The organism is Shewanella sp. S23-S33 (genome assembly GCF_043359565.1).
Classification (GTDB): Bacteria; Pseudomonadota; Gammaproteobacteria; order Enterobacterales; family Shewanellaceae; genus Shewanella; species Shewanella oncorhynchi.
This window is the reverse complement of sequence record NZ_JBHFFD010000008.1, coordinates 1-53,495: the sequence shown is the minus strand read 5'-3', so window position 1 is coordinate 53,495 and position 53,495 is coordinate 1. Positions and strand designations below refer to the sequence as shown.

The following is a 53,495-nucleotide window of genomic DNA, read 5'->3' as shown; positions in this document are numbered from 1 at the left end:
TACGATGACATCCATGTCATCGAAGGTCACGTCAGCTCCTACATTCGATTTTAGCCACAAGTATTCTGACTGTTTTAATGATTTATTAAGGGGTTTAAAATTCTACAGTTAGAATTTAGACCTAGCTTTGACAGACGGACTTAAATACTTAAAAGTTTTTTGCTGGGCACTCTGCTATTTCTTATGCTACATAGATGCACTTAGTAACCGTCGATGATTTACTTAGTGAAGGTGATAAAAGTGCTATAGGTCATGTGCTTTAAAGTTGAGCGTTAGAAACGATCTTTTTATCTCACTTTACTAAATTCATTGTTGAAATTGATAAACCTGTTGTTGTATACGAGGTGAAAAGCATTGCATAATTAAAAGATAAAAATTAATTAGCTGGTTGTTGATGGAATAGATATGTATGAATGATTTTCAAATACCAAAGATACTTCAAGATGCAATTCAGAATGAAAAATTAGTAATATTTTTAGGGGCAGGATTATCTATAGGAAGTGGCTTGCCAAGTTGGGGGGCAATTGTAAAAGATACTTTGAAGGCTAATGAGCAATATATAGATAAAGCGTCATCCTATATCATGGCACTTGATTCAGGAATTATGTCAGCTTTAGAAGTCCTTGATAAAATATGTGAACATAAAAAAATAATATACAAATCCTTCGAGGAACTTTTAAAAAAATCAATACCGCAGTCTGATATTCATGCTTCATTAGGCTTGTTGACAAAACGTTTTGTTACAACTAATTTTGACACTCTTATTGAGTCAAATATAGTTTTAAAAAATGTGATTACACATGAAAGTAACTACAATTTATCAAAAATAGATGATGACGATGAGTATGTAGTGAAAATCCATGGTGATATTAATAGGGTTGATAAATGCATTATATTTTCTGAACAGTACAATGCACTTTATCATGAGGAATTGCTAGCCACATTTCAATTGAAAAAGCTGTTGTCTAAGTATAACTTTCTTTTTATTGGTTTTTCTTTTAGAGATCCTTATGTAAAGGAATTGTTTAGTTATGTCAGTAGCCTAATGGATGGCTATGGGCCTAAACACTATATTATATCTGATAACGACGTTAAAGTTGAAAACTTAGAAAGTATTAATATTAATGACTATGCTAATTTGAATTCATTTGTTTCTCGTCTTTCTCTTTCAATTGAACCAGCCGAACCTATTGTAACAATCTCCCAAGAAATATCTGAGGAAAAATTTTTTAAGGCTATAGATGGAAGTGATAGAGCTCCTTCAGTTAAAGGTTGGGTTGGTAGGGAAAAGGAACTTTCAATTCTACAGTCAGATACATTCAGAGTGATATTTATTACAGGTATTGGTGGGGAAGGAAAGTCAGCTTTAGCATCTAATTATATAGATGGGGAAGATCAGTATAGTTTTACCGATTGGAGGGATTTTAAGGAACAAGACCACAAGTTTCAACACAAAATTGCTTCTATGATTCAGAGAGTAGAACCTACCACTAAAACTAAAGAATTAATGGGGTTAACTGATGAGGAACTTGTTGATTTATTTTTTATAAAACTTGGTCAGGAAAAAGCACTTTTTGTTTTAGATAATGTTGATAGTTATATTGATTTAGAGAATTTTGAACCAGTGAATGGTATTGGATATTTGTTTAAAAAAGCCGTTGAGTTGGAACACAACTCTAAATTTCTATTTACATGTCGTCCTTTTATTAGATTTGCAAGTGTAGAGTTTTATCAGTTATCACTTTCTGGATTAACAGATAAAAACACGATAGAATTTTTCCTAAATAGTGGAACTAATATATCAAAAGAAAAATTAGGGATATATGCTAGGAGATCTTTTGAGTTGACTAATGGCCATGCTCTATGGCTTAGTTTGATTATTGCTCAGTCTCATAGAGGTGAGAAAGCACTAATAGATTTTCTAGATAAAATAGAATCAGGTGTTACAATTGATGAAAATGATTCAACAATCTTATCAAAAAATGTATTAAGCAACATCTGGACTTCTTTGCACGAGCGTGATCGCTTGTTACTCAGAACATTAGCCGAGTCAGTAGTAGCCGAGAGTACGGAAGATTATGCAGATATTCTCAAGTCAGAGTTAAATTATAACCAGTACCGTAAAGCTCTAAAAGCACTGAGGAACTTTAATTTAGTCGTAGAAAAAAGGGGAAGTAACTATATTGAGTTGCATCCTCTTGTTAAAGAGTTTATTCGGAAAAATTATCAAACATCTGAGAGGAATAAGTATATATCTCTTATTGTAACCTATTACGATAAGTTTATTTATGTCTTGAGAGAAAAGCTTAATCATGAGTTAAGTTTCGAAGAGTTTTCTAATTTTACGAACAAAGCAGAACTGTCTATTAATGCTGGTGACTATCAGAATGCCATAAATTCATTGTGGGAAGTTCATGATGCTATGACGGCGGCCGGATACAATGAAGAGTTTTTACGTGTTGGTAAGTTTTTACTTTCATCTATAACTTGGTCAAAAAAACGTGTGGATAAATTTGAGAACTTCTATCCATTGATGAGTTACATTATTAAATGTTTGGTGGAATATGGTCATGATGAGCAGGCATTAAATTTTATAGATAAGTATGAGTTTCTTATTAATAGAAAAGATGAGGCTTACATAAGATTGTGTGATCTAAAGTCATATAGATATTGGTTTAAAGATGATTTTCATAATGCGATTAATATATGTGAAGAAGCTGTGTATTTATTAGAAAAAGGCTCTCAGAGTGATAGGTTTAGTATTGCTCATACTTTAGCGCTTGCCCAGAGGGATAGTGGTGGAGTAGATAATGTTGATAAAGCTTTAGATTATTTTAGAGGAAGCATTACTCTTGAAGATATATTATCTACAGAAACTATGACTGAATTAGGTGATGGGCCAATGCTAGGGAATGTTGGTAAGTGTATATATCTAAAGGGGGACAAAGAAAATGCACTTATCTGTTACGCAAAATCATATTATTATTTGATCTCAAGTGATTCAAGTAATAGGCTAATTAACTTGGGTTATGCTTCTTTTTGGCTAGCCAATTTATTACTTGAGTTAGGGAAGAATGAAGTGGCGTATTATTTTTATAGATTTGCTTTTGAGTCTTGGAGTAGATCATCACCAGTTCTTGCTAATAGATATAGGTCAAAGGTTGAGTCAAACTCTACTTATCGCTCCATATTTTCTCAAGAGTGGTGGCGTATTGAGAAATATTGTAATGAATGGGTAAAGAAATACTTAAAAATCAACTAAAGCTTACGATAATCCTTACATTGCTTTTTGAAATGGTTAATCTCTAAATTTGTATTTGTGAACCAATTTCACTAAAAATGATTGTCTATTCAAATTTTTTAGGCAAGTAAGGTGATTTGACAAGTAATCTATTGTTAAATTGTACTCACTTTGAAAGGTCGTGTGGCATTTTTTAAAAAGCACATTCTAGGCTAAATCTTTGTAGTATCTGGATCGAAGATATGTGTAAAGGTTAATTGAATTAAGCACTTGCATGAAAGTGACCGTTGGCGGCATGGATGCCGACGTCGAACCCTCAGGGACGAGTTTACGGCGTGTCACTGGAGTGACAGTGCTTAATTTTTGGATACCAAGGTTAAGTGATTGCTCTACAACTTCCTATATTTACCATCTCTCTCAGCTATTTCTGAGGCGCTCAAGCTATTTCCCCATGCACTCTGCTAACAACTTAACGAAAAAGTCGCTGCCTTTGCGTTCGCAAAAGGCAATATTACGTTCTGGGATGGTTTCGGGATCGTTGTAGTTAGCAAGGGCTAACTCCATGCTAGCTTCGCGGATGATGTGCAGGGTTGGGTAGGGCGCGCGGTTGGTGAAGTTGGCTGCCCCGTCCTGTGGTTCACCATCGAAACAATAGTCTGGGTGAAAGGTGGCGAGTTGGTAAGTGCCTTCGTACTCGTGTTCGATAAGCGTATCGGTTGCCATGTCGATGAGGTCGAGATAAGCATAAAACCCCTCAAAACCACGGGGTAGAATAAACAGTGTGGTTTCGGCTTCGGGGTGGGCGTCGAGGTATTGGCATTCTTCAATCAATGCCTTGAGTACGAGTTTGACTTTAGTTTGTTCCACCACCAGATACCGAATACTGCCGCGCTCGACTTCTTGTCTGGCGAAGGGGCAAATATTGTATTTCATGATCACTTTTTTCACCCAGTCGTCGGTTTGTTGAGTGATCATGTCAATTTCGTTCATGGCGGTCGTTTGCTCGTGCTTAAAAATTAGGGGGCGATCATAGGGATGATAGACGCCACAAGCAAGAGCGCCATGCTGATATTAAAAATCTTCTGTTGGCGCTCATTTTTTAAAATGCGTTTAAGGGCCACACCAAAGCCGAGCCAGACGATAGCGCAGGGAAAGGCGACGCACAAAAATACCGTTGCGATAGTGATGACCTGCGGGGTCAAATCCTGCTGTACTGACGTGAACGTCGCAATCGCGCCCACGGCCATGATCCAGCCCTTAGGGTTGACCCATTGAAAGGCCGCGGCTTGGATAAAACTAAAGGGTTTAGCAATGGCTTTGCCTTCCATCTTGCTACTGCTGTTGGCAATCAACCAAGACAGATACAAAAGGTAACCTATGCCGACGACTTTAATCACTTGATGGATGATAGGATAGCTTTGGAATAGGGCGCTCAAGCCCAAACCTATCGCGAGGATCATAGTCGGGAAGCCAAGGCTTATTCCCATCAGATGCGGAATACTGCGTTTTACGCCAAAGTTTACCCCTGAGGTCATCAGCATAATATTGTTAGGCCCTGGGGTGATCCCCGATGAAAAGGCAAACAACGCGATAGCGAGTATTAACTCCATAGATAGATCCACACCTTTATTTTAGTTTTATGGCATTGTGATTATTTGCCGCATTGAGCCTGCGATTTACTCATCAGACGTTACGCAATACTGTGTTGCTATTATTTATAATTGCGACATTTGATTGCAACGCAGGCGAGGCATTCTAGCGATTAAATGTTGCCGCGCCTATACGACATAGCGAGTTTATAAACTAAAAAGAATAACAAAATATGTACATGCCTCGATGGGATTAATGGCGTGAGAATAGGGCTAGCGCAGTTTGATGGTTTTCTGTGTTAGTACGAATATCAAGATATATTGGAATATGCTGATTTAACACTATGATGGATATCAGCTTTCAGTTTTAGTAATAGCAACTATCCTTAGACAGCATTTTATAGATTGAGGTAACAGGGCATGATCAATCCATCATTACATAGTGAGCTTAGTGGAGTGCTAAATCGACAGTTCAGTCGAGTTCCTTGCTGGGCTCCCGACCGAGTGTTAAGTCGGTATTTGAGAGTGTTAATACTGCTTTTTAGCAGCGTTTTAGGTCTTACTGGGTGCGTAACTGTGACGGATAACGCGGCGCAGCCGTTGCGAACCACAATCGTGATGTCTGGCGATCTTAGTGAATTACCGTCAACGGCAATGACATTCACTTGGCATCCTAAATTTCAAAAAATCATCACAGATAAACGCTTAGATCCGCAGCCAGTGTTGCAACACATGCAAGCCGTATTAAAGCAAACTTTGCAGAGTAAGGGATATCGCTGGGTCGAAGATCCACTACTGGCGGATTTTCTGGTTGGCTTTGGCGTCGCGATGGGAACTGAAATGAGTGATGAACAAATTTTGGCAGTGACAGGATTAGTCGCTGGGCTGTCAACCGACGGTGTGAATACCCAAAAGTATGACAAAGGTACCGTGGTGATAGCGCTCTTTAAACCCACTAAAATACAGGGCGTTGATGAGCCAATTTGGCGAGTGCTTGCCCAAGGTTTTGGCAACATTAAAAAGATGGATGAGCTAACCGAAAATTTCGACAGTCTCATTGCCAGTATGTTGGCCAATATGCCGTCGGTTAATGTGGCTCTTTAGTCAGCGTTTGAGCTTTAGTTCAGTTCTAAGTCTGAATTGAGTCAGCATTTGGGTTGGAGCATTCGCCAGATAAACGGGATTAGTGCTTAATTGAGGTGTCTTGGTCCCATGTTTGTGGTGCTAGCTCCCATTTTTGAACTGTGGGACATGGTACTTTAGTGACAGCCATCTCAATAAAGGGCGCGACAGTGAAAACTGCCGCGCTTTTTCATTTTAATGGAGGGAGGTTCCATTTTGATTTCAGACTGTTTCAGTCGTGCTCGACTGTGATCTCGTAGGATGAAAACTTACGAATGTTAATCACGCCCGTATCAAACATTAAATACTGCCCCTTGATCCCCTGCAAAATTCCGCTGACGACCACATCTTTATCGAAATTGTGCGAAGTGATCTTCTTCGGAAAGGTGTCAATTGGATAATGAATTGACTGAATCGTTTCGTGCAAACGCTCGATACTGTAATCACCTTTTTGCATGCCGATTTCGTGCAACTTAGCCTCAATTTGCGGGATCAGTTCCGCAGCCTTAGCATTTAAATCAATATCGTCGGCATGGCCTTTTAACATGGCTTGCCAATGGGTTTTATCATTAACCAGTTTTGCCAATTCTACTTCGACTAAGCCTGAGAGCTGTCTTGTTGAGACTTTAAAAATCGGTAAACCTTGGGTAGCACCTTGGTCAATCCAACGGGTGGGCAGTTGAGTGTGGCGGGTAATGCCGACTTTAACGCCCGAAGTATTCGACAGATATACATAATGCGGCACAAAACAGTGGCTCTGGGCCCACTCTGGTTCGCGGCAAGTGCCTTGGTCGTAATGACAAGTTTCCGGCTTCATGATGCACATATCGCAACTCGCCAGCTTTTGCATACAGACAAAACAATGGCCCTGCGAGTAACTCTTCTTGCTCTTTTTGCCGCAGTTGCAGCAGAAGATATTACCCGTATGGGTCAAGGTTAATTGCTTGCCTATCAATGGATTGAGCGGGAGTAACTCATTACCAACAACGAGTTGATATTGCACTTGTTGCGCGTCATCTAACTGCACGCGCATCTTTTTTAGCGTTCCTAACATGGTCATCCTAATGTGTTTCGTTCTGGTGCAGCTTAGTCGCTCATCATGCGTTCTAGTGCACGCTTTCGTTATATCGTCATTGCGTGGCCGTCAGTATACAAGATTATCCAAGTCAGTTTAGATAGGAATTCTCGATAAGTAAGTCGATTGATGGCGTTAATGACCTGAGTCGATTGAATGAGTGCACCTAAACCTCTTTTGTTTTACTTAACCATTTGTACACTAAGGCAATAATACCGAAAGTAAGCAAGGCTACTGGTAAGTAAATGATTATGCTCATAAATTGTGTTTGGTATTTTGTTGCTAATTGGGTATGGCTAATGAGATACCCAAAACCAACAACGGAAAAAATCCACACCATTGAACTGATGAAGTTAATGAGTAAAAAACGACGGGAAGAAATACCCGTTGCACCTAAAATATAGGGGTAAACGGTACGAACAAAAGGAATATAACGTGCGAGTAGCAGGGTTATCACTCCATAGTTATCAATAAGGTGGGTCGCTTTTTCCTGATGTTTGATATCAATATTCGACAGCAGTTTTTGGTAAATTTGGGTATGCCCTAAAAATCGACCCTGTAAATAACCTATAGCTGTACCTGTAAAGGTTGCTAGAACCAATAACGGCATAATACCGATATGAAGAATATCTTGATAAATCAGCACTCCAGTGAGAAAGAGTAGGCTATCTCCGGGTAAAAATGCGGTGGGAATAAAGCCATTTTCTAACACTAAAAAGCCACAAATTAATGCGCTGACCATGAGGGCGATTTTAGGATTGGCTAAAACCGCCAGATCATTGTGTATCATGGCTTGGGCCAGTTCGTATAACTGCTCCATACGTACTACTCCCTAAAATAATTGATAAAACATAAAGATGGAAAAGCTCGAAAGCGGCAATTTTGAACCTGAGCTATGGTGTTTCGTGGGTTATTCTACCAAGGGAGCATGAATCGAAAGGCAGTTACAACATTAAATTTTGTTGGTGTTAGTGTGTTTATGGTTCAGTAATCGGGTTTGGTGGGCTTTTTATAGTAAAAATATTAAGCATTATTATAGGGTTAATAAATTTTAAATGATGACATCAACTTACAAATCCACTTGCCTGATTCCTATGCGCATTCTAACGATTGCAACTATCCAGTATTGATTGCACTGGCTTAACTTAATTTGAACACCTTGCCGCGAATGTCGGTTTTTAAGCGCACTTTAAGTGCTGTTTGAAAGTGCTATTGCGAGTGCGCTCTCTAAATATATTGGTGTGCTAAGTGTTAGCTCACCGTAAAAGTAAACAAGATTAACGGCTTAATCTATCGAGCACGAGATCATCCCCAAGAGCATAGAGGGATTCTACCAGTTGATCTTCTTGGGCGAGATCTGTGAGTCCAAGGCCTATGGTCGCCCGAAACAAAGCTATACCTGTGTGGCCTGCGGTTTCATATTGACTACTAAACTGCTCGATATTGATGCCAATTGCATTGATTTTATTGGATATATCGAGCACAAGTCCGGGTCTGTCATAGGCCACTAGGTTGTAACTTAAGCGTTTGATGGGCTTAAGGGCGACCGAGGTTTTGGAGTAGGTGAGGGACAGGCTATCGATGCATTCTAGGGCCTCAATAAGCTCATCCATGCGCAGTGAAGGCACTTCGAGTAACAATATCGCGGCAAAGACACCGTCAATATGGCGTAATTCTGAGTCGAGCCAGTTGCCGCCATGACGACTCACAGCATGGGCGATTTGTTCTACTAATCCTTTTCTATCAGGTGCTTGTAGTGTGATTAAGTATCGTAGCATAGTGACTGACTCCTATTTTTTGTAAAAGGCACCTGTTTTAAAACGGGGTGTAACACAACTGTCATCTTTGCGTCATATAATCCAACGCACTTAGAATAAAGGATGTTGTTATTGCTCAGTTTACGTTCAAACAGTGTAAGCATAGCACTCGGCAAATCCTAGCGAAAAAACTCGCTAGCTATTAATAATAGAGGTTCTTAATGGAAAGTCAGGTCACTCAACCTGGTTCTGCATCGCACAGTATGCTTAAAGGCGGACGCTCGAATCGCAGGGCATTTAAGGATAAAGCGGCGCAAATCAGCGTCACTATCGGCGGCACTATGGTATTTGTCGCCTTATTGTTGATCTTCTTTTATCTGTTGTATGTGATTAAACCCATTTTCGACAGTGCTGATGTCACACCCGTTAAGAGTGTGAGCTATCAACACGCGGATGTGCCGACCTTAATGGTGGGTGCTGAAGAGCAAAATGAGGTGATGTACCGTGTGGCCGTTGATGGCCAAGTGGACTTCTATACTGTTGCCGACGGTAGCTTACTTTCTAGCTTTACCCCGACGTTACCAGCGGGTGTTACCGTCACCAGCGCCGCCGTTGCTGTACCGAGCGAACAACGTTTTGCGCTGGGATTAAGTAATGGTCAGGTCATAGTGGCGGGCCTAGAGTTTGGTTTAACGTACCCCAATAACAAACGTTTAATCACACCTAAACTGCGTTATCCCGCAGGTGAAACCCCCATAACAGTCGATGAGACAGGCAGCGCGATTCATAAGCTGACCTTTACTTATAGCTCAGACAAAATGAGTTTTGCTTATCAAGATGAGAGTGGTGTTTGGCGCCTCACTCGTCTCGAAGGGCAAGAGAACATGATGACTGAAGAAGTGGAGTGGGTTTCTACGACATCACAAATTCAAGATGCGCCGAAGAAAGTCTCCCACGAGCTGATGACGCCCGATCAACGTCAATTGATGTTGCAAACTGGCAATAAAATTTTCGTGTACGACATCCGTGATACTGACAGCTTAGATCTGCTGCAGGTGATTGATGTTGAACGTGCTAAGGCACAAGTCAATAACGTGGCTTTGCTGGCGGGTGCGAGTTCATTACTGGTCAGTTATGACACAGGTATTGTGGCGCAGTACTTCCAAGTTAATGGTGAAAAAGGGCGTTTATATCAAGAGATTCGTCAGTTTGATGACTTACCGCCCATCAGCTCGATTACCTCTGAATTCTACCGTAAGAGTTTTGCGACTGTGAGCCCTGAGGGTGAGCTAACACTACTCTATACCACGAGTCATCGTGAACTGTTTGATGCAAAGTTTGACCTTAAAAACCCCGGTAAAATGGGCTTTACCCCACGCTCAAACGGCATAGTCGTTGAGGCGGACAAAAAGCTGCATATCTTCAGTGTGGAAAACTCCCACCCAGAAGTGTCATGGAGCGCTATGTGGGACAAGGTGTGGTATGAAGGTTATCCAGAGCCTAAATATGTATGGCAATCGACCTCAGGTTCTGACGATTTCGAAGCTAAGCTGAGCTTAATGCCATTGGCCTACGGCACAATGAAAGCGGCATTTTATGCCATGTTATTTGCCGTGCCTTTATCCGTTGCTGGTGCGATTTACACTGCTTACTTTATGTCGCCTAAGGTGCGCGGTTTCGTGAAACCGACCATTGAAATCATGGAAGCATTACCAACGGTGATTTTAGGCTTCTTGGCGGGTCTGTGGTTAGCGCCACTGATTGAAGAACATCTCCCCGGCATTTTAATTCTACTGATCTTATTGCCGACCTCGATACTCACGTCTGCCTATGGCTGGAGTAGGTTGCCGGGTAAGTGGAAACAACGTTTACCCGAAGTGTACCAAGAGCTGATGTTGATCCCTGTGGTCTGTTTCGTGGGTTGGTTCTCTTTTGCGGTCAGCCCAATCATCGAAGTGGCGCTGTTTGATGGTAATACCCGTCAATTCATCACTAACGAACTGGGGATCACCTTCGACCAACGTAACGCGCTGGTGGTCGGTATTGCCATGGGCTTTGCGGTGATCCCAACGATTTTCTCCATCGCTGAAGATGCCATTTTCTCTGTACCGCGTCATTTATCTAACGGCAGCTTAGCCTTAGGTGCGACGCCTTGGCAGACATTGACACGCGTGGTGTTGTTAACCGCCAGTCCGGGAATTTTCTCGGCCATTATGATGGGCCTTGGCCGTGCCGTTGGCGAGACCATGATCGTACTGATGGCCACCGGTAACACCGCCATCATGGAATGGAGCGTGTTCGAAGGGATGCGAACCTTGGCGGCAAACATTGCGGTTGAAATGCCTGAATCGGCTATCGGTAGCTCGCATTATCGTGTGCTCTTCCTTGCTGCGTTCGTACTATTCATCTTTACATTCTTCTTTAACACCATTGCAGAAGTGGTGAGACAGCGTCTACGTGAACGCTATAGCTCGCTGTAACGGGGATAAGACAATGACATTAAATACTATTTCGCCAGTGACCTTGAGAGGTTTGTGCAATGGGTAAGTGGGTAAAATCAGGCTCGCCATGGATATGGATGACGGGCGGTGCCGTGAGCATCAGTTTGATTGCCGTCTTAGGCTTATTATTGTTAATCGCATGGCGCGGCTTAAGTTACTTTTGGCCTGCAACCGTTTACCAGTGGGAGCTTGAAGATAACACGGGTGTACGTTCGACCTTAATTGGTGAGGTTTACGATAGGGAAGAAGTACCGACTGAGCGTTTGATTGCTGCTGGCCATGTGTTTAAGCAACATCCGGGCGAGTTTGTGACCCGTTACTTAGTAAAAACCGGTAACCGTGAATTTGTGGGTTTGGATTTCCGCTGGATATTAGGTACGGACATTGTTAGCCGTTCTGTGCCAAGCGAGGTCGCACTGATCGAGCGGGCTAAAAACGGTAACTTCTACGGTTATCCGATAGCCGTGATTGAAAATGGCAAGCGTCTTGATTTAGTGAATGATGCGATTGAATCTTCCTTAATGGAGCATATCGAACGCGCTGTTGCCTTATCGGATAAAGCGGTTGATTTGCAGAAGCAAGATATTGGCTCGATTAACTACGCCATTGAAAAATTGCGTTTGCAGGAGCGTCGTTTCGAGCTAGATGGGGAACTGACCGACAGTATTAAAGCTGAGTTGGTCGCCAAGAGAGCTCAACTGCAAGAAGATTACTTAGTGCTTGAGAAAGCGTTATTTGCCCTGCGTGATGATGCGGCGCGTGACTCGGTTATTGTCCGAGATATGCGCGGCGAAGAAGTTGAACTAAAGCTCGATACCGTTCTCGATGTGACCTATGTGAATCACTTAGGACTCATAGGAAAAATTGGTAAGTGGTTTGTCGGTATTGGACGCTTTATGAGTGACGATCCGCGTGAAGCCAACACTGAGGGTGGCGTGTTCCCCGCGATTTTCGGCACTGTATTTATGGTGATGTTGATGGCGGTTATCGTGACGCCATTTGGCGTGGTCGCGGCGGTTTATCTACATGAATATGCTAAGAAAGGCCCTATTACTAAGATGATCCGCATTGCGGTAATCAATTTAGCGGGTGTGCCCTCGATTGTGTATGGTGTATTCGGTTTAGGTTTCTTCGTGTACATGATGGGCGGTTCCATCGACCAATTGTTTTACGCTGAAGCTTTGCCTGCTCCTACCTTTGGTTCGCCAGGGGTGATTTGGTCGGCATTAACCCTCGCGATTTTGACGCTGCCAGTGGTTATTGTGTCGACTGAAGAAGGGTTAAGTCGTATTCCAAGCGCGGTGCGTCAAGGTAGTTTGGCACTGGGCGCGACTAAGGCTGAAACCCTGTGGCGGATTGTGATCCCGATGGCGAGCCCAGCGATCATGACGGGTTTGATTTTAGCGGTCGCTCGTGCTGCCGGTGAAGTGGCACCGCTGATGTTGGTGGGTGTCGTTAAATTAGCGCCAACATTACCACTGGACTTTAACTTCCCGTTTGTGCATTTAGAACGTAAGTTCATGCACTTAGGGTTCCATATATATGATGTGGGCTTCCAGAGTCCTAACGTTGAAGCGGCACGTCCTCTGGTGTATGCGACCTCTTTCTTGCTGGTGTCTGTGATTGTGGCACTCAACTTGACGGCCATTAGCGTGCGTAACCACTTACGTGAAAAATATCGTTCGCTTGAGCACTAATCAGCGATTATCCTGAAAGTATTAGGACTAAATATGATTTCTATAGATTCGACAGCAATGAAAACCAATAACTTTGATTTAGCTAACTTAAGCCAGAACGACACCGCGCTGGAGATCCGTAACTTAGATTTGCGCTATGGTGATAAGCAAGCGCTGTTTAATGTATCGATGAAGATCCCCAAGAAGCAAGTCACTGCCTTTATCGGCCCCAGTGGTTGTGGTAAATCGACACTATTGCGCTGTATTAACCGCATGAATGACTTAGTTGATAATTGTCATATCGGCGGCGAGATCTTGCTGCACGGCCAGAATATCTACGACAAAAAGATCGACGTCGCGGCTCTGCGCCGTAATGTCGGTATGGTGTTCCAACGCCCAAATCCTTTCCCTAAGTCGATTTACGAAAACGTTGTTTATGGCTTGAGATTGCAAGGGCTGAATAACCGTCGTGAACTCGACGAAGCGGCTGAGCGTTCATTGCGCGGCGCGGCGATTTGGGACGAAGTTAAAGACAGATTGCACGATAACGCCTTTGGTTTGTCTGGCGGTCAACAGCAACGTCTGGTGATTGCCCGTGCGATAGCCATTGAGCCAGAAGTGCTATTACTCGACGAACCAACATCGGCACTCGATCCGATTTCGACGCTGACGATTGAAGAGTTAATCACTGAGCTTAAGACGAAATACACTGTGGTTATCGTGACTCACAACATGCAACAGGCGGCGCGGGTATCGGATCAAACGGCCTTTATGTATATGGGTGAATTAGTTGAATATGCTGATACTAATACGATTTTCACCACGCCGAAAAAACGTAAGACTGAAGATTACATCACAGGACGTTACGGTTAATCGCTTGAGTATCGGATAAGGCCACCACGGCTTGGTATGGGTCAACAGTTAAGTAACAGGTTGGAACGCAATGGAAAACATGAATTTAAGTAAGCACATTTCGGGTCAGTTCACCGCTGAGCTGGATGATATCCGTAATCGAGTGCTCGCCATGGGTGGCTTGGTTGAACGTCAGCTGGAGCAAGCGATTGATGCCTTAAGCGCCCTCGATGCCGAGTTAGCCCAGCGGGTGATAGCAGGCGATCATAAGGTCAATGCGATGGAAGTCTCCATTGACGAAGAATGCACGCGTATTATTGCCAAGCGTCAACCTGCGGCCAGCGATTTACGCTTGATTATCGCTATTTCAAAAACCATCGCCGATCTTGAGCGTATTGGTGATGCCTGTGTGCGGATTGCAAAAGCAGCATTAGATAAACGTTTGAATAATCAGCAGCCTTTGTTAGTTAGCATTGAAAATATGGGGCGTCATGCGACTCGGATGTTGCATGCAACTTTAGATGCCTTGGCCCGTATGGATGCCGATACCGCGTTAGAGCTGCATAAAGAAGATGCTAAGCTTGACCGTGAATATGAAGGCATTATTCGCCAGTTAATGACTTATATGATGGAAGATCCGCGTTCAATCCCAGACATACTCGACGTATTATGGGCAGCACGCGCAGTTGAGCGTGTCGGTGATCGCTGTAAAAATATTTGTGAATACATCATCTACTACGTAAAAGGTAAAGACGTTCGCCATACTTCCTACGAAGATATGGAAAAGGACATGAAAGGCTAACACACGCATTAATCTGCAGTTTTAATGCCTGAATAAAACGCTCCGCAGTCTCTGTGGAGCGTTTTGCTTTTAGGGCTTTTAAATGCGGCTTAATAAATGCCGACTGCTTTTATAGACTGATTTGACAGTACTAATAGCAATGATGAGTCAATTCGATTTGGTAAAAACGCATTGGAAAATTCTGCAGGCTAGTATAGCTGAGTGAACGGTCATTTTAGTTGCTAGGCGTTGGCTGGTATCCACACATACAGGCTTGCCATGGTACTTACTCACCGACACGGTGAATAGAAACCTAGGGTTTCTGAGCTTATGAACGAGAGCCATGGACGGCGAACTGGCTGTTAAATAGGGATGTTGTTCAAGTCCATCCTTGGATGCTCGACTGCCCCCCCCGTCCATGGGGCGGACGGTCGTCTCGCTAATCACCATGGCTCACCTTTCGTGCATTCACATAACCTGTAGATCTAAAAGACATACGCAACACACTTTTTGGACATTTCCGAGTTAGACTTTTAGCTCGAATTAGTGAATTTCGAATTAAAATTTCTATGGGTAACGCCAAAAGAACCGGCGGCACAGCCGTCTGGTTGCTTTACTTGCTAGCATGATCCAGCCTACGAAAGGTAAGTGACTCGCTGCTATCGAAGTGCATTGGAATAACAAGGTAAGCCAGTCCTGTCGATACTCTGTTTCTACCCAAAACTAAATTTTGGTCGCAGTCCTTGTACAAGAATAATTTTGTATCGTGCCAGCCGACTAACTCACTTAGTTGGGGCAAAACCGTTGAATGGGAATATAGGGGCACTACACCGTCTTCTAAGGATTGTATAGATTCTGGATTACCGGATTTTCTAAGAATACCTTGAGAATATCCTTCAGCCAAAACTTTCCCAGCAGAATCAATAGAAAGCGAGATACGGTCTATATCCTGATGCTCTTCCAGTATGAGATCCTCTAATTCGGGCCAAATAATCTGTGAGAGGTAAACTCTGAAATGATCCTGTGCATTAGTTGCTTCGTTGGAGTATGTGCCTTGAAGTGCAGATAACTCGCCTATCTTGCAAAATTTAATGTCCGAATTCGGCGAGTTGGATGCGCAGCCCGTCACCAACAGAAAGGTAAGAACAATAAGTGTGTAAGGTTTCATTATTGGCATGCTAACGTCTTAGCATTTATGCGCTACGTTGTTTGCGGGACATAAATCGCTTGCTGGACTTGGCCGCTGCCACATCCATGTTGATTAGTAAAAATGATGCTATAGGAATTTGCTTTTTTGCGGTAGCGTTTTTTTATACAGTTTAGCGGATAATCACTTGATATCATTTTAGCTTTCTCATTCTTATACGCTCTCGCTTGACTGATTATTGACCTTCATAGACAGCATAAAGGCCCCGCATTCAGGCTAACTCTCGTATCACATCCCCTCACTGGCTTGCGCCTATAAGGCAGGCTGCTTTTTGCTGTCGGTCATTCCGCTTCGTCTTGAGGGAGAGGCTATCCTGACAAACGTATTGGCTGGTTTTTGAAAGTTCGGACGGGCATGACTTCTAGGTTGAAAGTAACCTCATCACATTAGCTTTTTTATAGCCACAACTTTATTCGCCCTACTTGCATTTTAAACTTTGAAACAAGCTTTGGGGCAAAAGCTGTTTGGGCGGATTTGTGAATTAAGGACTTAGTTAAGATTGGCATTGTTGCACCAGTGACCTTCTAAAACATGGATGTTTTAGTAGAGCCCTCAGGGACGAGTTTATGGCGAGTCACTGGTGAAACAATGACAATTTATGCTGCACAACTGACGATAAAGTTATCTTGCTTTGGGGTAATAGCAGTTTAGCTGACCAGTACAAACAGCTAGAGGGGTCGTGAGGATTGGCATTGTTGTTACAGTGACCATTGACGACATTAATTTCGTCGTTGAGCCTATAGAGATACTTTCTTAAATTAAAGGGCGACGAGTCACTGGGGAAGTAATGACAATAAATGCCACTCAACTGTCGAGAGTCTTATCGCAAACAACAGTGAACCAGTATAACGTTAGCTGCAGTTCTGCTCGCCGCGTGCTAGCAGAACTGCAGCTGATATTGCCCCAATTCGCTTATCCCGTGCAGGCGGGTAGATATTCTGATAACTCAAGCAGGTTATAATCTGGGTCGCGGATATAGACAGAGTTTATCCGGCCTGTGGCGCCGGTTCGTAGCACTGGGCCTTCAATGATTTCAATCTGAAGTGCGTTTAAGTGGGCGATCACTTCTTCTATGTTGTGGCTGACCACAAAACACAGATCGGCACTGCCGGGCTTGGCTGCTGCGGCTTTAGGTTCAAATTCTGCGCCCGCTTGATGCAAGTTAATCTTTTGGTCGCCAAAACTTAACGCAATACGCTGATTGCCAAATACCACTTTCTTCATCCCGAGCACGGTTTGATAAAATTCGACACTGACGGCGATGTCTTTTACGGTTAAGACCAAATGATCTAAGCGGGTTACGCGCATTTTACTTTCCTTAGAATGGCTCAGAGTGGGCTCTGAATTTGAACGCTGTCTCTATGCTTGAGACTATTACTGCCAGATACCTTACATCATGTGCTGGTGCAAAAGTGACTCTGTGGTAGCATTTGTGGCGTTTTTTGCGTAAATATTTTATGCCTTCTATATCCCTATGACTGAATGAGAGTGTGATGAAAAAAACCTTAGCCCGCGGCTTAATGAATCTATTACCTATGGCCTTGAGTTTGTGGCTGTTTTGGTCGTTGTTTGTATCGTTAGATGGTTTAGGAATTGTAATTTTAGAGTTGGTAGGGATTAACCAACACTTTGTCGGCGCGGGATTTATGCTGGTGGTGGCATTAGTTTTTGCCGTGGGCCTGCTGTTTTCGGTCAGCCCGATTGTGTGGCTTTATGGTTGGCTTGAGCGCCAGTTGATGCGTTTCCCATTGTTTAAATCGGTTTATGGCAGTATCCGTGATATCGCCTCTTTGATGAATCGTGACGGTAAGCCAACAAGCCAAAAGACAGTGTTAGTGAAACAGGCGAATGGCAGTTTTGTGGTGGGTTTTATTATGACGGATACGCCGCCACAGCCCTTGTTAGATGCGCTACCAGAGGGCGATTGGGTGCCTGTGTTGTTCCAATTGAGCTATCAAATGGCGGGCGTGACGAGCTTAGTTAAGCGGGATGATTTAATTATGGTTGATTGGTCGTTTGAGGAGGCGATGCGCTTCAATTTAACTGCTGGTATCTCGCAGTCACCGACTAAGTAATCCGATGAAGGTTTATGCGTTTTAGCGTTTAAAATTAAATTTGATGATTTTTGTGGTATAATTTTTTGGCGACCAATATGGTCGCCATTTTTTATGCTGAATATTCTAGTAATATATTTGTTTTATGCTAAAGGTGGGCGTTAGCTGCCTTAGTGGTGTTAATTCTGTTTATCCATCAATCATTGGCTTAAAAAAGTCGAGTGTTGTTAATCCCGTTGTTCAGATCCTGTCGCGTTTAGCCATAGCGAGTCGTTGCCATGATCTTTGGGATTTCCCCCATACTGGTCATAGATGAGCCACGCAGTATTAACCAAATTTTAAGTATAAGTTTTGTCCTATCTCGCCGTTGGTATGTTGAGATATTTGGAGTGTGAACCCGCTAGAAATAGGGAGAGTCAATGTCAATCAAGTCTAGTATTAATCCGCCGGTATTTTATTCGTCGGTCTTTTTCATCATCTTGATGGTGATGATTTGCGCAGTATGGCCCACAGAGGCAAACACCTTTTTTAGATCAATGCAGTCATGGATAGAAATGAAAGCCGGTTGGCTTTACATTCTAAGTGTGGCATTTTTCCTGATTTTTATCATATTTGTCATGGTCAGTCGCTTCGGCGATATCAAACTAGGACCAGATCATTCAGTGCCTGACTACAGCTATAAAAGCTGGATCGCCATGTTGTTTTCGGCGGGTATGGGCATAGGTTTGATGTTTTTTGGGGTCGCTGAACCTGTGATGCACTATCTGGCGCCGCCGGATGCAACTCCAGAGAGTCTTATTGCCGCAAAAGAGGCAATGAAGATCACTTTCTTCCATTGGGGACTGCATGCTTGGGCGATTTACGCTGTGGTGGCATTGAGTCTGGCCTATTTCTCTTATCGACATAAGTTACCGTTATTGCCGCGAAGTGCGCTTTATCCCTTAATTGGTGAACGCATCTATGGTCCTATTGGCCATACAGTGGATACCTTTGCTGTGCTTGGCACTATGTTTGGGGTGGCGACATCACTGGGCTTTGGGGTGTTGCAGGTTAACTCGGGTCTGAGTTATCTATTTGAAGGCTTACCCAATAATGCTGTGGTGCAGGTGTGTTTGATTATCGGCATTACTTTATTGGCGACATTATCGGTATTTTCTGGTCTCGATAAAGGCGTGAAACGCTTAAGCGAACTCAATCTGGGTCTCGCGATTATTTTATTGCTTATCGTCTTGATCCTTGGCCCTACGGTTATGCTGTTGCAGGCTTTTGTGCAGAATACCGGTAGTTACTTAAGTGATTTAGTGGGCAAAACCTTTAACTTGTACGCTTATGAACATAAGGAAGATTGGCTCGGAGGCTGGACCTTGCTCTATTGGGGCTGGTGGATTTCATGGTCTCCTTTTGTCGGTACCTTTATTGCGCGTGTGAGTCGCGGCCGTACCATCCGTGAGTTTTTGATAGGTGTGTTATTTGTGCCATCGGCGCTGACCTTTCTGTGGATGACGGTATTTGGTAATACGGCGATTGATTCGATTATGAATCACGGCGCGACCTATCTTGCCGAGGCGGTGAATACCGATGTGTCAGTGGCCTTGTTTGTGTTTTTCGAGCACATGCCGTTTCCGACGTTACTTTCTGGGATTGCGATTTGTTTAGTCGTCACTTTCTTTGTGACCTCGTCGGATTCGGGATCCTTAGTGATTGATAATCTAACCTCGGGTGGTGATAACAATGCCCCCGTATGGCAGAGGATCTTTTGGGCACTGTTGCAAGGGGTCGTTGCTTCGGTATTGTTGTTAGCGGGTGGGTTACAGGCGCTGCAAACGGCGGCAATCGCCAGTGCCATGCCGTTCTTAGTGGTGATGCTATTCATGTGTCTGGGCTTATTTAAAGCCCTGAAAAATGATTGGCTTAAGATTAATAGCGTGCAGTTACACAATACCAGTGTGCAATACGCCAAAACTAATATGAGCTGGGAAGAGCGTATTGGGGTTTTAGTCTCGCATCCTACTCATGAAGAAGCGCAAGTGTTCTTGAATAATGTGGCTACGCCCGCTTTGTCTAAAGTGTGCCAACACTTTATGGCTAAAGGCATAGTGGCCGATCTTGAATACTTAGATGGCCGCGTGCGATTAGTGATCAGCAATGAGGTGAACTTGCCCTTTGTTTACGGTGTACGAACGCGTTGTTTTGACATCACTAACCCGATAGGGACTGAAATCGAGCAGGGCAATACCTTGTATTACCGCGCCGAAGTGTACCTTGAACAAGGTGGTCAGCATTACGATGTGATGGGTTATACCGAAGAGCAAATACTCGCGGATGTGGTGACTCAGTATGAAAAATACTTACACTATTTGCATCTGTCGAATGCCGATCATGCCCACGTAAGTTAAGTAACGTAAGCCCGTAACGTAAGTCGGCTTAGCCATTTACGTCTACAAATCGCGCACCATTAACCCGCAAAGTGCGGGATATATTGCCCCAAGTGATAACTCGGATTATCCTTGGGGCAATTTTTTTAGGGTTTGTTTTAGGGATTACACTATGTCATCAGTGCCAGGCCAGAGTAAGTTAGATAAAGTATTAGCCGATGCGCGGGAGTACAAAGCTAAGCGTGAGAGCGGTTACCGTGAACAAGCGTTAAAACTCTATCCTTGGGTGTGTGGCCGCTGTACCCGCGAATTTACCCCAAAAAACTTAAGTGAACTGACTGTGCATCATAGGGATCATAACCACGATAACAACCCGTCAGACGGTTCAAACTGGGAATTATTATGTCTTTATTGCCATGATAACGAACATTCTCGCTTTGAAGAATTGATCCGCTACGGTAGCACCACAGAAACCAAGCAAGCGGCGGCGACCTACAATCCCTTTGCTGACTTGAAATCAATGCTGAAAAAATAGTCTTGTAGGCTGTTAGCAGGATGAGCTTGCGCAGAGAGTGGCGTTAGCAGGCGGCGTTTAGTCTTTGTCGGTTAAACGCGCTTCGGCAGCTAACCATTTATCACGACTTAAAATATGCTGGTTTTCACTGCCTTCAAATAAAGCTTTACGGGCGGGAAGTTGCTGACAAATGGCTGCCTGTTGTGCTTCGCTGCTCGTACGCCAACTGACGATTTCATCGATATGTCGAAAGCAGCCCATGCAGTAGTCTTCGTCATTTAAACCGCAGCGTGCGACGCAAGGTGAAAGCATGTGTGTCCTTTGGAGCCTTATGGCTAGTTAACCGAGTCTTCTCAGTTAACGATATGGATGAGTGTTTAAAGGCCGCGATATTAACATTTTTTCGCATAAAGTCATCCGTAGGGCAGATTTGCTCAGCCTAATACGAGACAAGTATTTTTTACACTGGGCATGACGTGAACCAAGATAATCTGCAGCAACAATTCACTTACTCACAGCAATTTAGCAAGCTTAATCAGTTGCTTGAAAAGAGTGCTGCCCTGTGGCAAGTGCGTGCATTTGAAGTGAACGCTTTGCCTTGGGCACAGGATTTTCCGCAGTTGGCCGAAGCTGTGTGGGCGCTGGCTGATGATGAGCTTGATGGACTCGATGCCGAGCAATCTTTACTGGTTAAGACGCTGTCACCGGCATTAAACCGCGATCTTAGGGCATTAGGCCAAGATTGGGACTTGTCATTGCTTACCAATGCCATTGCTGATATTGCAATTACCGATACCACAAAGGTAGATAAAGCGCAGGGCCGCGGTTTGTCCTTTGATGATGAGGCGCACTTTAGTGCTCACATTAAAGGCCGAAAATGGCAGCAAATTACCGCCTTTGTGCAGCATTTACCCCAGCTTAATTTACCTGTGCTGGAATGGTGTGCGGGTAAAGGGCATTTGGGCCGCTTGATTGCTAAAGCTCGCGGCGCCGAAGTGGTGAGCTTAGAGTGGCAGGCGCCGCTGTGTGAAGCAGGGCAGGCTTTTGCTGATAAGTGGCAGTTATCGCAAACCTTTATTTGCGCCGATGCCTTTGCTATTGGCGCTGAGCACAGGGCTATAGCCACTGTCGAAACACCAGTTGAACATCCCTCAGCAGCGAATCCGTTAACAACTCATCCCTTAACTGCTCAGCAGCAAGCAGTTGCTTTGCATGCCTGCGGAGATTTGCATGTTCGGCTGTTAACGCTGGCGGCCGAGGTGGGCACGCAGGCATTGGCGATTTCTCCCTGTTGCTATCATTTAATTCAAGCGAGCCATTATCAGCCGTTATCCAACCTTGCTCAGCAGAGCAGCCTAAAGCTCAGTCGCCATGATTTACAGTTACCGCTGCAGCAGAGTGTGATCGCTAATCCCAAGCAGCAAGCGCTACGCCATCAAGAAATTGCGTGGCGCTTAGGCTTTGATGCACTGCAACGTGAATGTCGACAAATCGACGAATATTTGCCTTTACCCTCGTTAAAACAGAGCCAGTTGAGCGGCAGTTTTACGGATTTTTGCCTGTGGGCAGCCGAGACTAAGGCCGTTAATCTTGCAAAAAACAGGGATTTTGAAGCTTGGCTTGACGTTGGGCGACAAAGACAACAATTAACTCGCCGTATCGATTTAGTCGCGCATTTATTCCGCAGCGCACTGGAGCAGTGGCTCATCTTAGATCGCGCTTGTTTTTTGCAGGAACAAGGATATGGTGTTTGCGTGGGTGAATTTTGTCCAAACAGCGTCACACCAAGAAATACGCTGATTTTAGCGCAAAAAATGGCGGTATAATTTTGCGCGTCTAAAAATATGCTGTACTGTGATGTTTTTTATGAATTATTTCTATATTAGCGCATTTAAGTTTAGTGATAGTGAATTCAGGGCCGTCGTGTTTGGAACCTGCGCTGTGAGACAAGTCTTACACTCAAGATGGTTTTTTATTGAATCATCGGGCTTTTCTTGTTCAAATGTCGCATTAATGACGAATAACAACTGAAAGCTGACCTGCTGGTCAGTCATTCTAGTGAGCGAATAAAACAGTTTCATGAAATATTCCCGCGTATTTATTAATAGCCTGGCCTATGAACTGGCGCCTGTTGTGGTTTCCAGTAGTGAGCTAGAGTCTCGTCTTGCTCCTTTGTATCAAAAGTTCCGTATTCCTATGGGACAGCTTGCCGCATTGACTGGGATTACCGAACGCCGCTGGTGGCCAAAAGGACATCAATTGTCCGACGGTGCGATTAAAGCTGCCCGTAAAGCCATGGTTGAAACTGGGATTGATGTCGCCGATTTAGGTGCGGTTGTCTATACCGGCGTGTGCCGCGATCAACATGAGCCCGCGACCGCGTGTCGTATTGCTGCCGAATTGGGTGTGTCAAAAGACACTGCGATTTACGATATCAGTAATGCTTGTCTTGGGGTGTTATCGGGTATTTTAGATATCGCGAACCGTATTGAGTTGGGTCAAATCAAGGCGGGTATGGTGGTGTCCTGTGAGTCGGCGCGGGATATTGTCGATGTCACGATCGATAACATGCTGGCCGATCCGACCATGCAGAATTTTGCCCAGTCACTGGCGACCTTAACCGGTGGTTCTGGTGCCGTGGCGGTGATTCTTACCGATGGCAGCTTGCCGCTGACAAATGTGCGTCAGCATCAATTGCTGGGTGCATCGCACTTATCGGCGCCTGAGCATCACCAGTTGTGTCAATGGGGTCTGCAGGAAGTGGGGCACAATCTGTACCGCGAGTTTATGCGTACCGATGCCGTTACCTTGCTTAAAGAAGGCGTTGAATTGGCGAAGCACACTTGGGAGCATTTCCTTGAGCAGCGTAATTGGCTGGTTGAGCAAGTGGACAAAGTGATTTGCCATCAAGTAGGCGCTTCAAATCGTAAGCAAGTACTGAGTGCGCTCAATATTCCCCCCGAAAAAGAATTTCCAACGTATCAGCTACTGGGCAATATGGGCACAGTGTCGTTACCTGTGACCGCTGCGATGGCGCACGATCAAGGCTTTTTACAAGCGGGCGATCAAGTGAGCTTTTTAGGCATAGGCAGTGGATTGAATTGCATGATGTTAGGTATTAAGTGGTAGGGTGCATTGCACCTTTTCACGCCTTTGCTTGATGGCTGGCATACATTCGAGTCAATCCAGTAAGTCCATGATTCAGTTGATAGTTCAGTCTTTAGTTCAGTCGATAAGCTAAGCCAGCTGTACATAACCCGTTATTCGCTCTCATAAAGAATCAAGATAGGAAGCGTCATGTTAGACACTCTGTTGCCTTTTAAACGTCATTTTCTGAGCCGTAATGGCAACAAGCTACATTATATCAACGAGGGCCAAGGCGAACCTGTGGTGATGGTTCACGGTAATCCTAGCTGGTCGTTTTACTACCGCAACCTTGTTAGTGCCTTAAAAGACACTCACCAATGCATAGTGCCGGATCATATCGGCTGTGGCCTGTCGGATAAGCCCGATGATAGCGGCTATGACTATACCCTTAAGAACCGTATCGACGATCTCGAAGCCCTGCTCGATAGCCTGAATGTGAAAGAAAACATTACCTTAGTCATACACGATTGGGGTGGCATGATAGGTATGGGTTATGCGGCGCGTTATCCTGAGCGCATTAAACGCCTAGTGATATTGAACACGGGCGCTTTCCATTTGCCCGAGACTAAACCGTTTCCTTGGCCGCTGTGGATCTGTCGTAATACCCTGCTAGGCACAGTGTTGGTACGCGGTTTCAATGCCTTTTCGTCTATTGCTTCCTATGTGGGAGTTAAGCGTCAGCCTATGTCGAAATACATTCGTGAGGCGTATGTCGCGCCGTTTAACTCTTGGGCCAATCGCATTTCGACGCTGCGTTTTGTGCAGGATATTCCACTGCGTGAAGGCGATAGAAATTATCAATTAGTCTCTGATATTGCTGCTAGTTTACCTAAATTTGCTAAAGTGCCGACCCTGATTTGCTGGGGCCTCAAGGACTTTGTATTCGATAAGCACTTTTTAGCAAAATGGCGTCAGCACATGCCCCATGCGACAGTGCACGAATTTGCCGATTGTGGTCACTACATTTTGGAAGATGCCAGCGATGAAGTGATTGCCCATATCAAAGATTTTATGGCTGACGACCACGTAGAAGCAGCGCAGTCCGAACAGGCCGCAGGTTAATGTCGACCTTGCTTGAGACTGAAGTTGCTCCTTTAGTGACGCAGTTGGAAAAGTCACTTTTAAGTGGCACTTCTGCGTCAGCAACAATCAATGATGCCAATATTTGTCGTCATCTCAAGCAAGCCGCCCATGCCATTCCCCATCATCTTGCGGTAGCAGTACAAAGCGCTCAGGGCGCTTCTGTGGCGAATTTGCGTTACAGCGAGTTGGACTTCCTTAATCTGGATAGACAAAGCGATGCGATAGCCTTTGCGCTTAACGCCCATGGCATTGAGCGCGGCATGAAGGCTGTGCTTATGGTCACGCCGAGTTTGGATTTTTTTGCACTTACTTTTGCGCTGTTTAAAGCGGGGATTATTCCTATTTTAGTTGATCCCGGCATGGGGATCCGCAATCTTAAACAGTGTTTTGCTGAAGCCGCACCCGATGCCTTTATCGGTATTCCCAAGGCTCATATTGCTAGACGTCTATTTGGTTGGGGAAAGGGCAGTATTAAGTCATTACTCAATGTTGATGACGGCAAAACAGGCTTAGCGGCAAAGTTAATCCGTATCAGTACTGGTGCGATAAGTTTATCGACTCTGCTGCAAAGCACCTCTGTGCAATCTTCTGCTTCAAAGTCTGAATATCCCATGGTGATGCTTAAATCTGATGAGATAGCGGCGATTTTATTTACCAGTGGCAGCACTGGCACGCCTAAGGGGGTGGTGTATAGCCATGGTATGTTTGAGGCACAAATTCAAGCGCTAAAAAACGATTATGGCATTTGCCATGGCGAGCGCGATCTCGCCACGTTTCCACTGTTTTCACTCTTTGGTCCCGCACTCGGTATGGCGTCTATCGTTCCAGAAATGGATGCCAGCAAACCTATTACTGCTAATCCTGAATTTCTATTTGCCGCGATTGAGAAATATCAATGCAGTAATATTTTTGTTAACCCCGCTTTGCTCGAACGTTTAGGCCGCGCGGGGGAACAAAAACAGCATAAATTGCCTAGCGTACAGCGGGTGATTTCCGCGGGTGCGCCAGCCACCATTGCCTCCATCGCCCGTTTTAGTAAGATGCTGAGCCAAGGTGTGCCGATTTTAAATTCCTACGGCGCAACCGAATCTTTGCCTATTAGTATGATTGCCAGCGATGCGTTATTTGCCACGACTGACATCACAGATAACGGCGGTGGTATCTGTGTCGGTCGCGCTATCGATGGCGTGACGATTCGCATTATTGCTATCAGCGAAGAGGTTATTCCCGAGTGGGATGATGCCTTACAGCTGAATAACGGTGAAATCGGCGAGATAGTCGTGCAGGGGCCTATGGTGAGTCAGTCCTATTATCTAAACAATAGTCAGCACGCTAGCCAAAACGAAAGCCAAGGCAAACGCGCGACTGCGGCGGCCAAGATTTGGGATTCGGCAACCAATACCGTTAGACACCGCATGGGCGATTTGGGGTATCTTGATGATCAAGGTCTTCTGTGGATGTGTGGTCGTAAGGCCCACAGAGTCGATGCTACCCTTAACGGATTGTTTGCTAAACGTTATTATTCCATTCCCTGCGAGCGCATTTTTAATACGCATCCCAATGTGAAGCGCTCCGCTTTAGTGGGAGTGAAAGTGGCGAACGAGATAGAGCCGTTAATTTGTATCGAACTCGACCTGTCATTGGTGTGCAATAAGAGTCAGCAGTTGTACCAAGATTTGATTGCCATCGCCGAGCAATTTACGCAGACTCAGGGCATAAGGCGGTTTCTTATCCATCCTGATTTCCCTGTGGATGTGCGGCATAATGCCAAGATTTTTAGAGAAAAATTAGCCGTTTGGGCACAATCACAAACGAAAGGTTGATTTGAAACTCCACGGCTTTTCTCCTGCATTTTTTACGTTATATTCTGTGTTCATTTGAATAAACTCGCTTATTTTTAAGCCCTTGTGCTTATTTTAAACTTATTACACCGACTTTAAGTTCATGTAAATGTGCTGAAATGGATACCCCTTAATGACGAAAGACCCAATCAAGAGCACGACGCTTGCCCAATTTGATACGGCTGAACAAACGGCACTCGCGCAGCTCGCCCTTAGGGTGCAACACGCCTTTGTCACGGGAGCAGGGGGATTTTTAGGTAAAGCGATTTGCCTGAGATTGTTAGCTGTGGGCATTAAAGTCACAGGTTTTGCGCGTGGGCATTATCCCGAACTTGAAGCACTGGGCGTAGTCATGCTGCAAGGGGATTTAGTCAATAAAGATCTGCTGCAACAGGCGATGCAAGGCTGCGATATCGTATTCCATGTGGCGTCTAAAGCGGGTGTTTGGGGGGACAGAGACAGCTATTTTTGTCCGAATGTGAAGGGCGCTGCCAATGTGATTGCCGCTTGTAAGGCATTAAAAATAGATAAGTTAGTTTACACCAGTACCCCGAGTGTGACCTTTGCAGGGCAGGATGAATCGGGTATTGATGAGTCTACTCCCTATGCCACAAGATTCCTGAATCATTATGCCCACTCTAAAGCCATCGCTGAAAAGATGATGCTCGATGCCAATCAAGTGGGTGACATGCCACTTGAAAATCCTGATGTGACTCAAGTATCTAGCCAAGTGACGACTCAAGCCACTGCACCCTATGCGTTAAAAACCGTCGCACTCAGGCCGCATCTGATATGGGGGCCTGGCGATCCCCATCTAGTACCTCGGGTCTTGTCGCGCGGGCGTTTAGGTAAGCTTAAACTGGTTGGCCGCGAAGATAAGCTAGTCGATACCATCTACATAGATAACGCTGCCTATGCCCATGTGCTGGCGGCACTGGAACTTTGCCAAGCAAAGCCTAAGTGTCAAGGGAAAGCTTATTTTCTGAGTAATGATGAACCCATCACTATGGCCGAGATGATCAATCTGATTTTGGCCTGCGATGCTTTACCGCCAGTGACTAAGCGTGTGCCTCAATCTGTGGCCTATGTAGTAGGCGCAGTATTGGAAAGTATACATTACCTCCTAAAGAAGCAAGAAGAGCCCATGATGACGCGTTTTGTCGCACGGCAGTTATCCTGCAGCCATTATTTTGATATCAGCGCAGCTAAACGAGATTTAGGTTATCGTGCGCTCGTCTCTATTAATCAAGGGATGGCAAGGCTTAAAACTTCTCTTTGAGGGAATGAGGACTCAATGAGGCCTCATTCCAAGCAATTTTTAGGTATTTTCAGATACGATGGGCAATAATTTATTTGCTAGCCATGTGTAATACATTGAGTTTCCATGGATCCAATCATGTTGGCCGTCTGGATAACAAATATCTGAGGCGTATGCCATAGGAGTGTCAATTTCTTCATCGAAGGCTTTTGCCGCATTAAAAAACAAAATATTCAGCTGTGAGCAAATGTATTCAAGCGCGTCAAAATAAGAATAGACAAGCCACGTCATTGACTGTGATTCTTTGAAGTAACGGCAGAAAGGTGGATCAGAAACAACGATGACAGTATGTCCTCTTTCTTTCATCGTTAATAATATAGACAGTTGTTTTGATTGGTCCTCATTGAAAAAATCGACATAATTTTTCAAAGTAATATCATTAATATCTACGTCTTGTTGTTTTTGTAACCAGTCAAAAAAGCGAACCGCGTTTTGATGTGTTTGTAGCCCAATATTTGAAATAATGACCGATTTATTTTCAAAATTAGATTCTTCATGCGCCTGTAGGTTTTTCAATATTGGTGCATATAGTTGGCGTGAGGCGGCATTCTCAAGCGGTACGAAATATTCTGTTTCACAGATTGAAAGCTTACCTTGAGCAAATCCAGAGCCGTTCATTACCATGCCGCCTGTAAACGGGATCGCCATTTTTTTGAATGCGTTAGCTAATTTATTCATGTGGCTATCACCAATTAATGTTAATTGGTTCACTGTGGTGCTATTGGCGGTAGCAGGTAATTGGTTAAGAGCTTCTAAACGTTCTTCGTCGCATACCGCTTCTTGGTGACTTCTCTCATTGTTAATTTGCACACTGTTGCTTTGGTCTTTACTGATGTCATTATCAAAAAATGCCGAATTGAAGTGACTCATAACATATTCAACCGCTTTATCTGAAACCGTTCTTCTATTTTCATTAAATCTAAAATCATTGACATTATTGACGGTTATAATTTCAAATGATGGGAAGTATTCGAAAAATTTATCATTATCAGATAAGTAACCTGCAACAGCTCGTAGTACTGATTTAGAATATTGGCTTGCTACCAGAATGTGGTTATTTGTTGCTGTTGCCGTTAGAGGGACTGGCGATACGGTCAATATGACTTTTATCTTTGGGTTGATACTTTGAAGGATATCTTTTATAAGTAATAAGTCAGCTTTTATTTCATTGTAATTAAACTGATGAAAAGTAAATGTTTTGTCATTGAACTCACCGGCAATAACCCCAGGACAACTGGGGTAGAAAACATGGTCAATATCTTTCCAAGCTTCTGTTAAACCTAAGGTGAAAATAAGAAAATTGGTTGCTTTGAGCGTATCGAAAAGTTCATTTTTTGCGGATATTCGCGCCTCACGCAATGCTTCTTCTGAGGTGAAACCTTCTGGATGAACATTCGGTCTCAATAAATCAATATAGTGTTCAGTATTTTTGTCGTAAAAAATATCAAATCTGTGTGAATGAGCAGAGTCTAAGGTTAGCCATTGGAGAAAGCATCTAGGGGTATAAACATTGCCAAAGGCAAAGCTGGATATTTGTCGACTATCGAGTTTACTGCGATTAAATGGATAATTATTCTCGAGCAGCCACTTACCCACATGTTGAGCAAAACATGAACCTACAGATGAAATACTGCTGTTTTTTTTCGATATCAACAAATGATGAATTGATTGGAAGGGGTCTTTACCTAAGTCAATTTTTGCAACGCCAGTTTTCCAAAAATATTGTTCAGCTTGTTTACTGTAGGGTGTCATAAATTGTGTTTTCATTGAGTTATCCATCTAAAGTTTCTAAACAATTTATTTACAGGAAGAACGATGTGTTAAAAGTTTAATTGACACATAGAAAAACACCAAATCCATATTAAGAACATACTGCATTAGCTTAAATATTCTGTATTGCTGAAATTAACTTACATGAAAAATTTTCAATGTGCACCTAAAAATCCGCACTCTCAATAAGTGTTCTTCATTATTCTATAACCATCACAATACTAAATACATCAGCGTGAGCCCGTTTTACGCAATATGGATAGATTCGTGGTGCGAGAAGCCAGTATTGATTCTTGTTGAATTTGAGCAAGGTATAGAAGAATAAGCATTTTTGAGCTTGTTTAGGCTTGCTAATTTGATGTTTTTTTTATAATGGCGATTGAATACAGCATTAATAATGGGAATAGGATGGGTTGCGATGATTGTGATAGCTCGGATGCCAAGCTGAATATCTTTAGGCAAAAGATTGGTCGCTGCAAACGCTGTATGTGGCAGCTTACGGCTTTATCGGCCATCGGCTGGCCGCTGTGGTGGTGGCTTTATCGTGATGCGCCTAGGGATGTAAACTCGATTGCATTACTGTTTTTCTGCGCGGCTTTTACGGGGTTACTTGCTTTGCACCTTATCGTCTTGGCTTACCGTCGCCTCAGAGGGCGAAAGTAAGCCAACTGACTTTTTGTTTGTATGCTTAAACTGAGTGAGTCGCCATTTTCTCATGCATCATTTTTTTCATTAATGGCGCAAGGGCAAAGAAGACTAATGCCATCACCACGCCAATTTGCGCCGAGAAAATAAACAGTTGCTCGTATAGCGCCATCGCACTCGGTACGTCACTTATCACGCCGCCTTGGGTATCAATCGCGGCGAGCTTGTTTAATTCGGCGGCTAAGATTTCAGAGTATGAAGTGCCGAGGAACCAAGCACCCATCATCAGGCTGACAACGCGTTTTACCGAAAGCTGAGTCACGGCAGATAAGCCTATGGGCGACAGCAATAACTCCCCGATTTCTAATACAAAATAAGCCGCGACTAAGAACCAAATACTCACTAAGCCACTGCTTAGCGGCATCTGGATCCCGAGCACAAGTACCATAAAGGATAAACCCGCGAACAAAATACCGAGTGCGGTTTTAACCGGTTTACTCGGGTCACAATTTCTACGAGCGAGAGCAGGCCACAGCCAAGCGAAGATAGGCGACAAACTGATCACAAAGAAAGCGCCGAGGAAGGTCAATTGTCCGGCACTCCATTCGAGACCGAGCATGTTACGGTCCATCACACGGTCCGAAAATGCAACCCAAGAGCCATAGGTCTGCTCATATAAACCAAAGAAGACCAAACCCGCAACGATGAAAAGCAGCAAAGCCGACATCTGTTGACGTTCAATCGGATTACAATGTTTCACCATGAACCAGCCAATACCAAGGGCAAGCACTAGTGATACTGAGTGCAAGAACCAAATCACTGGGCTCACAGCGGGTAATAAACTGCTAATCGAAAGTACGAGGGAGTGGGTTTGAATCAACCCCCAGACTATGATTACGCTGCCAATTGCGCTTAAGTAAATCCATTGTTCTGTCGTTATGCCAGCGGTTTTCTTTAAAATCCGCGCAGGATCTCTGGGTTCGGCGAAGCCTTGCAGATGTTTTTTGCCACGAATAAACACCAACAAACCTGCTAACATCCCTAAACCTGCCAAACCAAAACCGTACTTCCAGCCATAGGTTTCACCTAAATAAGCGCAAATTAGCGGGGCTAAGGTGGCGCCTAAGTTGATGCCCGCGTAGAAAATGGTAAAACCAGAATCTCGCTTAGCGGATGATTTAGGATAAAGCTGACCGACTATGGTGGAAATATTGGGTTTTAAAAAGCCCACACCGACAATGATTAAGGCGAGGGATAAATAGAATATTTGCAGCGCTTGTTCATCCCGTTGAACTTCACCTGCAACGATAACCGCTTGATGGCCTTCAAAGGCCATACCTAAGTGGCCGAGCACCAATAAAATACCACCAAAGATCACCGCTTTACGCATGCCGATATAGCGGTCGGCCAATAGGCCACCCACTACGGGCATGGCATACACTAAGGCACCGTAAGCACCAATCACGTTGTAACCAAATTCATCGGTAAATAGATGATATTTAATCAGGTAAAGAAACAGTAATGCTTTCATACCGTAGAAAGAGAAGCGTTCCCACATTTCGGTAAAAAAGCAGACAAATAAGCCCTTAGGATGCCCAAATAGCATTTCAGCTGGGGGCGAGCCTTGTGGGCCCTGCATTGCGTGCGGCGGGTTTTGTTCTATTGACACTTAAGACTCCCATTGCTGGCACTTTATGCGCCGAGCAGCTAATGATTCATTTTATCGTAATGAATTTTATTAATTATTTTTCATTATTTGTGATTATCGCGGTGCTTTTGATCACTAAAAGACGGCGCTGTTGCAGCAGTTAATCACACTCGGATGATATGGAACAGCCAAGGGTCTTGAAAGTGATGAATATTTTGTATAACTAACATTTTTAGCCGTTCTTTAAGGCTCGCTATAGCAATACTAAGCGGTTAAATTAATTCATTTTCAGTTAAGAAATGAGTGCTAAATAGTGGCCATAATTCAACTGTGGCAGTTTTATCTTAGCGGCTTTAGCCTTGATTTAGCTGTAGTTCGTCGTTTAATGGATAGTGTAAGTTTTATGATTGATAGCAATTTTGCATTATTGGTAGAGCATCTACGCGCTTGTTCGAGGCTGCTATCTAAAGGAATGTCACGAATGGGTGGGTTAGATGATTTTCTCAGGGAAGCGCTGTGATTGAGAAGTGAAATTATTCGAGGCATAAGTATAAATAAGCACCATAATTATATTGATTGTAAAAGAATTTTAATCTTGATAGTTGCATTTTTCATATAAGATTTCACAGTTTATATTTCTACAATGAGTCAATGTCTATCTGCTCAACTTTACTGATTTAGAGTCAGTCGTTATGTGTTACTAAGGAGACTTATGGAGTTTTTTACCACCCTATTTGTGGGTTACCCGCTTTGGGTTTGGTTAATGTTTTTCGGTTTTGTGCTGGCGTTATTAGCCTTTGACCTTGGCGTATTGCACAAGGATCAGCATGAAATTACCGTGGCTGAAAGTTTAAAGCTTTCAGCCTTTTATATCTGTATGGGCTTATTGTTTGGGGCCTGGCTCTGGTGGTACAAGGGTTCAACCGCCGGTATGGAATACCTAACGGGCTATCTGATTGAAAAATCACTGTCTATGGATAACGTATTTGTTATTGCGTTAATCTTCAGTAGCTTAGGTATCCCACGTTTATACCAACATAGAGTGCTCTTCTGGGGCATTATGGGCGTAATAGTATTGCGCGCCATTATGATCGGTCTTGGTGCTGTGCTTGTTGCCCAGTATCAAGGTGTACTTGTGTTATTTGGACTCTTCTTGATTTTCACTGGCGTGAAAATGCTCTTCTCAAACGATGAGCACGGTGATATCCAAGACAATAAGTTTTATAAATGGTTACGCACTAAGATGCGTTTTACGCCAACGCTGCATAAAGAAAAATTCTGGGTACGTGGCGAAGATCATCAGTTAACAAAAGGATGGTGGGCGACGCCGTTATTCTTGGCGTTGATCTTAGTGGAAACCGCGGATTTGGTGTTTGCAGTCGACAGTATTCCCGCTATTTTTGCGATTACCCAAGATCCTTTCATCGTTTATACCTCGAATATCTTCGCGATTCTGGGGCTACGTGCTTTGTATTTTGCGTTGGCTGCTATGGTGCACCGTTTCGAATACCTTAAATATGCGCTGTCAGTGGTATTAGTATTTATTGGGGTGAAAGTGGGTTTAGTGTATTTCAATCACGAAGGAATAGTGGACTTTACTATCCCAACAGCAGTGTCCCTTGGTGTGACTTTTGGTCTGTTAGTCTTAGGTGTCTTGTATTCGCTGTGGAAGACGCGTGGGCAAGAAGTTGAGAAATAGCTTGGACGGCTAGTCCAATAAGTAATATGTTTCGGCCGTTTAGTCATACTAAACGGCCTTTTTTATATCCTTAATATGTGAATCGTTAAGCTTTACAGAAGATGTTAAAAATTAGTCTATGCTTAACTCGAGCCGTTGTTAGTTTTGGGCTCACAAAGGGAGTTTTTAGGACTAATACTCTTCAAGGACGATATTATGAAACTCAACATTACCGCCATACTTCTGCTCACCGTTTGTTCATTGACCACAGTCAACGCAAAAGCTGCAGATAAGCAATCGCCCAACACTAGATCTAACGCAAATTCAACCTGTACTGGAGCCTATCCAAGTTACTTCCAAGATCCTGCTTTTACAAAAACAGGTATGTGGGATAATCAGGTCACCATCAATCAAGCCTATCCGGGCTGGAAGGGGCCTATTTTTAGCCTCAGTGATGCTTATTCGAGTGCCAAACCAGATAGCGCTGCACCTTGGCTTAAATTCAATCCCTTTGATAAAAATCTGAGTGAAAGTGATAAAAATACCCAAGCTGAGCAATACCTCTGGGCTGTGATGAAGTACATCCAAGAGGGAAACATTGACAAAGGCGATGTCAGTAAAGACTGGGATCTGTGTAACAACAAGGTGCGCTCTTGGTACCATATTCCCTATCAGACCTATGATCCCATGAGTGGGCGGGAATTTATCCATGGCTTGACCCGAGAAGCCCCCGTCACTATGGAGATAAAAGGCCAAGGCTCCCTTAAAACCACTATGTGGGCGGTGGGTTTTTATAATCCTCAGGCGGCAAACAGCATTGGCAAGGTATGGACGGGGGCACCATCACCTGTGATGCCCCAGCAAAATTTTGCATTTAATGAAGGCAGTGTGATTGGCAAGTTATTGTTTACTACTGCAACGCCTAATAACTATCCTTTCCTTGAAAATGTACCTGTTTGGCAAGCCAATATCAGTGCCAGTGATTTCTGTGTATGTAAAAACGCCGATGGCAGTGCCTGTAGTTTCCAACAGGAAACAGAGCAATGCCCGCGCTCTGTCGCCGATGTGTACTTATTGCAGTTTGATATTGCAGTGCGCGACAGCCGTTCACCCGTGGGCTGGGCCTATGGCACTTTTGTCGCCGATGGTCAGTTTAAAGCGAAAGAGAAAAATCCTTGGGATCGTATTTCACCTCTGGGATTAATGTGGGGGAATGACACGCCGCCAGCAACAGTGGGAGCGGCAGCATTCCCTCAAAACCCAATCACAGGGCTTAAGGATAGCGCCGTATTTCAAGAGGTCGTTGGCCGTTTGAATGAGCACACCAATGCGGGACACTTAGGGTGTAATGGGCGCCTAAATGGCCCTGCGGATAATGCATTAAGTAGCTGTTTATCTTGCCATCAAACTGCTTCAGTTCCTGATAGTACCAATAATACACCGGCAATCCTGTACCAATTTGCCTCGTATCAAGAGCCGGGCAGTGGCCAATGTTTAACATCGCCCAGCGCCCTCGATTTATCGATTGACCAAGTGTATTTCAAAACCTTTATGTGTTCTGCATCCTTCGTTGGACCCAGTAACATAGTCCCTGCACCTAAATATACTCAAGGGCAAAAACAGTGGATTTCTACTGATTTTTCATTGCAGCTTAGTATTAGTCTCACCCAGTGGCAAGAATGGCAACAAGACCAAGATAACCTGAAAAAGAATATCAAAGTACGTGTATTTGATGGCACTTTACCCTCGCGCTAATGTTGGCGTTTATGTAACTAATTGTATTTAGTACGCCATATTTTAATTCGTGGCATATTTTTACTTTTATATTGTATTTCAATAGCAAGGGACTCAAATAGAGTCCCTTTTGCTATTTTAGGGATTAAGAATATGTAGTTTGTTTTGCTGGCTAGCATTCTGTAAGTACATGAATATCTTGATAACTACTGTAAAGGTTAATTTTATGTGATAGTTTGTCGGTATTTTGAACTCACAGACGCAAGAGGGAAGCATGCTGACTATTTCTAATCTCACTAAAACCTATGATAACGGTGTTAAAGCACTCGATGGTGTTGATTTAACGATTTCCAAAGGGATGTTTGGTTTACTCGGACCCAATGGCGCGGGCAAGTCATCACTCATGCGTACCATTGCCGCCCTGCAAAGTGCCGATAGTGGCAGCATAGTGTTTGACGGTATTGATGTATTAGCCGACCCTCAAGCGCTGCGTAAAACCTTAGGTTATTTACCTCAGGACTTTAATGTTTATCCGCGTATTAGCGCCTATGACCTGTTAGATCATTTAGCCATTCTTAAGGGCATTAATCAGAGCAAGCTGCGCAAAGAAGCGGTTGAAGGATTATTGGCACACACCAATCTTTATCAGCATAAAAATAAAGCCGTGAGTGGTTTCTCTGGCGGTATGCGTCAGCGCTTTGGTATTGCTCAGGCCTTACTTGGGGATCCTAAGTTATTGATTGTGGATGAGCCTACCGCGGGTCTCGATCCCGAAGAACGTAACCGTTTCCATAACTTGCTGGTGAGTTTAGGCGAAGAAAAAGTGGTAATCCTCTCGACTCACATTGTCGAAGATGTGTCAGAGCTCTGCGCTAATATGGCGGTTTTGGCATCGGGTAAAATTCTGCTTCAAGGCAATCCACATCAATTGGTGGGTGAATTAACGGAAAAAATTTGGACTAAGACTGTGAGTCAAGCACAGGCACAGGAGCTTGAAGCGCAATTACCTGTGATTTCTAAGCGTTTATTAGCGGGACGCACAGTCCTTAATGTGATGGCTGAAACTTGCCCTGAAGGATTTACCCCTGCGACTGCTGGACTTGAAGATCTGTATTTTTCGACTTTGCTCAGTCACCGCCGTCAGGCTGCCTAAGGAGATATCAATATGTTGTTATCAATGCTTAGGTTTGAGTGGCGTTATTATTTGCGTCAGCCATCCTTTTATGTTGTTTCTTTTCTATTGTTTTTAATGAGTTTTCTATCAATCGTCTCTAACAATATTCAAATTGGTAGCGGCGGTGAGGTGATGAAAAACAGCCCATTTGGGATTACTCAAACCATGTTGATCATGGGACTTATTTCCATGTTTGCCGTGGTGAATTTTGTGGGTAGCACGGCTATTCGCAATCATCAGCATTTGATGGAAGAGCTGATTTATAGCAAACCCCTATCACCATTTGCATATCAATTTGGTCGATTTCTCGGCAGTTTTGTTGTGGTGATGATGGTATTTGCCTTTATCCCCATAGGGTTAATGCTCGGCTCTTTTATGCCATGGGTCGATGCTAGCCGTTTTGGACCTTTTGCGTTATCGAATTATCTTGTGCCGTATTTTTTACTCGCCATGCCGACTTTGCTGCTGATCTCGACTCTATTCTATGCGATGGCAAGTCATTTTCGTTCCTTAATGGCGCTCTATCTGACCGCTGTAGCCATGTTGGTGCTGTATACCTTGACGGGCGAAATGGCGAGTCAGCCACAATATCGTACTATTGCTGCTTTGCTTGATCCCTTTGCGCTGCGCACCTTTGCCGAAGTGACCCGTTACTGGACCATTAGCGAGAAGAATAGCCAGTTAATTGAATTCTCAGGACTCGTACTGCAAAACCGGGCGATATGGTTTGGAATTGCCTGTGTATTACTGGCCGTTTCAGGGATTTTCCGTCAGCCGAGTTTGACTAAGAAACGTGAGAAAAAATCCGATAAAGCAGGAAAAGTTCCCAGCTTAGTGCCTTTGGCACAATTGGCTATGGCAACTGAGCCTAATGGTCGTCAGCAATTTTGGACGCGGGTTAAATTTGAAGTACGGCAAGTACTATTTACCGCGCCATTTGTGGTGTTAGGTGTGCTGACTATTTTCAATTTAGTCGGCCCCATGTTCGATGATTTTGGTTGGTACGGCACATCTAATTGGCCATTAACCCAAGATATGGTGAATAACATTGCCGGCGCGACGGGGCTATTGATGGTGATAGTGCTGATTTATTACAGCGCAGAAATCGTCTGGCGTGAACGCAGTTCAGGAATGGGAGATATCGTCGATAGCGTTCCTGTATCAAACTTAAGCTTTTGGGGCTCAAAGTTAGTGTCTGTGGTCATAGTGATGACCTTGCTCTATGTGCTCGCAATGTGTACCACAATTGTATTTCAATTGATAAAAGGTCAAGCCAATCTTGAGATTGCTCAGTACCTTATTCGACTGGGATTTTATTACCTCCTGCCGCTGTTGATGACCGCTGTGCTGGCGTTTTTCCTGCAAGTGCTTAGCCCAAATAAGTACGCAGGTATGGGACTATTTGTTGCTTATTATCTAACGACATTTGTTATGGCAAGCTGGGGATTTGGCCATAGCTTATATAACTTTGGTCAATCACCGACCTTAATTTACTCGGATATGAACGGCTACGGTTGGGGTTTATTAAGTCATGCACTCTATATGATTTACTGGGGGGCTTTTAGCCTTATCCTGTTTGTTTTAGGTTATGGCTTGTACCATCGCGGACCGCAGCAAAGCCTTAAAACTCGTATGGGATTACTGAGTTATCAGCTTGGTTTTAGTGGCAAAGCTATTGTGAGCGTTGCTTTGGTGGTGTTTTTGGGTATGGGCAGTTATTTGTTCTACCAAACAAAAGTGTTGAATCATTATTTAACCCAAGATGAAACCACAGATCTGCAAGCCGATTATGAGAAGGCCTTCAAACAATACCAAAGCATGCCGATTTTAGTGGCCACTAAGGTCAATGCGAATATTGATATTTTCCCTGAAGAGAGAAAAATTGTTGCTAAGGTGATATTCGAATGGCAAAACAAGTCAGATAAACCAATCGAAAGGATGTTAGTGCAGTGGCCCGAGCATACTGAGGCCGAAACGGTAAAAATCAATATCCCAAATACAAACTTAGGTGAGTTAGATAGCCGCTATCGCAATGCTTGGTTGACCTTTTCGACACCTGTGCAGCCTGGGCAGGTGGTGCAAGGGGACATTCAATTAGTACGTCAGTCTGTGGGTATTGCCGAAGCTGGCTTTGATATGTCAGTGGTTGAAAATGGCACCTTCATCAACAACTTCGAACTATTGCCCCTCTTTGGTTATCAAGACGGCTATGAGCTGATGGATCGCCACGAGCGCGAAAAGCGCGATTTAGCCGAAAAAGCTCGAGCGAACAAGCTTGAAGACAGCCGTTACTACACGCAAAACTTCTTTGGTGTCGATGGTGATTTCATTCAGTTTGAAGCCACTATTTCGACAAGTGCAGATCAAATTGCATTAGCGCCAGGGTATTTGCAAAAACAGTGGCAGCAGGATGGGCGTGAGTATTTCCATTATTCAATGGATAGCCCTATGGTGAATTTCTACGCGATTATTTCGGGCCGTTATCAGGTGGAAAAAACTGAGCACAATGGTGTTGCGGTTGAGGTTTACTACCATGCGGAGCATCCTTGGAACATTGCGCGCATGATAGAGTCGGTTAAAGATTCTATCGATTACTACACACAAGCATTTGGGCCTTATCAGCATAAGCAAATGCGAATTATGGAGTTTCCGGGTTACCGTAGTTTTGCACAAAGTTTTGCTAATACAGTACCTTACTCAGAGCGTATTGGTTTTATTACTGATTTACGCAATGAGGATAATATCGATCCTGTGTATTACGTCACAGCCCATGAAGTGGCGCATCAATGGTGGGGACACCAAGTGGGCGCTGCGAATGTGCAGGGCAGTGCTGTGATATCCGAAAGTTTGTCGCAGTATTCGGCGTTGATGGTGCTGGAGAAAAAGTATGGCGATAAAATGATCCGTAAATTCTTGAAATACGAATTAGATAGATATTTACGCGGCCGTTCATCCGAGTCCATAAAGGAGATGCCTTTGCTGCGCAGTGAAAATCAGCAGTACATTCATTATCAGAAAGGCTCAGTGGTGATGATGGCGATTAAAGATGTGTTGGGTGAAGCGAAACTCAACGCTAATCTCAAGGCATTCTTAGCACGTTATCAGTATCGTAACGATCCTTTCCCAACCACATTGGATTTAGTGAGTTACCTTGAGCAAGGGACAGATGAAGCGCAAGCTCGCTTTATCGATGAGTCTTTTAATGACATCACGCTCTACGATCTTAGGTTAACCAATGCGGTCATGACCACTCTGCCTGATGGTAAGACGCAAGTTGACTTGAGCATTTATGCCAGTCGCAAAGTCGCGAGTGGTAAAGGTGAAGAAACCGAACAACCTTTAGATGCCATCATCGATATCGGTGCCTTTAGTGCCGATCCCGATAAGCTCAAGGATGACAAACAGGTATTATTGATTGAGAAGCACAGGCTGGTCACTGGTGAAAACAAGCTGACGATCACTTTGGCTGAAAAACCCAGTTATGTGGGGGTTGATCCCTTTGTGAAGCTCATCGACAGAGATACGAAGGATAATATCTTTAAACTCTAAATCCGTTTTGAAACCAGTTTGTTAAAACTAACGCACTATCTGGCATGACCTGTTAGATAGTGCGTTTTTTATGGCAATACCCTGGGCTCATTTTGAAATTAATGCAAATTAGCTTGTTCTTCTACGTGCTTTTTCCTAAGGTGATTGCAAATGATTTTCAATGAGGCGTGATATGAGTACCCATCTACAGTTACAGGTAAACCATTGGCTTGAAAATGATCCAGACCCTCGCACTCAAGCCCAGTTACAAACCCTAATTGATAGTGGCAATGATGCCGAACTCGCAGCGCGCTTTGCGGGTCGCTTGGAGTTTGGCACCGCAGGATTACGCGGTGTCGTCGGTGCTGGGCCTATGGGGATGAACCGTTTGGTGATCCGCCAAACCTCTGCTGGTCTTGGTGCATATCTACTTGATCAGATTAAAGATGCAGCCGAGCGTGGCGTGGTGATTGGTTATGATGGCCGCCACGACTCATTCAATTTTGCCCATGATGCGGCGAGTGTGCTCACCGCTATGGGGATTAAGGTGCGCTTAACGTCCAAAGTAGCGCCAACGCCGTTGGTGGCCTTTGGGGTAAAACATTTTAATGCGGCAGCGGGCATTGTGGTGACCGCGAGTCATAACCCGCCGCAATACAATGGCTATAAAGTCTATTGGGAGAATGGCGCGCAGATTATTCCGCCCCACGACTCTGGTATTGCCGCGCAAATTGAGCGCGCCGCAAATCAAGCGATTCCGTTTTTAGAGCATGATGACGCGGTAAAACAAGGTAAGTTAATTATCCTGCAGGACGATTTTTACCAAAGCTATCGTCATGGCGTACAGCAAGCTGAGGTGCTGCAAAACCATACCGCTCCTGAAAAGGTCAGTTTAGCCTATACCGCCATGCACGGCGTGGGTGCTGAAATGGCCGAAACGGTATTGAAAGATGCAGGTTTCACCCAAGTGTATTCGGTTGCCTCCCAGCGTGAACCCGATGGCGATTTCCCGACGGTTAACTTCCCAAACCCTGAAGAAAAGGGTGCGATGGATTTAGTGATTGCCGAGGCGAAAAAACACGGCGCTATGCTCGCCTGTGCTAACGATCCCGATGCCGACCGTTTTGCGGTTGCAGTGTGTAAAGAGGATGGCGAGTATCAGATGTTGACGGGCGATCAAGTCGGCGTGCTCTTTGGACATTACTTGCTATCTCACGCTAAAGATAATCAACGACTTACGGGCACAACGATAGTGTCATCGAGCCTGTTATCTAAAATTGCTCAAGGGTTTGGCACGCAAAGCTTTACCACGCTCACCGGCTTTAAGTGGCTGATGAATGTGGGGATTGCAAAAACTTCGCCTGAGGATCAGTTCCTGTTTGCCTATGAAGAAGCCCTTGGCTATACGGTGGGCAGTATGGTGTGGGATAAAGATGGCTTGTCGGCGCTGGTGGCATTCGCCCAATTAACTGCCGAGCTGGTGGCGAAGGGGCAAACGATTTGGGACAGACTCGAGCAAATTTACCGTGAGCATGGCTTCCATCTCAATGCGCAGGTGAGCATTGCGCTAAAACCTGACACGCCCAATATTGGCGCCTATTTGCGCGAGCATCCACCGGTTAAGATTGGTGAGTTAGATGTGCTCTCAACCGATGATTTAAAGGCACTTGAGCGTCGTTTTGCCGATGGAAATGTTGAGAAAATCGACTTACCACCGAGCGATGTATTGACTTACTGCTTAGCGGGCGGGGCTCGGGTGATCGTCAGACCATCTGGCACAGAACCTAAAATTAAGTGCTACTACGAAGTGGTAGAAACTATGGTTGATACAGATACCTTAGCCAGCGCCCAAGCGAGGGCGAGCAAAGCTATGGATGATTTTATTCAGGCACATCAAACCAGTTTGCCAAAATAATCTTGGTTGCTGGTTAAGTTAAAACGCCAAAATTCACTTTTATTAAAAGGCTACTGACATCATGCTGTCAGTAGCCTTGTTTTATTCTTGTTGTCGCCCGTTAATGATTCTGTCCTGAATTGTACGAATAAGGTTTTGAATCATTGATATTTTTTCAACAAGGAGAAAGTGAAAATGTTATCTATTGCACCGTTAGTTTGGGGTGAAATTCCTGTCAGTGACATGAACCGTGCCATTGCTTTTTATCAACAGCATTTTGGGGTTGAGTTTAAACGTGACGATATGGAAGACATGGAATATGCGAGCATAGTCACTGAGGATGCGAGTGCGGCGAGCATAGGGCTAGTCAAGTGCAGTATGAGTCAGCCGTCAATGCAGGGCAGCACAGTGTATTTGCATTTCAGCACCCACTTACAACCGCTAGTGGATAAACTCGCTGCCGCCAATGTGAATATTTTGCTGCCAGTGACGCCGATTAATGGTGGAGAGTGTGGTTACATCGCGTTATTTGCCGATAGTGAAGGCAATAAAGTCGGTCTGTGGTCTAAGGATAAGTAGTTTCGAGTGTTAAATTGTTAGCGTCGTGCCCTTAGGCACGACGCTAACATTAACCTATTGGTTTAGATTTCTATGGAAGAAACAAAGATGGATGTGGTTTATATTGATGCTCGACCGTTACTTGGACTAAGCACCCGCACGAATAATCGGGCAGAAATGTCTGTCGATAGCGCGAGAATAGGTAGTCTGTGGCAAGCCTTTTTTGAATCATCCCAGCTCACCGCTATGCTCAATTCGCCCATGTATGGCGTGTATTATGACTATGAGTCAGACATGAATGGCGAGTTTTCTGTGCTGGTGGGTAAGGCAATTGATGCCCCTGTTGATGCAAGTCATTTTACGCCATTGGAGCTTAACGCGGGCAAGTACCTTAAATTCACAGCTCAGGGTGATATGCCCCAGTGTGTTATCGATCTCTGGGGACAAGTGTGGGGTTATTTTAGCGCGGCTGATTGCTCTCATCAGCGACGCTATCAAACGGATTTTGAAGTCTATCTTAGTGCTACTGAGGTTGAGATCTATATCGGGATTTTATGATTCAAATCGTAAAAACACTCAAGTGTGTATTCAAGGACATACCAGCGATTGACCTAGGGTAATAATACTTAATCAATTGATTGATAGATAAAGGGTTAAACCAGAGCTAATGCGCCGCGCCGATCGCCTATTTCAAATAGTGCAAATTCTTAAACATAAACGCTTAACCACAGCCCAAGAGTTGGCTGAGCGGTTAGAGGTTTCTACACGCACGATTTACCGTGATGTGCAGGATTTGTGTTTAAGTGGCATTCCCATTGAAGGGGAGGCGGGTGTCGGCTATTTGTTGCGCCACGAGGTCAATGTTCCGCCCTTGATGTTTAACGAAGCCGAACTGGAAGCGATTCAAGTTGGCATGCGTATGGTGCAAACTTGGGGTGGTAAGGAGCTTGGTAGCGCAGCGAGGCAGGCGATGATCAAAGTCGAAGCCGTACTACCAAAACGACTACAAGCCTATCAATCCTTGATGTTTTCACCGGACTTTTACCTCGACTCCAATGAGTTTCAATTCCTCGATCCCCTCCGTAATGCGGCTCAGCGCCGCGAATACGTCAAACTCTTCTATCAAGACGTCAAACTGGATGTCACCGAGCGGGAAGTTAGGCCGCTCGCCATCTATTTTTGGCGTGGTACTTGGACCTTACTGACATGGTGTGAGCTACGTGCTGATTTTCGTAATTTCAGGGTCGATCGCATCACAGGTCTTGTGCGGTTAAACCGTCATTTTGATCTCACTCTTGGGCAAGAGCTTGAAGATTATATTTGCCTGATGGATGAGCAATCGAAGGCGCGAGCAGAAGCGAAAGAAAAGCCACTCGAATGAGTGGCTTTGTATTACATTTCTAATTTTCTAGTAATTCGCTAGTTGTATCGAGATCTCTCTGATACTGGTGTCATAGTAGTTATTGAGAGCCTAAGCTCACCGTTTTTAATTGTTTAACATGACTTCACTTGATTGCGAAATATTCAGTTTTTTGATTAAACCATCTTCATCATTGTTTTGGATCTCGCCGACGGCAACCTGAATATTGCGACTCAGTCCTAATTTTTGAGCGCTTTTAGGACGATTAGCAATGTCTTCATCCGTTAGTGGATAGGATTCACTGGCATCGATATTAAATTGACTCGAATCTATTGCTGTAAATTTACCGTTGATAGGTGCGCCATGTTGTCTAACAATATTCGCCAATTGCCACTCAAACCCACTTTTTGACTGTGCCGAATTAATCGCTGCAGGCCAATCCCATACACCATAACCGTTTATATCTTGATGAAGATATTGATCGACTAAGGCTTCTGGTCCATTCAGATTATTCGCATTCGCTCCGCCAAAGGTGTAAGGGAAGTTAGGTCTATTTGTCGGATGATTAATATGCGCATTACCTCCCCATTTTAAGAAGTTCTCATATTTTATATCGTACATCATATATAAACTTGAGGTGTATGGGACATCCGCCTTTTGTTTAAATAGGGTGATTGAGATATAACGTTTGCTGCGAGGCGGCATAATTGCGCGGTACTGCGCCTGACTCGAAATCGTTGTACTTTTGCCGTCGGTTTCACTCCAACCTTGGCTGGCAGAAAATTCGGCGCTGATTTCAGAACTCGCTCCACCTATTCCTGGAATACCCACTTCATATTTATTGGTTACGCCAATTTTCTCGGAGAAGGAGAAATTATCGGTTTTGGCCCAGCTAGTGGTGTAATCATAGTTTAGGGTGGCCACACCAGTATCTTCGGTATCACCCCAGTTATAGATAACCACAGGAGCAGTATAAATAGCCTCACGATCATAAACTTGAGGTGAACCTAACTTTAGACTTTGAGGATTAGTGACGAAATGAATATTTTGTAAATTTACCTTCAAACGTTCATTCGCTCTGTAGCCGCTTGCATAAGGATCATTGCCGTTATAGCGGGCTCTAAGACTGTATTCGTTGCTCGATTCTCTTCTGACTTCGATGTCTTCACCAACATACTGGGATGCTGTACCGCCAGCCCATGCATATCCAAGATGGTGTCCTAAGGAGAATAACGAGCTGATAAACGAGGGGTCGTTAATTGCATCATTTTTAAGCGAATCAAGGTCAGGGGCAGCGTGTTCTACCATTGACAGTTTTGGAATAGTATTCGGAATAGCAGCTTCGGCCAACAAAGAAACAGTTCCAAGTGCGGTTAAACAGGATAACGTTAATATACCCAGGCTAGATTTTGTTCTCATGATTGTTCCTTTATTTTAATAAAATACGTCCTTTCATTGAGAGCGCCGATGGCAATTATATGTAGTTCTAAATCATATAAATAATCATTACTGCTAGGCACATCTAAAAACTAGCACTTTTATTTTTATTAAACAAAATAAAAATTAATTAATTTGAAGCGTGTTTTAATCTGGTTAAAAATGTTAATCACTTTATTTTTAAACGGTATTTAGAACTTTATAATATAGTGTATTTACTTTAAATTTTAGTGGGTTGGTTTTTGAATGTGGATTAATATTTATGCGGCATTTTATTATGTAAAACTTTTTAAATGGACTCTTCATTCCGAGAACTATACTGAGATGAGTGCCGTAATAGATGCTGTAAATAACATTTCTGAATGGACGTTTTAGAGACTAAATAGTTTGAATATGGTTAGATTAAGTATTTTGTTTTTATTGTTTGAGTCTTTGTTATTGCTGATAAATATCATCACTCTTCCATTATCGTCGATGTGTGAAATACCGTTAAAGCCGATACTGTTAGTTGCACAGACATAAGAGCCTAAATACATGAAGATTGTGGAAGATCAAGTTAACGTGGAAGTGATTTTCTAGGGCGATGTCTCAGAGGGGGTTAGGCTGTGTAAAAGAGTGGTAGGGACAGTGTCAGTGATTGATGCAAGAGTCAGTGCCGTTGCTGAGCACTGACTCTTTGCTTACTTAGTGGATAAAGAAAAACAGTCCCATACTCAGCACTGTGGTTAGCAAGGTATTACGGGTGACGAGCGCCAACACAGTAGCGACTACGGCGCAGATGAGATAGCTGTTGTCTAGGCTCAGATCGAGCTGACCTTCCTGCACAAACACTATGGGCGCAAAGATCGCAGTGAGTACCGCAGGGGCCGAGTAACTTAAAAAGGTCTGGGTGCCCTTACTTAATCGCAGCGGTAGTTTAGGCTCAAGTAGTAAATGACGACTGATAAACACAACCGCCGCCATTGAAAAGATCATTAACCAAATCATGCTTTTTCTCCTGACAATGTTTTTGTCTTAATGTCAGTCCCAACTCCAGTATCAACTTCTGTTTTGGTCTGTGCGCTTGCTAACTGATTTGCGGATTGTTCTGCGCGTTCCGCTTCCTTGGTCACTTTGGCGTAAAGTACACCTGCCGTCATTCCCGCAATGGCGGCAATGAGCAGTCCCGCTTGAATTTTAAAAACGGCGCATACCACTGCTAGGGTGAGCGAGACTAATACACAGACGAGAATCGATGGCTTTTTTATGGTAGGAACGACCAGAGCGATAAAGGTGGCTGCGATGGCAAAATCTAATCCCATCTCATCTAAATTCTCGATCGCATTGCCCGCCACTATGCCAAGTAGTGTGGCTATGTTCCAACCGATATAGAAACTTAAACCGCCGCCAAGGGCGTACCAAGGGTCGAACTTATGTAACTTGCCTTGATTGGCGATGGCAAACAGTTCATCTGTGAGCAAAAAGCCCAATGTTAGGCGCCACTTTAACGGCAAAGGACTGATTTGACTGCGCATCGCCATTGCATATAACAGATGGCGCGAGGTGATGAGTAACGTCGTAATTAAGATACTCCACAGACCAATACCGGCTTTCACCATGCCGAGCGCCACTAATTGAGCCGCGCCCGCAAAGATAATCGCCGACATAGCTTGGCTCTCAATGGGCGTTAGCCCAACCTCAATGGCGAAGGAGCCCGCTAAAATGCCCCAAGGAACAACCGCTATTGTCAACGGCATCATGGCTAATGTACCTTTTAAAAATGCCTTGGATTTCGATGGATGCACAGGATAAACGTCAGGTTCTATAAGCTTGTCGGTGGTCACTTTGGCTCCTAAAAATAGCGGCGACGGGGTTGCTGTTAAACAATAAATGCTTGGATAAGGTTGCTTGCTTAGTCAATCGAGGAGAAAGCAAGAATGAGCATGGCAGATTAACTTAAAGTGGTTGTTTAGGCTTGGATAATATTGCGGCCTATTTCTTTGGCAAATTGCCCCGGTGTAACACCGACTGTCTTCTTAAAATGTCGATTCAAGTGACTTTGATCGTGAAACCCACAATCGAGGGCGACATCGAGTAGCCGTGTGCCTTGTTTGATTTTTCCTTTGGCGAGTCTCACTCTTGCCTGAATTTGATAAGCGTGGGGCGGTAAGCCGTAATAACGCTGAAATTGCTTCAGCAAATAATAGGGGCTTAATCCCGCGAGTGTTGCCAGCTCTTCAAGGGAGATGTCGGCTGCAGGATGATCGTCGATAAAGGATTTCACCAGTGCTAACGCAGGCTTAGCGATTACAGTGAGGTCATCGCTCGGGCGATTCTTGCTATGGCGCGCCATCAACTGCGTCAAGCTTGAATAGACTAAGCTTTCGCGCAGTAAGCGATTATCCGATGTATCTAAAGTCGTAAAGGTGAAGCGCAGCAGTTCGGCTAATTCAGGATCGTACACTACGGGCTCAGGGAAATAGGGCGCACCGTTGTTTGTTGCTAGCTCACTGTTAATACCGGCAAACTGCGCAGGGACTGGATACATGGCACGATAGGACCAGCCGCCTTCAGTCGCGCTACAGCCATTATGGACTTCATCAGCATTGACGAGAATGATGCTGTGCTTTGGCGCCACATGGTTGCCACCGGTGCGATAAAAACGCTGCGCACCCGTTTCAATCACGCCGACTGTGTAACCTTCGTGGGTATGCCGACTAAAGTTTTGTTTATGGTAGTGGGCATTGAGTAACTCGAGGCCACCTAGTTCATCGGCAATCTGGTAGGCCGCATGTTCTGTGTTCACACTAGGCCTCCGAGTTTAGTGTATTAATGGCGGGTTGTGCCTGATAGTAACCCAGAAACCCTCAGTGCTTTTGTACAAAATTGCGCATATAGGATTTTGTTTGCGTTTAATGGCGTTTTTTTAATGTGTGTTGCTTAATGCTTGTCGCTTAAGATTTTTTGTTCAGTCTTGCTCGCGATAGGCGTTATTTAGGTTGCCTGCTGTAATGTTGTGAGTTCTGCCCCCGCGATAGCCTCTAGGTGTTGAGTGATTTTCTCTATCGGCCAATCCCACCAAGCGATGGCAACAAGCTCATCTATCACAGTTTGCTCGAATCTCAGCTTGATCACTGTGGCAGGATTACCGCCAACCACAGCGTAGGGTGGCACATCTTTTGTCACTACGGATTGACTGGCAACAATGGCGCCGTGGCCAATTTTCACCCCAGGCATGATAGTGGCGTTATAACCAATCCATACGTCGTTACCGATACAGGTGTCGCCCTTAAAAGGTAAATCTTCGGGCTTGGGCGCCGCTTTCTCCCAACCATTGCCGAAGATATAAAAGGGATAAGTTGAAAAGCCAGATACTTGATGATTGGCGCCATTCATAATGAATTTCACGTCTTTCGCAATGGCGCAGAATTTACCGATATTTAGTTTATCGCCAATAAAGTCAAAGTGATAAAGCACATTCGACTCGAATCTTTCAGGACCAGCTGGATCGTCATAATAAGTGTAATCACCGACAATAATGTTCTCGCGGGTGATAAAATTTTTAAGAAAACCAACTTGAGGAAAGCCTTTCATCGGCGCTTTATCGTTGGGATTTGGACCTAACTGCGGGTGAGTGTGGGTATTTGGCATGAATACCTCCGTGCTTAAAAGAGTTGTTTACTAGGGTAATGCATTGTCTTTTTTGAATCGTCGTACTTTGGTACGCATATTCTTCATCGGGGAGTAAGTATTGAACTGGATCATACGGCCCTGAGTCCATTTATCGTACCAAGTTATGCCGTACAGTTGCTGATCACTGAGACTCGCAATCAGCGTTGACAATTTTTCCATTGTTATTTCGTATTCATCAAGTAAATCAGTATATTGCCATTGGCTATATTCATGATGAAATCGCTCTGCTAATAATCCCAGTTGATTCCATTTATAACCCGTATCGGGAAAATCAACGGGGAGTGCTTGCGATGTTAACTCGTACCATTTGAGCACTAATTTACCCCAACCAATAAGGTAAGCGACGGTATCACTTACACTCATTTGTGTACCTTTGATGTTTCCTTCTATGCTGCACACACGGGACATTTGGGTTGGGATTGAACGATAGTCAGCCATCAATTTGGGGAAAACTGAGTAAATAGCCAATTCAAGTTCTTGTTTTGATTGGGGTACAGATGTCATCACTACCTCGTTTACATTAGATGCTTAGGCTGAGTTTAACATCATCTATTGGGCTATTTAGTATTCACCTGTTACAACAAGCACTTGTTCAATAGACTCAACTACTAAGGCAAGCGTAGTTTTTTCTCGCTTAAAGCCGACAGAGCAAATGGCCATCGCGCCGCTACCACAGGTTATTTCAGGGTAATCTTTTGTCATTGGCGTTTCATCTTCTGCTACGGGGGCTAATACCCAGCCAGCAGCCAATAAACTCGATTTCACCTCAGCGTATTTTTTACCCCATAACGCGCTGCTGTCCTGTGCTGGAGCATATAGAGGCAATGCGCCAAGACTTAGCATGATCAGTGGGAGAATGTTTTTTCGCATATAAAGCTTTCTAGTTCCTATGTGGTTTCGATTGGTCGCTTAGCGCTTGTGAGCGTGTTAACAGCATATATTATTCATAGTCCCTCTGCGCATTATCCTTATGTGCATTAGTTGGGGGAATTATGGCTGTTCTTGTTTATTCGTTTTTCCCAATATTTTTCATACAGTATCTGTGTTGATATAAAAATAACAACGAACACCCCTGTATCAATAATAAATTTCAATGGATCAAAAGGATCGCTAAAAATATCGTAGTGAAAATCGAAGTATTTGAATAATAATTTTGAGCCAATAAAAGCAAAGATAAAAGAGATAAAGAACTTCAATGGTTTTTCCCTAAAATATGTTGATAAATTAACCATTCTCTTTGGCGCGTTTGTACTCTTGTTGGGATTGATAAATTCCCAGAATGATCAGGCCAAATACGAAATAGAACATTTTTTGCGCTGAAAACTCGATTGTCAACGTAGTATGTTCTAGGTGGCGGTATAGAATACTGTGAGAAATTGCCTCTGTTATCGTCAGAATAAATGGATAGCTAATTAATGCGATAGACGATATTTTCGCGAATTTGTACGTTTGAGGTTGTTTAATGAATTTTGCAATAAATAGTAACGCAAATGATAGCGTCAGATTGCTTATCCATAAAATAGCCGCCGTAATTCGTACTTGAGTATGACTGGCTTGTTCCGCATCGGGATAAACCTCTAATATCTCCTGCAAGTAGCTTGCTGGGCTCACTAATCCCCAAACAGGGTAAAGGCATAGCAGCACGGCAGTGAGCATTAAAATATATCTGATAAACATCCTTTTTCTCCGACAGATTCTGCTTAGAAAACAATACTTGTTATACAAATCATTACCTTAGCATTGTTTTTTACAAGTGGCGATGCTTTAGCTAAAACTAAATTATTGTGACAAAATCCTTGTTGGATTGCATACTTTTTTTTAGGCGCCAACAGCAGAATAGATAAGTAGCAAAGATAGCGGTATGGAAAATAGACCAATTAAACGGAATTTATTGTTGAAGTATTGAGCAGACCATAGCTCAAACTTTCTATGTAACCTTGGATGCGTTAATGCTAAGCCCATTCCGACACAGAACAACACAATACCTATCGCAAAAATGGTCTGTGGAAACTGAGTATCGGTTGAGTAATGGGTAAAAATGAGACCCGCAATAATTCGGCTGATCACCTCAGCAATATGGAAGTAGGGCTGCTCACTAAATGAAATAATCCCCTTAGAGAAAGACTCAGGCTTTACAGCCATCACTAGACTTAATAACAACATCAATAAACCAAAAGCCGCAATAAAGTACATAGTCGTTCCTTGATATAGTGATGTTTTGATGTTGAAACTATAAATCCAGCGACACAATTAAGCACTCTCATTCCAGTGACACGCTCTGCTTAAATAATAAAAGTAATCCCAGAGGGTTCGACGGCGGCATCTACTGCATATGGATGCGCGAATGCCACGGTCACATGGTCAATTATGTTCCCGACATAATAGTGATATTCCCCATATCCCTATGGGTCAGATATGAATGAGCGGCCATGCCGCCAACGGCCACTTCCACGAGCGTGCTTAATTTCGTTAATTCCTGTGTACCTTTTTAGCCAGTTTTCACACTATCAATTTCCATTTCCAAGTCGGCACATCAGGACATATATTCACTTTTAACCTTAAAAATATGTAGGTGTCCTTACTCTTTTTATTTTTTTGAGGCTATAAGTCCGTCTTTACAATTAAGCACTTTCATTCCAGTGACACGCCATTAACTCATCCCTGAGGGCTCGACGACGGCATCCATGCCGTCAACGGTCACTTCCATGAGAGTGCTTAATTTCGTTAATTCTTGTGTACCTTTTTAGCCAGTTCCCACACGATCAATTTCCATTTTCAAGTCGACACATCAGGGCATAAATTCACTTCTAGCCTTAAAAATATGTGGATGTCCTTTCTTTCTCTCTACAATGCCGTATTCCGCTAACATCCCTCAGACTTGATTAAGGCGGTTGATTGTTTAGTTAATCGTTCGCGCATGCGGTGGGGCAGTTGCACATCTTGCTGCGCGACGCCTTTGGGTTTTACAAACCGCATGTTGGGTCGCTGCGTAGCTTCAGCGATGGCTAAGGCATCGTTGTAGTCATTTTTATTACCTTGCCGAAAAGGCACCACAAATTGAGGTGCGATTAGCTTGACGTTATGGCCCAACAGCTCAAATTCTCTGGCCCAGTAATTTGCTCCACCACACAGGGAGCGTCCATATATGTCTCGTTAAATTCTTCATGAAGGATATGAATACTAAGCAGGTGGTTAAGGGGAATATGGCCAATAAGAAAGTGCAACGTGTTAATTTAGTTAACTAACAAAATGAATTCTGTTAGGTTAATAGCTCTATATATTGGGAGCTTAAGTTATGGGTTCAATGAGTGAGTTATATATTGATATTCAAGAGCAACAAATGCGTGATTGGATATGCGAGCAAATTGGGAGCGATGAAGTCGACGAATCTAGTGATGAATGGAATGAGCTAGCTACAGAATGGTGTAATCAGCAAGAATACTATCAGGATTATAGCTATTATGAGTCATTAGAATTATCAGAATTAAACCATAAATTCATGTTTGAAATGGATAAGCTTTATGAAATTGTAAATGAGCAAATTCCATGCAACTTGGAAAATGTCACATTCAAAATGGTTCATGCATATGCTGTAACTATCTTGGAATCCTTTCTAACTCATGCATTTATATCGATAGTGTCAAAAGATGATAGATTATTAAAAAATTTAATTAGAGCTTATAGCAACTGCAAAGAACCCAAAACATATACATTACAGGAGCTTGATTATTTTGACGGTTCTGTGAAAAATTTGGTTTTAGGGAGAATATCACTAATTTTATTTCATGATTCAAAAAGAATTGAAAGCATGTATAGGGATACTTTCAATTCTGCACTGGGATACGACTTCAAAGAATGGAATAAAATATTTTCTATCAGGCATGATATAGTTCATAGAAGTGGTAGAGACAAACGTGGTTTGGACTCCACTCCAAATAGAGAAAGCATAGAAAATACTTTACGCACAATAAGACAATTTATTACTTATTTTGAGGATAAAGTTAATTCTCAATGCTAACTCTTGTCCCCGTTAACGGGTAGGCTTTCCTCCCGCTTAAAATCCCCGTATACCTATAAGCGCACTTAGCCAACGCTGTGAAGCGTAGGCAAGTTAACCCGCAGTGAGGCTGCGTATCCCAAGGGTAAAATCATGCGCACAACAGCTAAATACCCATATTTTCAAACTTTGCCGCAGATTACACCGAAATTTGCCAAGGGCGAATTCAACTGCGGACGTGACCTTCGATGACATGGATGTCATCGT

Annotated in this window: 43 protein-coding genes and 1 pseudogene; 24 read left to right on the top strand and 20 right to left on the bottom strand. The window is 43.8% G+C overall.

Going from position 1 to position 53,495, the window contains the following annotated elements; translation table 11 throughout:
- The first annotated feature begins 409 nt into the window (after nt 1-409).
- Nucleotides 410-3,262 (top strand): SIR2 family protein, encoded by a 2,853-nt coding sequence (locus ACHA99_RS01580; RefSeq protein WP_393940652.1) that lies wholly within the window; start codon nt 410-412, stop codon nt 3,260-3,262.
- Nucleotides 3,263-3,682: 420 nt separating this feature from the next.
- Here ACHA99_RS01580 and ACHA99_RS01575 read toward each other — a convergent pair whose 3' ends face one another.
- Nucleotides 3,683-4,231, bottom strand: a complete 549-nt coding sequence (locus ACHA99_RS01575; RefSeq protein ID WP_113938905.1) for a DUF1415 domain-containing protein — start codon at nt 4,229-4,231, stop codon at nt 3,683-3,685.
- A 26-nt stretch (nt 4,232-4,257) separates the two neighbouring features.
- Complete coding sequence (locus ACHA99_RS01570; RefSeq protein WP_113938904.1) at nt 4,258-4,851, bottom strand: LysE family translocator; 594 nt, start codon at nt 4,849-4,851, stop codon at nt 4,258-4,260.
- Nucleotides 4,852-5,250: 399 nt separating this feature from the next.
- Here ACHA99_RS01570 and ACHA99_RS01565 point away from each other — a divergent pair, with 399 nt between their 5' ends.
- Entirely contained in the window at nt 5,251-5,934 is a 684-nt protein-coding gene (locus ACHA99_RS01565) for a DUF4136 domain-containing protein (RefSeq protein ID WP_393940649.1), read from the top strand.
- A 250-nt stretch (nt 5,935-6,184) separates the two neighbouring features.
- Here the strand turns inward: ACHA99_RS01565 and ACHA99_RS01560 are convergent, their stop codons facing one another.
- The 3 genes from ACHA99_RS01560 to ACHA99_RS01550 form a co-directional block, all read right to left on the bottom strand.
- Entirely contained in the window at nt 6,185-7,006 is an 822-nt protein-coding gene (locus ACHA99_RS01560; protein WP_393940647.1) for a DUF2797 domain-containing protein, read from the bottom strand.
- A 187-nt stretch (nt 7,007-7,193) separates the two neighbouring features.
- Entirely contained in the window at nt 7,194-7,847 is a 654-nt protein-coding gene (locus tag ACHA99_RS01555) for a DedA family protein (protein ID WP_168823092.1), read from the bottom strand.
- 457 nt (nt 7,848-8,304) lie between these two features.
- The gene (locus ACHA99_RS01550) at nt 8,305-8,805 is read right to left on the bottom strand and encodes a glycine cleavage system protein R (RefSeq protein ID WP_028760534.1); all 501 of its coding nucleotides are present in this window, start codon (nt 8,803-8,805) and stop codon (nt 8,305-8,307) included.
- Nucleotides 8,806-9,005: 200 nt separating this feature from the next.
- Between ACHA99_RS01550 and ACHA99_RS01545 the strand changes: the two genes are divergently transcribed.
- The 4 genes from ACHA99_RS01545 to phoU all read left to right on the top strand — a co-directional run bounded on the left by ACHA99_RS01545 (nt 9,006) and on the right by phoU (nt 14,615).
- Entirely contained in the window at nt 9,006-11,264 is a 2,259-nt protein-coding gene (locus ACHA99_RS01545; protein WP_393940644.1) for an ABC transporter permease subunit, read from the top strand.
- Nucleotides 11,265-11,323: 59 nt separating this feature from the next.
- Nucleotides 11,324-12,982: a phosphate ABC transporter permease PstA gene (gene pstA / locus ACHA99_RS01540; RefSeq protein ID WP_028760532.1), complete on the top strand. Its 1,659-nt coding sequence runs from the start codon at nt 11,324-11,326 to the stop codon at nt 12,980-12,982.
- Nucleotides 12,983-13,015: 33 nt separating this feature from the next.
- Entirely contained in the window at nt 13,016-13,834 is an 819-nt protein-coding gene (pstB, locus tag ACHA99_RS01535; protein WP_028760531.1) for a phosphate ABC transporter ATP-binding protein PstB, read from the top strand.
- 70 nt (nt 13,835-13,904) lie between these two features.
- On the top strand, nt 13,905-14,615 hold the full coding sequence (phoU, locus tag ACHA99_RS01530; RefSeq protein ID WP_028760530.1) for a phosphate signaling complex protein PhoU: 711 nt from the start codon (nt 13,905-13,907) through the stop codon (nt 14,613-14,615).
- 592 nt (nt 14,616-15,207) lie between these two features.
- Here phoU and ACHA99_RS01525 read toward each other — a convergent pair.
- Both ACHA99_RS01525 and ACHA99_RS01520 read right to left on the bottom strand, forming a co-directional pair.
- On the bottom strand, nt 15,208-15,762 hold the full coding sequence (locus ACHA99_RS01525; protein WP_131526156.1) for a hypothetical protein: 555 nt from the start codon (nt 15,760-15,762) through the stop codon (nt 15,208-15,210).
- Nucleotides 15,763-16,713: 951 nt separating this feature from the next.
- On the bottom strand, nt 16,714-17,109 hold the full coding sequence (locus ACHA99_RS01520) for a VOC family protein (protein WP_028760528.1): 396 nt from the start codon (nt 17,107-17,109) through the stop codon (nt 16,714-16,716).
- A gap of 185 nt (nt 17,110-17,294) precedes the next feature.
- Here ACHA99_RS01520 and ACHA99_RS01515 point away from each other — a divergent pair, with 185 nt between their 5' ends.
- The 3 genes from ACHA99_RS01515 to ACHA99_RS01505 all read left to right on the top strand — a co-directional run bounded on the left by ACHA99_RS01515 (nt 17,295) and on the right by ACHA99_RS01505 (nt 20,765).
- Nucleotides 17,295-17,876 carry a DUF502 domain-containing protein gene (locus ACHA99_RS01515; RefSeq protein WP_028760527.1) on the top strand — a complete coding sequence of 194 codons (582 nt, stop codon included), beginning with the start codon at nt 17,295-17,297 and terminating at the stop codon, nt 17,874-17,876.
- 398 nt (nt 17,877-18,274) lie between these two features.
- Nucleotides 18,275-20,251, top strand: coding sequence for a BCCT family transporter (locus ACHA99_RS01510; protein ID WP_105249669.1), 1,977 nt, complete (start codon nt 18,275-18,277; stop codon nt 20,249-20,251).
- 151 nt (nt 20,252-20,402) lie between these two features.
- On the top strand, nt 20,403-20,765 hold the full coding sequence (locus ACHA99_RS01505) for a YajD family HNH nuclease (protein ID WP_028760525.1): 363 nt from the start codon (nt 20,403-20,405) through the stop codon (nt 20,763-20,765).
- A 57-nt stretch (nt 20,766-20,822) separates the two neighbouring features.
- Here ACHA99_RS01505 and ACHA99_RS01500 read toward each other — a convergent pair whose 3' ends face one another.
- The gene (locus ACHA99_RS01500) at nt 20,823-21,056 is read right to left on the bottom strand and encodes a DUF1289 domain-containing protein (protein WP_006085323.1); all 234 of its coding nucleotides are present in this window, start codon (nt 21,054-21,056) and stop codon (nt 20,823-20,825) included.
- A gap of 164 nt (nt 21,057-21,220) precedes the next feature.
- Here ACHA99_RS01500 and ACHA99_RS01495 point away from each other — a divergent pair, with 164 nt between their 5' ends.
- From ACHA99_RS01495 to oleD, 5 genes are all read left to right on the top strand, one after another.
- The gene (locus tag ACHA99_RS01495) at nt 21,221-22,570 is read left to right on the top strand and encodes a methyltransferase (RefSeq protein ID WP_393940634.1); all 1,350 of its coding nucleotides are present in this window, start codon (nt 21,221-21,223) and stop codon (nt 22,568-22,570) included.
- A 253-nt stretch (nt 22,571-22,823) separates the two neighbouring features.
- Nucleotides 22,824-23,873 (top strand): 3-oxoacyl-ACP synthase III, encoded by a 1,050-nt coding sequence (locus ACHA99_RS01490; RefSeq protein WP_028760522.1) that lies wholly within the window; start codon nt 22,824-22,826, stop codon nt 23,871-23,873.
- Between the two features lie 168 nt (nt 23,874-24,041).
- On the top strand, nt 24,042-24,953 hold the full coding sequence (locus ACHA99_RS01485) for an alpha/beta fold hydrolase (RefSeq protein WP_393940630.1): 912 nt from the start codon (nt 24,042-24,044) through the stop codon (nt 24,951-24,953).
- Nucleotides 24,953-26,797, top strand: coding sequence for an olefin beta-lactone synthetase (oleC, locus tag ACHA99_RS01480; RefSeq protein ID WP_393940627.1), 1,845 nt, complete (start codon nt 24,953-24,955; stop codon nt 26,795-26,797). The genes ACHA99_RS01485 and oleC overlap by 1 nt, the downstream gene beginning before the upstream one ends.
- A gap of 151 nt (nt 26,798-26,948) precedes the next feature.
- Nucleotides 26,949-28,094, top strand: coding sequence for a 2-alkyl-3-oxoalkanoate reductase (oleD, locus tag ACHA99_RS01475; RefSeq protein ID WP_393940624.1), 1,146 nt, complete (start codon nt 26,949-26,951; stop codon nt 28,092-28,094).
- A 39-nt stretch (nt 28,095-28,133) separates the two neighbouring features.
- On the opposite strand, the gene ACHA99_RS01470 is transcribed toward oleD, so the two are convergent.
- A complete protein-coding gene (locus ACHA99_RS01470; RefSeq protein ID WP_393940621.1) occupies nt 28,134-29,900 on the bottom strand; it encodes a GSCFA domain-containing protein in 1,767 nt (588 codons plus the stop codon).
- Nucleotides 29,901-30,311: 411 nt separating this feature from the next.
- Between ACHA99_RS01470 and ACHA99_RS01465 the strand changes: the two genes are divergently transcribed.
- Nucleotides 30,312-30,566 carry a DUF3624 domain-containing protein gene (locus ACHA99_RS01465; RefSeq protein ID WP_393940618.1) on the top strand — a complete coding sequence of 85 codons (255 nt, stop codon included), beginning with the start codon at nt 30,312-30,314 and terminating at the stop codon, nt 30,564-30,566.
- A 25-nt stretch (nt 30,567-30,591) separates the two neighbouring features.
- On the opposite strand, the gene ACHA99_RS01460 is transcribed toward ACHA99_RS01465, so the two are convergent.
- Nucleotides 30,592-32,217 carry a peptide MFS transporter gene (locus ACHA99_RS01460; protein ID WP_393940615.1) on the bottom strand — a complete coding sequence of 542 codons (1,626 nt, stop codon included), beginning with the start codon at nt 32,215-32,217 and terminating at the stop codon, nt 30,592-30,594.
- A gap of 691 nt (nt 32,218-32,908) precedes the next feature.
- On the opposite strand from ACHA99_RS01460, the gene ACHA99_RS01455 reads away from it, so the two are divergent.
- The 8 genes from ACHA99_RS01455 (at nt 32,909) to ACHA99_RS01420 (ending at nt 44,143) form a co-directional block, all read left to right on the top strand.
- Nucleotides 32,909-33,895 (top strand): TerC family protein, encoded by a 987-nt coding sequence (locus ACHA99_RS01455; protein ID WP_028760515.1) that lies wholly within the window; start codon nt 32,909-32,911, stop codon nt 33,893-33,895.
- Nucleotides 33,896-34,090: 195 nt separating this feature from the next.
- Nucleotides 34,091-35,629: a hypothetical protein gene (locus tag ACHA99_RS01450; RefSeq protein WP_263199269.1), complete on the top strand. Its 1,539-nt coding sequence runs from the start codon at nt 34,091-34,093 to the stop codon at nt 35,627-35,629.
- A 253-nt stretch (nt 35,630-35,882) separates the two neighbouring features.
- Entirely contained in the window at nt 35,883-36,761 is an 879-nt protein-coding gene (locus tag ACHA99_RS01445; protein WP_028760513.1) for an ABC transporter ATP-binding protein, read from the top strand.
- Nucleotides 36,762-36,773: 12 nt separating this feature from the next.
- Complete coding sequence (locus ACHA99_RS01440) at nt 36,774-40,331, top strand: ABC transporter permease/M1 family aminopeptidase (RefSeq protein WP_393940611.1); 3,558 nt, start codon at nt 36,774-36,776, stop codon at nt 40,329-40,331.
- Nucleotides 40,332-40,503: 172 nt separating this feature from the next.
- Nucleotides 40,504-42,225 (top strand): phospho-sugar mutase, encoded by a 1,722-nt coding sequence (locus ACHA99_RS01435; RefSeq protein WP_393940608.1) that lies wholly within the window; start codon nt 40,504-40,506, stop codon nt 42,223-42,225.
- 174 nt (nt 42,226-42,399) lie between these two features.
- Nucleotides 42,400-42,783 (top strand): VOC family protein, encoded by a 384-nt coding sequence (locus ACHA99_RS01430; RefSeq protein WP_028760505.1) that lies wholly within the window; start codon nt 42,400-42,402, stop codon nt 42,781-42,783.
- An 87-nt stretch (nt 42,784-42,870) separates the two neighbouring features.
- Nucleotides 42,871-43,320: a GyrI-like domain-containing protein gene (locus ACHA99_RS01425; RefSeq protein ID WP_173248657.1), complete on the top strand. Its 450-nt coding sequence runs from the start codon at nt 42,871-42,873 to the stop codon at nt 43,318-43,320.
- Nucleotides 43,321-43,429: 109 nt separating this feature from the next.
- Nucleotides 43,430-44,143: a YafY family protein gene (locus ACHA99_RS01420; protein WP_028760503.1), complete on the top strand. Its 714-nt coding sequence runs from the start codon at nt 43,430-43,432 to the stop codon at nt 44,141-44,143.
- A gap of 105 nt (nt 44,144-44,248) precedes the next feature.
- On the opposite strand, the gene ACHA99_RS01415 is transcribed toward ACHA99_RS01420, so the two are convergent.
- The 10 genes and pseudogenes from ACHA99_RS01415 to ACHA99_RS01370 all read right to left on the bottom strand — a co-directional run.
- Nucleotides 44,249-45,541: an aerolysin family beta-barrel pore-forming toxin gene (locus ACHA99_RS01415; RefSeq protein WP_393940604.1), complete on the bottom strand. Its 1,293-nt coding sequence runs from the start codon at nt 45,539-45,541 to the stop codon at nt 44,249-44,251.
- A 702-nt stretch (nt 45,542-46,243) separates the two neighbouring features.
- Nucleotides 46,244-46,546, bottom strand: coding sequence for an AzlD domain-containing protein (locus ACHA99_RS01410; RefSeq protein ID WP_131525746.1), 303 nt, complete (start codon nt 46,544-46,546; stop codon nt 46,244-46,246).
- Nucleotides 46,543-47,382: an AzlC family ABC transporter permease gene (locus tag ACHA99_RS01405; protein WP_131525747.1), complete on the bottom strand. Its 840-nt coding sequence runs from the start codon at nt 47,380-47,382 to the stop codon at nt 46,543-46,545. The genes ACHA99_RS01410 and ACHA99_RS01405 overlap by 4 nt, the downstream gene beginning before the upstream one ends.
- Before the next feature lie 125 nt (nt 47,383-47,507).
- Nucleotides 47,508-48,344 (bottom strand): AraC family transcriptional regulator, encoded by an 837-nt coding sequence (locus ACHA99_RS01400; RefSeq protein ID WP_393940600.1) that lies wholly within the window; start codon nt 48,342-48,344, stop codon nt 47,508-47,510.
- Nucleotides 48,345-48,532: 188 nt separating this feature from the next.
- On the bottom strand, nt 48,533-49,189 hold the full coding sequence (locus tag ACHA99_RS01395; protein WP_131526089.1) for a Vat family streptogramin A O-acetyltransferase: 657 nt from the start codon (nt 49,187-49,189) through the stop codon (nt 48,533-48,535).
- A 30-nt stretch (nt 49,190-49,219) separates the two neighbouring features.
- Nucleotides 49,220-49,735: a ClbS/DfsB family four-helix bundle protein gene (locus ACHA99_RS01390; protein WP_393940597.1), complete on the bottom strand. Its 516-nt coding sequence runs from the start codon at nt 49,733-49,735 to the stop codon at nt 49,220-49,222.
- Nucleotides 49,736-49,792: 57 nt separating this feature from the next.
- On the bottom strand, nt 49,793-50,101 hold the full coding sequence (locus ACHA99_RS01385) for a hypothetical protein (RefSeq protein ID WP_393940594.1): 309 nt from the start codon (nt 50,099-50,101) through the stop codon (nt 49,793-49,795).
- A gap of 354 nt (nt 50,102-50,455) precedes the next feature.
- Entirely contained in the window at nt 50,456-50,908 is a 453-nt protein-coding gene (locus ACHA99_RS01380; RefSeq protein ID WP_263138165.1) for a hypothetical protein, read from the bottom strand.
- A gap of 141 nt (nt 50,909-51,049) precedes the next feature.
- Nucleotides 51,050-51,424 carry a hypothetical protein gene (locus tag ACHA99_RS01375; RefSeq protein ID WP_393940591.1) on the bottom strand — a complete coding sequence of 125 codons (375 nt, stop codon included), beginning with the start codon at nt 51,422-51,424 and terminating at the stop codon, nt 51,050-51,052.
- A 643-nt stretch (nt 51,425-52,067) separates the two neighbouring features.
- Nucleotides 52,068-52,360, bottom strand: a pseudogene (locus ACHA99_RS01370) (IS110 family transposase); the annotation flags it as partial.
- Nucleotides 52,361-52,526: 166 nt separating this feature from the next.
- Here ACHA99_RS01370 and ACHA99_RS01365 point away from each other — a divergent pair.
- Nucleotides 52,527-53,249 (top strand): hypothetical protein, encoded by a 723-nt coding sequence (locus ACHA99_RS01365; RefSeq protein WP_393940588.1) that lies wholly within the window; start codon nt 52,527-52,529, stop codon nt 53,247-53,249.
- Nucleotides 53,250-53,495 lie beyond the last annotated feature (246 nt).

What these genes read in the sequence shown, in the direction of transcription:
- ACHA99_RS01580 (WP_393940652.1), top strand. Translation starts at nt 410, where the DNA reads ATGAATGATTTTCAAATACCAAAGATACTTCAAGATGCAATTCAGAAT.
- ACHA99_RS01575 (WP_113938905.1), bottom strand. Translation starts at nt 4,231, where the DNA reads ATGAACGAAATTGACATGATCACTCAACAAACCGACGACTGGGTGAAA.
- ACHA99_RS01570 (WP_113938904.1), bottom strand. Translation starts at nt 4,851, where the DNA reads ATGGAGTTAATACTCGCTATCGCGTTGTTTGCCTTTTCATCGGGGATC.
- ACHA99_RS01565 (WP_393940649.1), top strand. Translation starts at nt 5,251, where the DNA reads ATGATCAATCCATCATTACATAGTGAGCTTAGTGGAGTGCTAAATCGA.
- ACHA99_RS01560 (WP_393940647.1), bottom strand. Translation starts at nt 7,006, where the DNA reads ATGTTAGGAACGCTAAAAAAGATGCGCGTGCAGTTAGATGACGCGCAA.
- ACHA99_RS01555 (WP_168823092.1), bottom strand. Translation starts at nt 7,847, where the DNA reads ATGGAGCAGTTATACGAACTGGCCCAAGCCATGATACACAATGATCTG.
- ACHA99_RS01550 (WP_028760534.1), bottom strand. Translation starts at nt 8,805, where the DNA reads ATGCTACGATACTTAATCACACTACAAGCACCTGATAGAAAAGGATTA.
- ACHA99_RS01545 (WP_393940644.1), top strand. Translation starts at nt 9,006, where the DNA reads ATGGAAAGTCAGGTCACTCAACCTGGTTCTGCATCGCACAGTATGCTT.
- pstA (WP_028760532.1), top strand. Translation starts at nt 11,324, where the DNA reads ATGGGTAAGTGGGTAAAATCAGGCTCGCCATGGATATGGATGACGGGC.
- pstB (WP_028760531.1), top strand. Translation starts at nt 13,016, where the DNA reads ATGATTTCTATAGATTCGACAGCAATGAAAACCAATAACTTTGATTTA.
- phoU (WP_028760530.1), top strand. Translation starts at nt 13,905, where the DNA reads ATGGAAAACATGAATTTAAGTAAGCACATTTCGGGTCAGTTCACCGCT.
- ACHA99_RS01525 (WP_131526156.1), bottom strand. Translation starts at nt 15,762, where the DNA reads ATGAAACCTTACACACTTATTGTTCTTACCTTTCTGTTGGTGACGGGC.
- ACHA99_RS01520 (WP_028760528.1), bottom strand. Translation starts at nt 17,109, where the DNA reads ATGCGCGTAACCCGCTTAGATCATTTGGTCTTAACCGTAAAAGACATC.
- ACHA99_RS01515 (WP_028760527.1), top strand. Translation starts at nt 17,295, where the DNA reads ATGAAAAAAACCTTAGCCCGCGGCTTAATGAATCTATTACCTATGGCC.
- ACHA99_RS01510 (WP_105249669.1), top strand. Translation starts at nt 18,275, where the DNA reads ATGTCAATCAAGTCTAGTATTAATCCGCCGGTATTTTATTCGTCGGTC.
- ACHA99_RS01505 (WP_028760525.1), top strand. Translation starts at nt 20,403, where the DNA reads ATGTCATCAGTGCCAGGCCAGAGTAAGTTAGATAAAGTATTAGCCGAT.
- ACHA99_RS01500 (WP_006085323.1), bottom strand. Translation starts at nt 21,056, where the DNA reads ATGCTTTCACCTTGCGTCGCACGCTGCGGTTTAAATGACGAAGACTAC.
- ACHA99_RS01490 (WP_028760522.1), top strand. Translation starts at nt 22,824, where the DNA reads ATGAAATATTCCCGCGTATTTATTAATAGCCTGGCCTATGAACTGGCG.
- ACHA99_RS01485 (WP_393940630.1), top strand. Translation starts at nt 24,042, where the DNA reads ATGTTAGACACTCTGTTGCCTTTTAAACGTCATTTTCTGAGCCGTAAT.
- oleC (WP_393940627.1), top strand. Translation starts at nt 24,953, where the DNA reads ATGTCGACCTTGCTTGAGACTGAAGTTGCTCCTTTAGTGACGCAGTTG.
- oleD (WP_393940624.1), top strand. Translation starts at nt 26,949, where the DNA reads ATGACGAAAGACCCAATCAAGAGCACGACGCTTGCCCAATTTGATACG.
- ACHA99_RS01470 (WP_393940621.1), bottom strand. Translation starts at nt 29,900, where the DNA reads ATGAAAACACAATTTATGACACCCTACAGTAAACAAGCTGAACAATAT.
- ACHA99_RS01465 (WP_393940618.1), top strand. Translation starts at nt 30,312, where the DNA reads ATGGGTTGCGATGATTGTGATAGCTCGGATGCCAAGCTGAATATCTTT.
- ACHA99_RS01455 (WP_028760515.1), top strand. Translation starts at nt 32,909, where the DNA reads ATGGAGTTTTTTACCACCCTATTTGTGGGTTACCCGCTTTGGGTTTGG.
- ACHA99_RS01450 (WP_263199269.1), top strand. Translation starts at nt 34,091, where the DNA reads ATGAAACTCAACATTACCGCCATACTTCTGCTCACCGTTTGTTCATTG.
- ACHA99_RS01445 (WP_028760513.1), top strand. Translation starts at nt 35,883, where the DNA reads ATGCTGACTATTTCTAATCTCACTAAAACCTATGATAACGGTGTTAAA.
- ACHA99_RS01440 (WP_393940611.1), top strand. Translation starts at nt 36,774, where the DNA reads ATGTTGTTATCAATGCTTAGGTTTGAGTGGCGTTATTATTTGCGTCAG.
- ACHA99_RS01435 (WP_393940608.1), top strand. Translation starts at nt 40,504, where the DNA reads ATGAGTACCCATCTACAGTTACAGGTAAACCATTGGCTTGAAAATGAT.
- ACHA99_RS01430 (WP_028760505.1), top strand. Translation starts at nt 42,400, where the DNA reads ATGTTATCTATTGCACCGTTAGTTTGGGGTGAAATTCCTGTCAGTGAC.
- ACHA99_RS01425 (WP_173248657.1), top strand. Translation starts at nt 42,871, where the DNA reads ATGGATGTGGTTTATATTGATGCTCGACCGTTACTTGGACTAAGCACC.
- ACHA99_RS01420 (WP_028760503.1), top strand. Translation starts at nt 43,430, where the DNA reads ATGCGCCGCGCCGATCGCCTATTTCAAATAGTGCAAATTCTTAAACAT.
- ACHA99_RS01415 (WP_393940604.1), bottom strand. Translation starts at nt 45,541, where the DNA reads ATGAGAACAAAATCTAGCCTGGGTATATTAACGTTATCCTGTTTAACC.
- ACHA99_RS01410 (WP_131525746.1), bottom strand. Translation starts at nt 46,546, where the DNA reads ATGATTTGGTTAATGATCTTTTCAATGGCGGCGGTTGTGTTTATCAGT.
- ACHA99_RS01395 (WP_131526089.1), bottom strand. Translation starts at nt 49,189, where the DNA reads ATGCCAAATACCCACACTCACCCGCAGTTAGGTCCAAATCCCAACGAT.
- ACHA99_RS01390 (WP_393940597.1), bottom strand. Translation starts at nt 49,735, where the DNA reads ATGACATCTGTACCCCAATCAAAACAAGAACTTGAATTGGCTATTTAC.
- ACHA99_RS01385 (WP_393940594.1), bottom strand. Translation starts at nt 50,101, where the DNA reads ATGCGAAAAAACATTCTCCCACTGATCATGCTAAGTCTTGGCGCATTG.
- ACHA99_RS01380 (WP_263138165.1), bottom strand. Translation starts at nt 50,908, where the DNA reads ATGTTTATCAGATATATTTTAATGCTCACTGCCGTGCTGCTATGCCTT.
- ACHA99_RS01375 (WP_393940591.1), bottom strand. Translation starts at nt 51,424, where the DNA reads ATGTACTTTATTGCGGCTTTTGGTTTATTGATGTTGTTATTAAGTCTA.
- ACHA99_RS01365 (WP_393940588.1), top strand. Translation starts at nt 52,527, where the DNA reads ATGGGTTCAATGAGTGAGTTATATATTGATATTCAAGAGCAACAAATG.